Consider the following 57,671-nt stretch of genomic DNA (forward strand, 5'->3'; position numbering starts at 1 on the left):
ATGGTCGAAAAAACTCCTGAAACAACTTTCTCCGGACCAAACGACGAACCTAAATACAATAATCCGCTTATTTTATGACCAGTCATGGGAAATTACCCATATCAACCGCTGGCGGCCTAGGCTAATCTCCTAAAACCATTACAGACCACAAGCCCATAATAAAACTAAAGAAGGCGCCCTTTTTAGACGCCTTCTTTTCGTATATATCATTTGATGCTGTTTATTGTCTGTTGCTCCCGGAGCCTGTCTATATTGTTTTTAGCGGCGTAGTCGTCTGTCGTTTGCTGAAATGTATCCAGTACGTCACGGATTGCATCTGCATTGTCTGCCGTACGCTGGTAGATTTCGGGAAGTTCCTTTTCCAACGTGGAATTTCCGAGTTCGATGTTGTCCACTTCGATTTTTCCGATTTTCTCCAACACTGCTTGCTGACTGTTTTTTAAGTCTTCCAGTTCGCGGGCAATTTTAGCCATTAAATCAAATTTCTTCAACTTATCCATATCACTCCTTTTTTTTTTGTTTTACTTTAGGAGTATAACGACCAGTGGAAGATTTTGTTTTCTTTTTTAACGTACAACGCGAGGCCGGACGCCGTAGCATCCGGCTCTGGGCTATGCCTGTGTGCGCCCCGGGTACACAGAAAGGGCTTCCTCGAGGCAGCGTAATGCTCTCTTAAGGTCGTCGCGGTTGAGGACGTAAGCTAAGCGCACTTCATTGACCCCCGCTCCGGGTGTACTGTAGAAACCTGTCGCGGGTGCCATCATTACTGTTTCGTTCTCGTAGGAGAAGGATTCCAACATCCACTGGCAAAAGGCGTCCGCGTTGTCTATCGGCAGCTTCGCCACTACATAGAATGCCCCTCCGGGGTTGGGACAGAACACGCCTTCGATCTGGTTCAACCCGTTCACCAATGTGTCCCGTCTTGCCGTATATTCTTCTGTTACAGCGAGGAAGTAGCTGTCGGGTGTATCCACCGCCGCTTCGCTAGCTATTTGTCCTTCTAAGGAAGGGCTTAGCCGTGCCTGTGCAAATTTGAGTGCGGCTTGGTACAGTTCCTTATTTTTAGTGATCAGGCAACCGATACGTGCTCCACATGCTGAATAGCGTTTCGAGACAGTATCCAGAACGACAACGTGTTCTTCGAGGCCGGCAAGATGCATGGGGGATACAAACTCACGGCCATCATAACAAAACTCTCTGTAGGCTTCGTCCGAAAATAGATAAAGATCGTGTTTAAGACAGAGTTCTTTAAGCTGTTCGAGTTCTTCGCGTGCATACAGATATCCGGTAGGGTTGTTCGGATTGCATATGGCTATTGCCTTCGTCTTGTCGGTAATAAGCTTTTCAAACTCGCCGATAGGCGGCAAACTGAAGCCGCTATCGATATAGGACATAATCGGTTTTACGACAATATCGGCCGAACAGGCGAACCCATTGTAGTTGGCATAGAAAGGTTCAGGAATGATAATTTCTTCGCCTGGGTTCAAGCAGGCCTGCATGGCGATTGTAATAGCTTCTGATCCGCCGTTGGTTACCAGAATGTCGTTTACCGTGATATCATAGCCAAGCTTATTGTAGTACTGCATCAACTTGTTTCTATAAGACGCTGTGCCCTCAGACGGCGTATATGCCCACACCTTGAAATCGATGTTCTTCAGTGCATTCAGCATGATTTCAGGCGTTTCGATATCGGGCTGGCCAATGTTCAGATGATAAATTTTCTTTCCTTCTTTTTTGGCTTGGTCAGCGAAAGGAGTTAGTTTTCTGATAGGCGAAGCGGGCATACGGATGCCCTTTTCTGATAGTTGTGGCATTTCTTCTGAGTTGTTTAATTATGCGGTAAAATTAGCAAAAGAAAACAATTCGGGGCTGTTGATTTGAAAAGATGCAGAAAAATATTCTTTTTTCGCTATCGGCGACGGACGGGGAAGCGTCGTTTCTGTGGGACAGGCGGCGGAGCGTCGGGGCCCGGCAACAAAAAAAGGCCGTCATCAAACGGCCTTTTTTATCAAGTATCAGTAATTATTCGACATTGCCTTTTACCGTTAGTGTCTTCACGGGTGTTTTGGTGTTGGACTTAACCGTAAACTGTTTGGTGAATGGTCCTTTGGCGGCTGCATTGTACGTTACCGTTACGGTGCCGGATTCGCCCGGTTTCACAGGGGTTTTTGTAAATTCAGCTACCGAGCAGCCACATGAGGGTTTAACTTCCGAAATAATTATGGGTGCATCTCCTGCATTTGTGAACTTAAAGTCGAAAGTTGCTGGCTTGTTATGCGGGATATTTCCAAAATCATGTGTTTCCTTTTCGAATCTAAATTCTCCAATTGCCGAAATCATGGATGTAAATCCAATCAGGGTCGTCAATACTACTAAAAATCCTAGTGTCTTTTTCATCATCATATCTTTTAACGTCTCTACGTTGCGATCAAAATATACGCCAAAGTTACCAATTACAGGGCGATCTTGTCAAATAAAGTGCACAACAAACAAAAATATTACAGAACAACGGCTATATAATGCCTTCTTTCAGAAGATCTTGGATATGTATGATTCCCTGAAAGCTGTTGTCTTCAGTGACGAGGAGCTGGGATATGTTGTTTTGTCGCATCCGATGCAGCGCTTCGGCGGCCAGTTTATGTCTGTCGATTGTTTTGGGATGTAGAGCCATAATGTCTTTTGCCTGAATAGCGGTGAGATCTTCGTACTTCTCCAGCATCCGTCTGATGTCGCCATCCGTTATTATCCCCAATAGCTGGCCGTTGTCTATAACGGCAGTTGCTCCAAGGCGGTATTTGGTAATGGTGATGATGACTTCACGGATATTGGCATCCGGACCGACGGACGGTTTGCCATTATGATCAGAAAGGTCGCTTACTTTGAGGTACAGCTGTTTGCCTAAGGCGCCACCCGGGTGGTATTTTGCAAAATCGCGGTCGGAGAACTGCCGGCATGTCTGCAGGGATACGGCTAATGCATCGCCCATTGCCAGCTGTGCCGTTGTGCTTGTGGTCGGCGCGAGGTTGTTGGGGCAGGCCTCGCGGTCTACGGTTGTGTTCAGGATATAATCGGCTTGCTGGGCGAGAAAAGACTGGAGGTTTCCGACCATCGCTACGAGCGTGTTTCCTGTCTGCTTTAGAAAGGGTACGAGCACCTTGATTTCAGGTGTGTTCCCGCTCTTGGAGATGGCTATGATCAGATCGTCCTTCTGTATGATCCCCAAATCGCCGTGTATGGCATCTGCGGCATGCATAAAAATTGAAGGCGTTCCCGTGGAATTAAATGTCGCTACAATCTTTTGCGCGATGATGGCACTCTTACCTATCCCCGTCACGATAACACGTCCACGCAGCCCCAGAATATCGTTCACTACCTGTGTGAAATCGTCCGTAATGAATTCCTTCAGTTTTAGGATGGCAGCGGCTTCGAGTGTAAGTGCTTCAATGGCAGTCTTTTTAATATCGATGTTGTGTATCACGGAAAAAATATCTAATTTTATATTAAAGAAACTACAAAAGTAAGTTATTTGGCACTCAAAAGAGTCACAGGTCCATCTAATTTTTTGTCTACAGTTAATGGAAATAGAAAAATCACTATTTGACAATTTACAGGAATTTTTCGGCTTCGACACGTTCAAAGGGGACCAGGAAGCGATAATAACAAATATCCTGAACAAGAAGGACACGTTTGTTATTATGCCTACCGGTGGGGGGAAATCAATCTGTTATCAGCTACCTGCGCTTATGAGTGAAGGGACGGCTATCGTAATTTCGCCATTGATTGCCTTGATGAAAAATCAGGTGGATCAGCTGCGCGCATTCGGCGGCAACGACAGTATCGCACACTTCCTCAACTCTTCGCTGAATAAAGGCGAAATCACCAAGGTGAAACAGGACGTATCGGCGGGAAAGACGAAGTTGTTGTATGTGGCGCCCGAATCCTTAGCTAAGGAGGAGAATGCTCTGTTTCTGAAGCAGATTAAGGTTTCGTTTGTAGCGGTAGATGAGGCTCACTGTATCTCAGAATGGGGGCACGATTTCCGTCCGGAGTACCGGAAGATAAGGCAGGTTATTAACGGGATAGGCGAGAATATCCCGATTATTGCGTTGACAGCAACGGCTACGCCAAAGGTGCAATCGGACATCCGTAAGAACTTACAGATGAACCACGCGACGTTGTTCAAATCTTCCTTTAATCGGTCTAACCTATATTACGAGGTGCGGACAAAGAAGAATGTAGTTAAAGAGATTGTTAAGTTTATCCGGTTGAATGCCGGAAAGACAGGGATCATATATTGTTTAAGCCGGAAGAAGGTAGAGGAGATAGCGGAGGTCTTGAATATTAACGGGATAAAGGCGCTGCCGTACCACGCTGGGCTGGATGCAAAGACCCGAGCGGAAACACAGGACAAGTTCCTGATGGAAGACGTAGAGGTGATCGTGGCGACGATAGCGTTCGGTATGGGGATAGATAAGCCCGATGTCCGGTATGTGATTCATCACGATATACCGAAGTCAATGGAGGGATATTATCAGGAAACAGGAAGAGCGGGTCGCGACGGCGGAGAGGGGCATTGTCTGGCGTTTTATTCTGAAAAGGACGTCGAAAAGCTGACGAAATTTATGAAAGATAAGCCCGTTTCTGAGCGGGAAATCGGGACGCAGATCCTAAAGGAGGTCATCGATTACTCAGAATCGTCTGTCTGTCGGCGTAAGCAGATTTTACATTATTTCGGTGAACAGTTTGACGAAACCGGCTGTAACAACATGTGCGACAATTGCCGCGCGAAGAAAACCTACTTTGAGGCCGAGGAGTCGCTTTTGCAGGTATTGAACTTTATTAAAGAAGAGGGCGAACGGTTTGATGATCAACACCTGATCAATGTCCTTGTCGGGCAAAACAATCAACCCATATCGTCTTACAAACACGATCAGCACGTGTTGTTCGGAACGGGTAAGGACAAGGGTATAAATTACTGGAAATCACTTATACGTCAGGCAGAACTTAATGGTTTTATTAAGAAAGATATCGATCATTACGGCTTGCTGATGCTTACCGAAAGCGGAAAGAAATACATTGCCAACCCTTATGCTATCAAGTTTATTCTGAACCGACCAATGGAAAAGGCCGAGGATGAAGGCGGAGATGACGTCGCCCAGGGATCGACAGCGCTGGATACGGAGCTGCTGAAGATGCTCAAGGAGCTGCGCAAGAAAATTGCCAAGCAGAAATCTCTCCCGCCTTTCGTCATTTTTCAGGATCCGTCGCTGGACGAGATGTGTACGCACTATCCGGTGTCCCTGGACGAGCTGAAGCAGATTCAAGGTGTAGGGGCAGGAAAAGCGTTGAAGTTCGGACAGCCCTTTGTCGATCTCATTAAAAAGTATGTAGAGGATAATGATATCGATAGGCCACAGGATCTGGTTGTGAAGAGTACAGCAAATAGATCAGCCCTGAAGGTGTCCATTATACAGAATATCGACCGGAAAATCGGATTGGACGATATTGCTTCGTCTAAAGGTATTAGCTACGAGGACTTATTGAAGGAGGTGGAATCGATCGTTAACTCCGGCACGAAACTTAACATCGGCTATTTTGTGGATGAGATGATAGACCGTGACCGTCAGGACGAAGTCTATGAATACTTTCGCGCAGCGGAGGTTGATTCTATACAACGGGCGCTGGAAGAACTTGGCGAAGATGACTATACGTATGAAGATATTCAGCTTATGCGTATTAAATTTATATCTGAATTAGGAAATTAATTATCCATCCATATGATTCATCATTACTTACCGGCAATTAAGAATGCCGGTTCCCCGCAGTTCTTTTTGATGGCCGGACCCTGCGCGATTGAAGGAGAAGAAATTGCGCTGCGGATCGCCGAGCAGATTACAAAGATTACAGATAAGTACAATATTCCTTATATTTTTAAAGGCTCGTACCGTAAAGCGAACCGGTCCCGCGTCGATTCGTTTACAGGAATCGGCGACGAGAAAGCATTAAAGGTGCTCGAAAAGGTGGGCAAGACGTTTGGTGTCCCGACGGTTACCGATATCCATGAGAGCCATGAAGCGGCTATGGCTGCCGCCTACGTGGATGTACTGCAGATTCCTGCTTTCCTTTGCCGGCAAACAGAACTATTGGTTGCTGCAGCAAACACGGGTAAGGTCGTCAATATCAAGAAAGGACAGTTTCTGTCGGCAGAGTCAATGAAGTTTGCAGTAGACAAGGTAAAAGACTCGGGAAACGACAAGGTATTGTTGACGGATCGGGGAAACTCTTTTGGTTACCAGGATCTAATTGTCGACTTTCGGGGCATTCCTGTCATGCGTTCGTTCGGGGTGCCTACGATTATGGACTGCACGCATTCGCTACAGCAGCCGAACCAGACGTCGGGGGTTACGGGCGGCAAACCGGAACTGATAGAGACCATAGCGAAGGCTGCAATCGCTGTCGGCGCGGACGGCCTGTTCATCGAAACGCATCCCGATCCAGCTAATGCGAAGTCGGACGGAGCGAATATGCTTCATCTGGATCGCCTGGAAGAATTGCTCCATAAACTGGTCCGGCTACGTGAAGCCATTTTATAGCCATTGCAAGAGAAAAGCTTAGGTATCCACTACTTAAGCTTTTCTTTTATACCTTGAGGAGGCCCCTTCAAGTGATAATTACGGAATTTGCCATCTTGCAAAACGAAATACCGCTAAAAGCGTCTTTTCATTCAGACAGAAGTTGAACGCCGTGTCGGCATTTACAAAATTCATCAAAATGAAACTATCACCGAATATGTTAGGAGGATTAGCGGGTGCCATAGCACTTAATTTAGTCCATGAGTACGCGCGGAAGCGCTTTAAGGATGCACCAGCGGTAAATCGTATAGCGGAGGGCGGTATAGCGAAAGTCGCAAATACGTTCGGACAGCCTTCTCCGACGCCGGAAGTAAAATATGGTATGGCGATGACGGGTGATCTTGTGGCGAACACGTTTTATTACAGCACCATAGCTAAAGAAGAGGGGGGAAACATATGGCTGCGTGGACTGTGTATCGGTTTAATCGGCGGACTTGGAGCGCTTTTTCTACCGAAGCAGGTAGGATTGGATGACACGCCGGTTACCCGTACGCCATTGACAAAGGTGCTTACCGTTGCCTGGTACACGATAGGTGGGGTTGTAGCCGCGGCGACGGTGCAGGCCCTCCGACGTCAACAACAGCAAGGTTAAGTGTCCCACGACCGCTGCAGGCCGTGGGCGCCGCGACTACGGCCACGACGTTTCTGTCATCGGAAGAACCATAACTTCCGGTATCACCGTCTCGGCAGGCATTGAAATTACGTATCTTATTGTATCCGCAACATTTTTTGGATCCTGTAGAAGATTGGTGTCTATATCGGGAAAGCGATCCAGCAAAAACGGAGTTTTCATCCCACCTGCGATCACGGCAGTAACTTTAATGTTTTCCTTGCGTCCTTCCACGTGCAGTGCATGGCTGAACCCCAGCAGTCCCCACTTACTTGCATGATAGGGTGATGCGTTGGCCCATGCCCGCTTGCTGGCGGTCGAAACGATGTTCACGATGTGGCCGCCACCGTTTTCTTTCAGATAGGGGAACGCTGCTTTAGAAACGATGAAAGGGCCACGCAGGTTTACACGCATGACGGCGTCCCATTCAGATAGAGCAAGTTCTTCAACGGACTTGGTGTAGTCGATACCTGCATTGTTGATGATGACGTCTATCTTGCCAAACTCTTTTACAACCTGTGCGAGCGTCGCGGTTACACTATCTTCGTCGCCGACATCCATTCTGAAGCTCTTGGACTTGCAGCCGGCGGCAACACAACGCTCCTCTATCGCTTGAATTCCTTCCGTCCGGATGTCGGTAAGAATCAGCGTTGCCTGATCGCTAGCCAGGACTTCGCAGGTCGCGGCGCCAAGGCCTTGCCCAGCTCCGGTGATTAAGATTACTTTGTCTTTTAGTGTGTTCATATGTATCCAGTTATATCCTTCTTGGTGTGTCTTCAAAGTTGTCCGTATGATTGTCCCGGCGAATGTGCTCCGGCCTTCCGTGTCTGTGGCCCGTTGCGCTTCCGTCAGTCGTCCGAGCTGCATTGAAACCAAAGTTCTGCCTCTTCTATGATGGCGGCTTCCATCTTTTCCTTGGTTTCCGCTGGTTCGGGGTCTTTGTCGAAGTGTAAAACTTCGTTCAATGCATAGAGCGTGAAGCGGTATCTATGTGTCCCCTGAAAGTATTTAGGGCAGGGGCCTTCGTATCCCAGCGTATGATTATTGCAGAGTCCCTGTTTGGCTAGGGGTGGGATCTCCCCTTCTGGAACTCCGGCGCTGTCGGCAGGAATGTTGTAAAGATGCCAGTGCACCCATAATGGATCTGCGTCCATATCTTCGAGGAGTAGTACCAGGCTCTGTGTTCCGGCGGGCACCTCGTCGAAAAAAAGCGGGGGATTGATATTTTGTCCCCGGCACGTAAAAAGGACAGGAATCTCTTGGTGGCTTTCAAATAGGCTACGTATCCTCATATGTTATTTCATTGGTACGTCTAATGAACCGCATACATGGTGTTTGGTTTCAGGCGGTCCCCTTTTTTTAAGTGTCAGTCTCCGGCTAAGAGGTTGCGCTTTTATTAGTCTGCCGTTGTTTTATACGGATGAATATAGTTTTTATACGCGATGTTGATGTGGTAACTACAGAATTGCCAATCTATGGGAACAAACTTGCGACAACGGCGTTCAACTAGCAAACTAAAGAAGGAGTACTATTATGGCAAAGATGAAAGAAGGCAATATGCCGAACGCACACCTGCACGAATTATTTGTGGATGAATTAAAGGACATTTTAGGAGCGGAGCGTCAGCTGTTAAAAGGTTTGAAGAAGATGGCTGCTTCAGCGGGCAGCGAAAAGCTTAGAACTGCTTTCGAAACCCATTACCAACAGACCGAGGGACAGATCGAGCGCTTGCGGGCTGTATTCGAAAGCTTGGGAATGACGGCGAGAGGGAAGAAATGTAAAGCGATGGAAGGCTTGCTGGCGGAGGCCGATGAGCTCATCGAGGAGTTCCAGGACAGCCCAGAAGTGTTGGACGCAGCATTAATTGCGGCAGCGCAGAAAGTAGAACACTATGAGATTGCCAGCTATGGATGTGTCGTTACTTATGCCAGCCTAATGGAGCACACGGAGGCAAAAGAACTTTTAGGACAGACGTTGGCGGAAGAAAAAGAGACAGATGAGTTGTTGACGGAAATTGCCATGAGCGAGGCGAACGTCAGCGAAACCGCATAAATTAAGTTGCAGGGCGGCCGGCGTATGTATGCTGGCCGCTATGTTATCATTAATCCCAGAGCTAAGATTTGCTTATCATGAAGAACGAAAACCTAAAGAAGTATGCGTTGATAACGGGAGGCACCTCCGGTATAGGTAAGGAACTTGCGAGGTTATTTGCTCAAGACGGCTATCATCTGTTGCTTGTTGCCCGCGGCGAAGCTGGCCTTAATACGACAAAGCAGGAACTGGAATCGCAGTATGGGGTCGAAGTTATCACCATTGCCAAGGACCTTAGCGACGTTAACGCAGCCTTCGAGCTGTATGACGAGGTGAGCCGACAGCATATTTTTGTGGATGTCCTCGTAAACAATGCGGCGCAGGGGCAATATGGGCTATTCATCAAGTCGGATGTCCGCAGGCTGCTGGAAATTATACAGCTTAACGCGGCGACGTTGACGGCGCTCACGTATCTTTTCCTTAAAGATATGGTGGCCCAGAACAGAGGTAAAATACTACAGCTCGGATCTATCGCATCGGAAACGCCGGGTCCGTGGCAAGCGGTCTATCACGCCACGAAAGCCTTTGTACGGTCTCTGTCCGACAGCATTCGCTACGAGATAAAAGACACGGACATAACGGTGACGGTCCTTGAGCCCGGGGCGACGGACACCGACTTCTTCCGCAAAGCAGATATGCAGGACTCCAAGATTTTGGATTCGGGACTTAGCGACCCGGCTAAGGTGGCGGAAGATGGATATAAAGCGCTGCACAGCGGAAAAGATACCATTATTTCCGGCGTCAAGAACAAACTATTGGTGGCGACGAACAATATACTTCCCGAACAGATGGCTGCTGCTCAGATGGATAAGATGCAGGGGCCTAAAGATGGGTCGCCCAAGTCGCCCAGCAAATAGGGGGAACCATACACTTTTCGAACATTTTTAAGACTGGCTTATTATATGCAACGTGATGGTAGTAATAGAAGCATCTGGCAGGACCATGCCGGCCCAACATACCCCGCAGTCAGCGGAGGGCATTATGAGGTGCTGATCATAGGAGGCGGTATTACCGGCCTGACGGCTGCTCTCCGGCTGCAGGAGCGCGGCAAATCCTGTGTTGTGGTGGACGCCCACCAGATAGGCTTCGGAACCACGGGCGGTACATCAGCACATTTAAATACGGTTTTGGACACCCCGTACACCGAGATCATAAAACAGCACGGCAAGGATCGTGCGCGTGAAGTGCTTCAGTCTGCCCGCGATGCGATGGCACATATCGCAGATAATGTCAATCGATACGCGATAAGCTGCGATTATACGCCATGTTCCGGTTTTTTATATGCAACGGATGACGCGGAGCGCGATGAACTGATAAATATCGAAGGGGCTATACGGGAACTAGGTATAGCCTGCGAAAAGGTCGAAGAGATTCCCCTTCCAGCAGGCAACACCTATGCGATCAAATTTGCAGAACAGGCCCATTTCCATCCGACACGTTATCTGCTAGGACTGCTCGACGCGTACGTCAAGCTGGGAGGGCATGTTATAGAAGGTGCGCTTGTGCAGGAGGTAACAGATGAGGATCACCAGCTCCGCGTTAAAGTCGCGGGCGGCGAGACGCTGTCGGCAGGAGCCGTGATATATGCGACGCATACCACACCGGGCATACAGCTCATGAACTTTCGAGTCGCCCCTTATCGTAGTTATATTCAGGTTTGGGAACTGGCTGAGCACGAAAGCTACCCCCACGACCTCGTCTATGATATGAAAGAGCCTTTCCATTATTTCCGGACCGTACAGCAAGACGGGAAATTCTACCTAATGGTCGGCGGACAAGATCACAAAACGGCGCATCATGATAACGAACAACATAACTTCTTTGAGCTAGAGGCTTTTATCAAAGACATATATAGTGTCAAAGAAAAAAGATACCAGTGGTCGTCTCAGTTTTATGAGAGCCAGGACAAGCTACCGTTCATCGGCTATTATCCGGGTAAGAGCCACCAGCGCGAACTGATCGCTACAGGATTTGGCGGTAACGGCATGATATTCGGCACGCTTTCAGGACTTATGTTAACAGACCTCATTTTAACAGGCGACTGCAGGTATCGGGAGTTGTACCTTCCGACGCGGATCGGTCCGCTGTCGGGAGTTCGCGATCTCGTCGTAGAGAATGTGGATGTGGTGAAACGTTTTATTTCGGACAGATTTTCATTGCAGAAGGTAGAAGGTTTGGCCGAGCTGGGGCGTGGCGAAGGACGTATTTTAAAATACGACGGAAACCGTATTGGTGTTTTTAAGAGTGAGGAGGGCAAGATATATGCCGTAGATCCCGTTTGCCGTCATGCTGCCTGTATAGTGAAGTGGAATAATACAGAACGTAGCTGGGATTGCCCTTGCCATGGTGCCCGCTACGGAGTTGATGGTGTCTTGTTAAATGGCCCCTCTGTGGCTCCGCTGGAGAAGTGGGACCTTGAAACGAACGAGCGGCAGTCGCCAGAAGAGCGCACATCGGTGGAGAATACGGGTAAAGAATAGTTAATCGTTATATTATACAGAAATATTATGTTAGCAATGAATTATAGAGGCCCGTATAGGGTTCGAGTGGACCATAAACCTATGCCGGAAATACAGCACCCACGTGATGCTATTGTGCAGGTGACACGCGCCTGCATATGCGGATCGGACTTACACCTATACCATGGGATGGTTCCCGACACGCGTGTGGGAAGTACATTTGGGCATGAGTTTATCGGAATAGTACGGGAAGTAGGTACTGCAGTAGAAAACCTGAAGGTAGGCGATAAGGTATTGGTTCCTTTTAATATAGCGTGCGGACAGTGCGTGTTCTGTCGGCAAGGTCTATTTGCCAATTGTCACGAGTCAAATTCCATGTCCACCGCCGTCGGAGGAATATTCGGTTATTCCCATATCGCCGGTGGATTCGATGGCGGGCAGGCCGAGTACGTACGGGTGCCTTATGCGGATGTCGGTCCCACTGTTATACCCGAGGGGATGAATGACGAGGACGCTCTGCTGTTGACAGATGTCTTACCTACCGGCTATCAGGCAGCAGAAATGGGCGGCATAAAAACCGGAGATACCGTGGTGGTCTTCGGTGCGGGGCCTGTGGGAATTATGGCAGCCAGATGTGCCTGGCTTTTCGGTGCTGGAAGGGTAATTGTGATCGACCATTTGGAGTATAGGCTGGAGTTTGTGAAGAAATACGCGCCGTGCGAGGCCTACAACTTTAAATCTATGGACGATCCCGTTGTATTTATCAAGCGTATGACTGACTGGTTAGGTGCCGACGTGTGTATCGACGCGGTTGGATCGGATGCCTGCGGGAATGCGATGCAGACCATCACCGGCAAGAAGCTTCTGCTACAGGCGGGATCGGCAACGGCACTGCATTGGGCGATAAACTCGGTTAAGAAGGGCGGGATCGTATCGATCGTTGGGGTATACGGCCCCACGGATAATTTGGTTCCGATTGGTAACGTTGTCAACAAGGGAATCACCGTACGGGCAAATCAGACATCGGTTAAACGGCTGCTTCCGCGGTTGATAGAACATATCCAAAACGGTATTCTCAGCCCCAAAGATATAATTACACATCGGTTTGCACTGGAAGATATAGCCGAGGCTTATCATATCTTTTCATCTAAGCTGGACGCATGTATTAAACCGGTGTTGGTTCCAAACGCTAGTTCTTAAAGAATTGATTATGAAAAATTCAGTGGAAAACTATAAAGAGATTAAAGGATGGGGAATTGACGCCGATCCGCTTAACGAGCCTACATACCCTATGAAGAACAAGGAAGCGGAGGGAAATGCAGCGTTATGGGAGCGCCCCATTCAGCAGCAGCCCTCCGTGGAGATCCTGCATTCCAATGAACGGCCAAATCTCTCGGCCGTATTTGGCGAGACGATTCCCCCGCAAGGCCTTAGTGGAGCACTGCGGCGCTATGCTTTTAAATACAGCGAATCCCGATATCGTCATTGGCTGCCATTGCTACTGGCAGATCGGATCAATGAAATTGAAGGGATAGTCCAGGATATAAAGGACGGAAAATTTCCAAATCTGGTGGCAGAGCGGGGTTGGAAAGCACGTTGGCAATTTGGCAAGAAGAAAATACTTAAGGATGCAGCCATCGGCATTGGGATTGGTCTGGCCGCATATGTTTTATTGAAGTCGAAGGCTAACAAGTAGAAGCGCCACGTCATTACAGGAAAGAAGGGACAAGGCCTCGTCGGAGGGCTTCGTCAAGATTCATTCTCCCTGTAATGACGTTTTTGTATGTATATAGGTAGCCACTTATGCCGGTGTGAGGAGTATCTCCCCGGCAGGACATTCTTCACCTTTTTATGCTTCGCTGACGCCGTGCGGCCCCGTTACGGCTGCGTCAGTGGCTGATGGTCTGTTCCTTTTTTTGACCTATACAGCCTTGACAAGGATTAACTTTCATTCGATATAAATACCGCTACGTTAGGCGATTGCTATTGCCTTATAACGTTTTTCGCTGTTCCTTTGTTAGTAGGTCCGTCGATAAAAGAAAAGCCTTGATATTGTCCTTCAGCTGTAGGGGAGAAATCTCCTGGTAGTGTTTGATAATGAATGCGCAGTCTGCACGGATGTTGTCTTTGTAACGCAGCATCCTGGGCGCATGATATTGAATGGTGAGGCGTAAAAAGCGGATCTCCGGATTGTCTTTGTCCCGCCGGACGGCTTCTTCGAGATCTTTTTTCCCGCGCTTGAAACTATTGAGCTTAGTCAAAGGGGCGTCCGCATGCTTTGCCCATACGGCAAAATAAGCGCCGATATAAGCCTGTTGCAGCGGATCGGGTGTGCGGATGGCTTTAACTTTTGAAAGCTGTTGCTTACACACTGTAGCGTTTGTGGTCGCCGTGCGGTACTTCGCCCGTAAGTCGTCCAAGGTGGCCGCCTGCTTGGCGCCAATGCTGAAGAGCAGAAATCCGATTAGTAAATAAGGAGTCATAAGCCTTTTTTAGGGGAACGCGGATAGAGATGTAAGGTTTCCTGTGCCGGCAATTTTTTGGTAAGGCCTCTGCGGGGTATGCTCATACCGTTGCGTGTTCAAAAAAAGTGAAACAAATAGCAATGCCCGGCCGTTTATTTATAAATCTACATCAACTATGGAAATACGATCTGGGCAGGAAACAATGATGGCAACGGACGCATCCACGCTGCACAACAAGAAGGTGCCCCGTGTGATCCAACGCCAGATCCTAGCTGCACTATCTCACTATCCAGAACTTCATGCCACAAATATCCGATTCGTCTTCACGCAGACGCTCAGGAAATCTGTTATGGCCGCCAGACCAGTTGTACGCACGTTGCTGCGCGGAAAAAAACATAGAGTCTACGATATACTGATCAGTCCGGTCTTCAAGCTGCGCTACAGTATAGAGCCTATCCATCAGGTCGACGATTCGGTATTGATAGGGTGGATAGGTCATGAGCTGGGACATATCCTGGATTATGAAATGCGAAGTGTGTGGGGAATTGCCCGTTTTGGGCTGCTTTATCTATTATCCAAACGGTATATAAGACGCGCGGAGCGGACGGCAGACACCTTTGCTGTCCAGCGGGGCATGGGCGATTATATCCTTGCAACAAAACGGTTTATTCTGGACCACAGTGAACTTCCTCAGCGTTACAAAGACAGGATCGCGAACCTTTACTTATCGCCGGACGACATTGTGGAACTGGTATCATCTCTGGAGGGCGAAAACAGCCGGCGACAAGAGGAGATATTGGATACCGAAGTTAAGACTGCAGGGCATCCGTTCAGTCATTGACGTTCTTCCGCCCCTTGCAGTTGGAGTACCAGATCTTCAAGTTGTTGAAAACTTTCTTCATTCATTACCCTTGGTACCTTCGTCTGTCCTCCCATTTTTTTATAGGTGCGGCTCCATTGGTAGAAAAAGTCGACAGGAATTATTTCGACCTCAATGTGGTCTAGCGTCTGTCGTCTTGCGACCGCGTAATTTTTGTTGGCCCGTTGGAGCTCGGCATCCAGTAATTCGGTTACCGAAGTAGGTTCGAGCACCTTGTCGGCTCCCAAGTACCACTTATTGATATGTTTACCGTTCTTTATTATCGAAGCGACGGTAAATTCGGTTATCTTAAGATCAAACGTATCCTGGACCTTCCGGATCGCGGCATTCATTTGATGGACAGAAAGCTGTTCGCCCACTACATTCAGAAAGTGTTTTGTTCGCCCACTGATAACGATTTCGCCCCGCTCTTTATCCGTAAACATCACCGTGTCGCCGATCATGTAGCGCCAGGCGCCGGCTACAGTAGAAATAAGGAGTACATATTCGCGGCCTTCTTCGACGTCGGCCAAGGTCAGGACTTCCGCGTCTTGCTTCACGGTTCCATGCTCGTTCATATTAGCGGCGACGAATGGCACAAACTCGAAGAATACGCCGTTATCGACAAGAAGGGCCATGGCGTTCGTGTCGGGTCTTTTCTGGGTTGCCAGATACCCCTCTGATGCCAGATAGGTATCGATGTAAATCATCGGCCGGGCAAAGAGGGTTTCGAAGCTCTTGCGGTACGGCTCGAATGCAACCCCGCCTGTACTGTATACGCGCAGGTTCGGCCAGATGTCGTGTATGGTATCCACATTATGATACCGGATGATTTCTTTTAGGAGGATTTCCGACCAAGAGGGGATGCCCGTCATGCTTCCGATGTCCCACTTTCTGGCATTTTTGGCAATCTTGCTGACGCGTTCGTTCCAGTCTTTGGCAGCGGCGATCTTGTGTCCGGGCTTATAAAACCGCCGGAACCACAGCGGGAGGTTGGCTGCCGAGATTCCACTGATTTCTCCCATTAAAAATCCGTCTTTTTCCTGCAGTTGCGTACTGCTGCCCAGCATCATAATGTCTTTTTCGAAGAAATCGGGAGGCAGATCGAAGTTCTTTAAACTGAGGATCTGCTGGATACCCGCCTTTTTTATGGAGTCAAGCATGTCGTCTGTCACGGGGATGGCCTTGCTGTTGCTGGTCGTTCCGCTGCTCAGCGCGAAGAAGCGCTGGCCGCCGGGCCATGTAATGTTTTCGTGTCCGGCGTGTAAGTAATGCCACCATTCGTCGTGTAAGCTATCGTAGTCGTATATGGGCACGGTGCTTTGGAACGCCTTTATAGGCTCAGCGTCTGCGAGGATAGCGTCAAAGTTATACTTCCTTCCGAAAGCCGTGCTTTTTGCCCTTTCCAATAAGTCGCGTAAGACCGTTTGTTGGGCGTCGACCGGCGATGCAGTCTTTGCGATCATCCCGTTTACGTCTATTACCCTTTTTATTATTTCTCCTATTATTGCCATAGTTGATGATATGCTGTTTGACATAGCACGGGAAAAGGAGCGTTTTGTTTTATCGGCTGCTTCAAATCTGGAGCCGTCCGCGAGCAGCTGGTCAGGCTGCCGCTCTTCCGGCGACCGTATTTCTACGAAAGTGGTGTATAATACCCCTAAAAAGCGGAAGAAGGGAAACCATTTCCGAGCCAGTGGATTCTTTGTTAGAGGAGGTGATTATGAAAAAGAAAGACAATGCCGAAAACGAAAAATGGTCGGCAGAAGTTACCGAAAATAGCGATGCGCTGGATTTGGAACCACATATTTTTGAATCCAAAAATCCGAAGAAAATAGCGGCGTCGTTAAAGAGGTCGGCGGAAAACAGTGATCGACGGAAGTCGAGTCCTTTTCGGTCGGCAATGTCGATGTTGACATTTTACATTAACAGGGCGGGAGAAAATCTAGGTGAAAACCAGCGGAAAGTTTTGGAAAGCGCGAAAGACGAGCTACGTAAGGCGTTCGGCCGTAAGCCCAAAGCTGTTTGAGCATATGTAACAAATAACGGATTTAGTATGAGAAATCTTAGACTCAACGAGATTATGACCTTAGATCGTAAGCATCTAGGCAGCGGTATCGTGATCGGGCTATGGTGTCTTTTCCTCTTTGCCGTATCGTGCGGCCAATCAAGCACGGGGACAGGTGTGGTAGACGCCGACTCCGTCGCCAACGGCCATCACAATGTCGGTGTACCGCTCGATAATATTGAGAGAAGCAAGTCACCTGACACGCTAGGGCAGACTGGGTCGGACAATTCGGGAGTGGCAATGGACAATATCAACCGTGACACGGAACGTGACACGGCTAATCAGCCACGGTTCTCGCCCTAAGCTGTGCGATAAGGGGCGTAGCCGGACTATGGCTTAAAAAGGACTTATTGCTGCAAAGTATGTCCAAAGGATGAGGAGTATCTGAAAAGGGACACGGAACCACAGGTAGGAGAGACCCGGCCCGTCGGCCTTTCCTGTCTGGTAATTTATTCGATGGAGGCTTGCATAAATGTTGGCAGGAAGGGATACGACGAAGAAAAATATCAGCAACCACCCTGTGATGGCTGCCCATGCGGGGAAGAAGAGCGCGATAGCAGCCAACACCTCTGCAACGCCGCTTATAATTATCAGGGATTTCCGTGAAGGGACGTAATCGGGGATCATCTTCGCCATGCCCCCTGTAAAAAAGAAGTGGCCGGATGCTGTAAACAGTAGCATTATCGAGAGTGCTATTCTGCCGGCAAGGGGTAGATCGATAACGGGCTGCACCACTTTCGTATAAACCAGTGTGCAACCAAAAACACCAAGTAAAATCAATAAAGGCTTCATTTTCTTTTTTGGACAAATTTATCCGCGTTTTGGCAAGCAATCAATGAACAAATGTTAATAAATCTGTTTACGGATTCGGCTGAGCGATTGAGGGCGTATTCCAATATATGTTGCGAGGTGCTTGAGGGGAATATGTTGAAGCAAAAGTGGAGCTTCTTCCATTAAATCCAGATATCTTTTTTTTGCCGGATCGTTTAAGAGCGATATTTCCCGCTTCATCTTTTTCAGATATAGGTCCTCGGCGACCTTTCTGCCAATCCTTTCGCCAATGGCTGTTGTACCGTAAATCGAGTTTAGATCGTCGTACGCTAATCGCCAAAGTATACAGTCGGTCACTGCTTCGACATTATAGGTACAGGGGCGCTGGGTTAAAAATGAATCATACGCACTGAAAAATGAGTGTTCGAACGAAAAAGAGAAGGTAAGGCCGTCGTCGAGGTCGGGAACGTAAAATCTGACGATTCCTTTTTCAATAAAGGATAAAAAGTTTTCGGTTTTACCCTGCTTCAGGATCAGCGACTTTTTGGGAACGTCCATTCTTGTGAGTTTTGACGTAAAGAGAAGAAGTTCTTCATCGCTGATATCAACAAACTGGTTAAAATAGTTTTTTATATGTTCCATAAGGCGCCAAAGTAGCGTTGGTATGATCATCCGTGTAGCTATGCCGTGAGACCGTGGAGAGGATGGGCACGGTCTGGCGGAGGGCTATTCTACTGGAGTTTTCGGTAAAAACTTTCTATCATTGTCGGCCGAGTCGTTATAAGAAGCACGTACTGCTGCAAGTTTTTCGGTCATCTTTTTCCGGACTTCGGCATATGCCGGATTGTCGTAGACATTGTGCAGCTCCTGCGGATCTTCTTCGAGGTCGTATAACTCCCATTCGTCGATGTCGTAATAGAAATGAATAAGTTTGTAGCGATCAGTCCGGATGCCGTAATGCCGTTTTACCGCGTGTATACCAGGGTATTCGTAGTAAGTGTAATAGACGGCATCGCGCCAGTTCTTTTGTGTGCCGCCGGCGAGCTTGCGGAAGGATTCGCCCTGCATATCTTTAGGCGCCTCTATACCGGCATAATCTAATAGGGTCGGAGCGAAGTCGAGGTTCTGTACGAGCGCATCGGATCGGGTTCCCGCAGGAATCTCCTTAGGGTAACGGATGAGCAATGGTGTACGGAGCGACTCCTCGTACATAAAACGTTTGTCGAACCATCCGTGTTCACCAAGATAAAAACCCTGATCGGAGGTGTATATGACGATCGTGTTCTCGTCGAGCCCGTTCTGTTTTAGGAAGTCCAGGAGCTTGCCCACGCCGTCGTCAACGGCGGCTACTGTTCCGAGATAGTCCTGCATATATCGCTGGTAGCGCCAACGCATAAGGTCGGCTTCCGACATATGGGGATATGCAAGTCTGAAGTTCTCCATGATGGGGAGATAGACGGAATCCCAAACCGCCCGCTCCTCCGTGGTCATCCGGCCCAGATTGTTATTAAAGGCCGCTTTATCCCACGACATATACTCCTTGAGCCCCAGTTCGTCCATCAATGTTGGAGGGACTTTGTTGTCGCCTGCCCAATTCATATGCTTAAGGATATTCATCTCTGCGGTCTTTGCGGCGGTGCCTCGTCCGCGGAAGTCGTCAAACAAAGTTTCTGGCTCAGGAAATTTCATCGCTGTGTAATCAACTATGTGGCGCAGTGCCGGCAGCCATTCCCGGTGGGGAGCTTTTTGGTGGTAAAGGACGCAGAACGGCTTGCTGGGATCTCGCTGTGCTATCCACTGAAGAACCATGTCGGTAGTTAGATCGGATACGTAGCCCTCGACCTGTTGTTTATGTCCGTTGATGATAAAATTTGGATTATAATATTCCCCTTGGTCAATTAATACAGCTGAATGGTCGAAACCTGTGGGGATGCCATCCATATGTATTTTTCCGATCAGCGCTGTCTGATACCCATGTTTTTGGAGGATTTTCGCGAAGTTATCCTGGCTCCAGTCGAATTTTGCTTCGTTGTCTATTTTCCCGTTGACAAAACTGTGTTTTCCCGTTAGAAGTACCGCGCGGCTGGGGGCGCAAAGCGCATTGGTTACGGAAGCGCGGGTGAATAACAGTCCCTCTTCAGCGAGGCGGTCGATGTTTGGCGTCTTATTTAGCCTGGATCCGTAAGCACTGATGGCCTGGTAAGCATGGTCGTCACTCATGATATACACGATATTGGGACGTTTATCCTGCCCTTTCTGAGCGACGGCCGAACCTGGCAACAGAATCAAAAGACACTGAAGTATGGAAACAATATTTCGGGTTGTGGTAAACAGAGACATATTCTACGCGATTTGGGTTGCTGAAAAATATATTCAAAGGTACAAATTCCAGACGAAAGGTGGGGATAAATATCTAAGCGATTGTGACAACGAAGTCTATCCGGATCAATTCCGTAAACCCGGGGGTCCATCAGGACTGTTGAGCTACCGGGAGCGGTCCGCATCGCGGCGTAACTCCCGGTAGAACATGCGTTGATCAAGCAAAGTGGTACAGGAAAACTACATCGCCCACATACGCGGGTTTGACATTGTCTTTTATGTGGAGGGTAGCTTCAATAACTGCTTTAACTACTCCTCGGAGGTTGTTGATAGATTTCACCTTAGCCTGTAACTGAACTTCGCTGTTGACCAACACAGGCTGTCCGAATTTGAGATTTTCGATACCGTAGTTGATTTCCATTTTTACGTTCCGTATGTCAGCAATCTGTTTCCATAGGTGGGGAATCAGGGATAGGGTAAGGTAGCCATGTGCGATAGTGGCTTTAAATGGCCCTTCTTGCTCTGCCTTTTGCTGATCGACGTGAATCCATTGATGGTCTAGGGTGGCATCTGCAAATCTGTTGATCTGTTGCTGATCTATCGTGTGCCAATCTGAAACACCCAGTAGCTTCCCTTCATATGTTTTGTACTCTTCAAAATTGTTTATGGTTATCATAGTGTTAATTTATGTATATATTTTCCTGCCTGTATTTAATCTCTATTTCTGCATTTATTCCATATAGAAAGCATTTTTAAAAGTATTAAAAACCTGGCATAGAATAGTACTTTTTTCCAAAAAGACATGCTAAGAGGTAGAGCATGGTATGTCGTATAAGACAAAGTGACACGAAGAAAGGGAACTTCGACATATGGTATAGGATTTGATTATGTTACTAAAATTAAACGAAGCCACATGAGCGAAACCACTAACCTATCCAACCTGATTTATGGAATTACGACCAAAAAGGAACTTGACGACCTCGTAAACCTACGCTATTTCGGCGAACGCGTATTTATTGATCCACCCACCCAGACGGGGGAAGTCCAGAATTTAGTCCGGCTTGCAAACGATTTGCTCGCTAAAAGCGAGGCCGGGAGAGCGTTTAGCATTCTCGACGGAGAGGACTATAGCATAAACGGGCCGTTTTGTCATGTCATGTCTTATCTGGCGGGTCGGATAGAATTTCTGAAAAATGGAGCCGATCCCGGCGACTATAACAAAAGCGACCTGGAAAACTTCTGCGACGGTGCGGAGGAAAACTTCCATGTTCGCTTTGGCAATTTTACAATCGGCAAGCGGATTTCCTGAACCGATGTACGTTCCCCCGGAGGGCTCCGTTGTGGAGTGATAACGGTTAGGACGTCTCGACGGGCTGGTTATCCTGCTCTTTGTCAAGTTCCGGATTTTCGCGTTCCAGCGGATATACATCGGGCTGAGTAGGCGGTAGATTTTCGATTTCTCTATCGCTCTCTGGAATGATATCTGTGCCTTCCTCCGGCTCCTTATCAGGATCGGCCTGTAGTTTTGCTGCACCGTTTATGTGCGGCAGCAATGCAACAGCGTGCGCATGGGCGAAAACCAACGGTTGTGAATTCATGGTCATATTTACTTGTTTGACAATTATAGAACGCGACAGTCGGCTGATGGTTTTATTAATTTCGATCATCCGCCAACATATAAGGAAAAAAAGAAAAGTCGAAAAGATGTAACTTTTTACTGGTGTCGTCTACTAATTGGTAGTTTATAAATTAATCGAAATTATAGAAATATGAAGAGACAGTTTGTCTTCGTTGCACTGATGTTGCTATGTATTGGCGTCAAGGCTCAGAAGAAGATATCAGGGACGGTGTTCGATGTGGCAGATCAGAAGCAACTGGAAAACGCGATGTTGATGCTTATAACGGCCAGCGACTCCATTCTTGTTGATTTTACGTATTCGGATGGTTCGGGTGGTTTCTCACTCCCGCAACCGGCGGGGGGGGGACATTTGTTAATCGCCAGCTATCCGAAGTACGGCGATTTTTATACGGCAATTGAGCCGGATGGCGATTATCCGACCTTAAGCATTGGTTTAACCAGCGCAGCACAACTGTTGGAAGAAGTTGTCGTAACGGGGCGGATTCCAATCAAGATTAACGGCGACACCACGGAATATGACGCTGGCAGTTTCACTGTCGAAAAAAATGCAAAAGTCGAAGATTTGCTGAAGGTATTACCGGGAATTACGGTCGATGCGGCCGGAAATATCACCGCACAGGGTAAAACAGTTAAAAGAGTGCTTGTTGATGGCGAAGAGTTCTTTGGCGATGACCCCACGCTTGTAACGCGGAACATACGCTCCGATATGGTCGATAAGGTTCAGGTATATGAAAAGAAATCAGAACAAGCCGAACGCACAGGCGTAGATGACGGACAGCGGGAACAGACGATTAATGTGAAGCTTAAGGAGAACGCTAAAAACGGAATGTTCGGCAAGGCGCTGTTAGGAGGCGGAACCGACAACTACTATATGGGCCAGATTATGGCTAACAAGTTTAAAGGCAGTCAGAAGATATCCGCGTATGCATTGTTTGGGAATAACGCGACAACCAGTCTCGGAAGAGAAGAGGCGGAAAGATATGGAGGAGATAGCGGCGTGAGCTACGGGGACGATGGGAGTACCTGGTTTTCCGGCGTAGAAGATCCTTTCTCTGGCCGTGGTGTGGTCGGCGTACCGAATGCTATCAACTCGGGCGTCACGTATTCGGATAAATTTAACGAGAATAAGCATAATGTGAATCTGAGTTATAAGTACGGGCGCATTGCCAGCGACGGAGAGGATGAGACGATCACAACGGGAATCATCAACAACAGTACTTTAAAGACGGTGGACACGGAAAATCAGCAGCACCGTTTGAATTTGAAGTATGATGTTAATCTCGACTCATTGAACGTCTTGACGATCTCTGGACATGCAAACAGAAAGAAGCTGTGGTACGACAATAACATCGTTTCCGAACAATATAACGCCGAAATGGCACCGATCGTCAGCAATGATAGCAGGGAAGTGTCGGACGCGGACGTCAATTCCTACGCGCTGGACGCGTTGTATACCCGTAAGTTTATGAAAAAAGGGCGCTCTCTTACGTTAAATGCTCAGATAAAGAAGGATGAGAATATCGGCGGAGGTTCATTGTTGGCCCGGCTACACAATTATGCTTCTGCGCGTGATTCGGTTACGGATCAGATCAAGAACAGAAATCAGAAAAGCGATAGCCAACGGGCTTCACTGACATATACGGAGCCGTTGTCGGAGGTCTTAAACATCTCGGTCGGCGCAGGGATAGAACGCAGCGAGAGCTCGTCGTTAATCGAATCCTTCAATAAGTCGGCGGCGGGTGTTTACGATGAGTTGGATCTCCGGTTCAGTAACAATTACACCTTTGACCGCCTAAGCAGTAATTATAAGCTTGCATTGAACTATAGGACCGAAAAGCTGCGGTTAAACCTTAGCAATAGCTTAAACAACGATGTGCTTAATCAACATAACAATTACACGGACGGCGAGCTGTCGCGTAGCTTTTTTACGTATAACCCGTCGGTGAGCGGTGGATATTCGTTTACCAAGAGTAAACACTTATGGGTTAACTACAACGGCCGTAACAACCTGCCGTCGCTTAGTCAGATCCAGCCGATAGTAGATAACACCGACCCTATAAACCGTTACATAGGAAATGAAAGTCTGAAGCCTTCGTTCAGCAACTCATTTAATGCTGGATATAACACGTTTAAATTATTAAGTGGCAGCTATTTTTATATTGGAGGATCAGCCTCGATGCAAAAAGACCCGATCAGTCAGAATATTACGAGCCGCGACACTATCAACGAATACCGTTGGAGCAATATTGAAGGAAAAAGTAACAGTAGTGTTAACTTTTGGACAGGCCACTATTTTAAGCTTGACAAAGATCTCGGATTGGCAAACTCTCCTCAGTTGTCTATTTCCAGCAGTATAAATTACAACTTTTTCAATGGAGACCTCAACAAGGTTAACACCACGGGATACAATTTTACGTATAACATTTCGCGGGAAACAAAAACAGGGCTGAACTTTAACATTGATCTAAGTCCGCAGTATCGTGTTATGAACTCAAACCTTCAAAGCAATACCAACAGCAACGGTTTTGTTTTTGGGTCGAATGGTAATATCGCCTACTTTTTAAGTAAGACGCTCAAAATTTATACGAACTATAGTTATCTTTATGAAGCGCCTACACAGGCGTTTGACCAGAAGTTTGAACAATTCCTTGTTCATCCCGGAATTAGTAAGAAGTTTCTAAAAAACGAGTCTTTGGTACTGGATTTTATGATCAACGATGTACTTAACCAGAACCGTGGTTTTAGCCGGTCTTCGGTGGCCTCGGTGTTTACCCAGCGACGGTTTGAGACTATCCGTCGATATTACATGTTGAAAGTATCTTGGGATTTTACTAAAATGTTTATTTAATCAGATTTGTATATGAAAGTTATTCAGTATATCTACTTCTTTTTAGCATTATCCGCCGGGACCGCGGCGAACGCGCAGCATGCGCTCTTTTCGAGGTCCGGAATAATTACGTACGATAAAACCATGTATATGAAAAATATCGTGGCGAAGCAATTTATAGAGAAAGCAGATGACCGGTCGAGACCGCAGTTTGAAAGTATGCTGCCGCGGATTCCGCAACAGGTTGTATTGAAGAAGACGCTTAAGTTTAACGATACGGAAACGCTGTTTGAGCCCGTCAAGTCGGATCTAGATGTACAAACGCAGCAACTCATCATGATGTTTGCACTTGATTTAGACGCGGTGACGCTATCGAATCTACGTACGGGCGATTACAAAAGGTACAACGACCTGATAGGAGAGAAGATCATCATTCAAGATACCGTCAAAAAGGTCAAATGGCGTATAACAGACGAATATCGGGATATAGCAGGCTTTAACTGCAGGCGGGCGAATGGGCTGACGCCCGATTCGGTGTACGTAGTTGCTTACTTTACGCCTGAGCTGCCGGTTAGCGGAGGCCCCGAATCCATCAGCGGGTTGCCTGGGATGATTCTAGGCCTGGTTGTTCCGAGCCAGCACGTTTCCTACTTTGCGAATAAAGTAGAGCGTACCGGCTCCGTCGCGATGGACAGAAAAGTCTTCGAAAACAAGAAGACGAAGGTTATGAGCAGGCAACAGATGATTGATCAGTTCTCAGCAACGTTGTCAGACTGGTTAAACAAGGAAACTGTCAGCTACCTGATGAAACTGGGGACGTTATAATTTAACCCCCGTTATCGTTTGACGGCTGGGCCGCGGATACGATACCTTTATCGTCTTTTCAAAACCTGGCCGTCAAAGGATATCCCTTCCCAGCCTGTCTTGCTGAACTGCCTGATGTTCTGATGACTGCTGCCTGCAGGATCTGCGCGCACGGCTTCATAGTGCTCGGCGAAAAGCGACAATGTATCTTCCGTTGATAAACCGTTTTGATGGGCCAACGAAAAAATTTTGGCACTTCCTTGGTTTTCGTGCGCGGCGTTCTCCAAACTACCGTTTTTAAATGCGGCAGGAGTGTACTCGTAGTAGCGCTCTATAAACAGGAGCACGTCGGAAAATTTAATTTTGTTTGCCGATAGATCGGCTAAAAGTCCGGTAATGTTTAATTCTTCCATATTTGTTGGTTATAGGCGCAAAGATAGTATTTCTCCGGATTTTCTGGGATTGGAAGATTTTTGGGTTCGATTAAGGGTGGTTGCATCAAAAAAACTTCTTTTTTGCTGTAATCCTAGACTTCGGCAATTTTACAACGATTGTCCAATGGGAAATTAACACATTGATAAATGAAATATTTGGAAAATAAGCTCTTTTTTGCTTGGCAGAACCTTCAAAAAAAAATGGCCGCGGTCATTTCTCCGACTGAAAGTTTGTTTTTGTAAAATGACCGTGGCCATTTTTTAAAACGAACGTTCCATTTTTTATTTGACCACGGCCATTTTGGGATATTTAGGCGTAAAAAAGCCGGCATCCCAAGGTGCCGGCCAAGCGGTTAAACCGCTCTTAGACGTAAGATCCGCTATCGCCCTCCAGATAGACGTCGTTCAGCGAACGGCCAAAACACTTCTTTAGCGCTGTCGGATGGGAATTGTCTATTTTCTGGATATATATATATTCATTTTTTTCTAAAGTTTTATAGTTAAATTTGTTTCTTGGCGTCATGTCACTGGCTCTCGGCGAGTTCCTGCACACCTGTCCAGTGCCCCGCGGGGACTACCGAACACGACAAACATACTAGGCCGATTCCAAAGGTCTGTCCAAAATGTCCGAAATTGGCACAAATGTCCTGAAATGTCCTAAAATGTCCAAAATGGTATAAAGGTCCGGCCGGCTGTTCTCAGTTTTTCTGGATCCGGTGAGAAAAGGCGCCTCTAATTCTTCTGGCCCCTATACTACCCACTACTCATTTCTTTACTGTTATCTGAATCGGCTGTCCATTTGCGATGCCGCTGACACGCTCGCTATTGTACTGTAGTATGTAGGTTCCGGCCGAGTCTATATGATAGGCTTTCTTTAGATCGAAACGGATACTGTCTTCGGCTCCGGGAGCGAGGCGGCGATAGGTGTCGGCGGGCGGGGGCATGATCCGTTTTGCCATAGGTCCTTTGTAATGGACTTCATTTCCCTGCGTGTCGGTCACCGTCAGGAAATTGCTAATGATGCCTTCGAATGGTGTATGGTATCTTGTATACTGTAGCGTGTCCGATGTGGGGTTTACTACTTTGAACAGTATGGAGATGCTATCTTTCACTCGGGCGTTTTGATCGGCACGTAGTACGGCAATAAGCGATGTGTCGGCAGGATGCCGTAACGCTTCGGCATGGTCTTGAACGGTGCTGTTTTGTTTACCTTGCTGGCAGCTCCCGAACGGCAGCATACATAAACCTGCAAAGACGAATATCAAGCTGTTTTTTTTCATTTCTATGTTGGTGTTGTTACTGACGGTCAGCTGCCCGCTTTGTCCTACTCGTTTTAGCCGGCGTTGCGGAGACCTTTTAAGTCGGTGTTGCCGGATGTTATGATGTTTGCAGGAGCCGCACTATCCAGGATGGTCGCCATATTGGACAATAGTTTCGCCCATATCGTGGTAGAAGAGCACTCTCCAATGTTCGTCTTCTGCCCGCTGTCGCCATGTCTGTCGGTCGTTTTTCGCTGATTCTCCATCGTAATCCGTCTTGTAAGCAATATTGAGATCAAAATATCCTTTCTGTGGTAAGTTGTCTGCCCCGTAAAAATAGGTTTTGTTTCCGTCTTTGATCCAAAAAACCTGATGGAAAGGAGAGTGTCCCCCCGTCACCTCGTACGAGATGTTATCTGAAATTGCTCCATGATCGTTACTCATCCAGACCACTTCTGATAAATTTTTAAGCGCTTCTAAGATCTCGCGGCTATAGGACGGGTTTTCGACTTGTTTCAGTGCATAGTAGAATTCGCGGGACTGCACATATATTTTTGCATTAGGAAAGTTCAGTTGAAAGACGCCGGTTTTCCAAAAACCCAACCCACTCACGTGGTCTTTATGTAGGTGCGAGAGCAGGATTGCGTCGATATCTTCTGCTGCAACTCCAGCCTGCTGAAGCCGTTGGTGGAGCAACAGGCCATTGTCATCCTGTGTCCCAAGTCCCGCGTCGAGCAGCACATGTCCGGTATCTGTCTTGATCAAAAATGGCTGGACGGCTACTTTTAAACCGTTAGGTGAATCCGGAACCAGTGGAATAAAGTCTTTCTCTTTGCTTACGTAGAAATTTCCTTCTTTTAATGCGATTGCTTCTATCATCGATGCGGCGTTTTCGTGTTTAAGAAAGCTGTGCGTCACAACAAAGATGCATAATAATCAGTTAAAAACGACCATAAAAAGCAGAATTTCTTGCCGTGAAGACGGTCCCGTACCCGTCTTGTTAGTGGTTAAGAAGGTCTTCGATCGCTTTCACGGTACCCGGAGCCATATAGTCCCTGCCGCCTTCCGCGCGCACTACGAGCTCGCCCGCTTTATCAAGGATGACTGTTGTCGGAATAGCGTTTCCTAAAAAGGAGGGAGGGATATCGCTGTCGGGCGTGTATACCGGAAGATCATAACGATTTTTGTCCATAAAAGCTTTCGACTTCCCGTAGTCGCCGTCGACATCGACCATCAAGAACACAATATCGTCACGGCTCTTAAAGGTCTGTTTCAAGCGGTTGATAGAAGGCATCTCGTCTATACAGGGCGGACACCAGGTTGCCCAGAAGTTTATAAACACGACCTTTCCCTTCAGTGATTGAAGTGTTATACTTTTACCATTTCCATCGAGAAAAGACACATCTGTTGAAGCGGCGTCTGCAGGAGCTTCTGGTTGTGGCGCGGAAGATCCGGTACTGTCTGCGCCGGCGTTTTGACTATTCCTGGCGGCATCGCAGGAAATCAGTACCACAAGTGCGGCTAGAGCCGGATATAATATACGTAGATTGATTTTCATGATAATAAATATGATGTCCTAAACCTACACAATTTCTTTTTCATGTGCAATACGGGCCTGCGGGGCGCTATGAAATGTTGTCAGACTGTATGTCTGGACCCGTTAAGTCTTTTAGTCGTATAGAGCAATGTTAAAATACCATGATATCCCTGAACTTCTTTGGACTATCTGTGTAATACTTTAGTGCGGCGTCGGAGTCTGCTACCATGTTTTATAGAATTTAGTTTATGTCACATTTATAGCATAATATCAATATTTAATAGGCGACATTTGTAGTTTATGGTATGTTTATAAAAAATAACAATTATGGAATGGTTATTAAACCCTTGGCCCTGGTACATTGGCGGTGCGCTTGTGGCGGCCATTATGCTTTCGCTTATCTGGCTGGGCAAAAGTTTCGGATTTTCCTCTAATTTTCGGACGATGTGCGCGGCTTTGGGCGCCGGTAAATCCTGCGAGTTTTTTCGTTTCGATTGGAAGTCGCAACGGTGGAACCTATTATTTTTATTAGGCGCAGTAATTGGTGGGCTGCTGTCGGCGCATTTCTTATCCAATGGAACTGCGCCCGCCGTTTCGTTGGAAACGGTAAGAAGTCTTCAGGATTATGGAATCAACAGCGCAGGGAAGAGTTATTATCCGACTGAACTGTTTGACGTCTGGTCTTTAAAGAATATCGTTTTATTTGTTGTGGGCGGTCTGCTGATAGGTTTCGGTACCCGGTACGCAGGTGGTTGTACGTCCGGACATGCTATTTCCGGGTTAAGCAATTTCCAGCTGCCATCGCTGGTTGCAGTTGCCGGCTTTTTTATAGGCGGCCTTTTGATGGTTCATGTCGTGTTTTCTCTCATTTTTAGCTGATTATGCGTAGTTTTATATATCTTACTTTGGGCGTTGTATTTGGTATGGCCATGTATAAAGGCGAAGCTGCTTCGTGGTTTCGCATATACGAGATGTTTCACTTTCAGTCGTTTCATATGTACGGCTTTATCGGTACGGCGCTCCTTATCGGCTCGGTTGGCACGCAGTTGCTGAAACGACGGAAAGATATCGACGGCCGTCCGGTGGTTATCCCTTCGAAGAAAAAGACGGTTGTCAGATATTTGGTGGGCGGCGTTATCTTCGGACTGGGGTGGGCGCTGGTCGGGGCTTGTCCCGGCCCCATATTTGTGCTGATCGGCGCGGGGATACTGCCGATGTTGCTGGTAGCAGCCAGCGCTGTGTTGGGAACGTACCTTTACGGTATGGTAAGGGACAGGTTGCCTCATTGATAGATGAACGTGCTCGATATTCAGATAATTTTCGGATTTTTGCTGGCTGTTGTCGTTGGTACGACATTAGGTCTGATGGGTAGCGGTGGTACTATACTGACAGTTCCTATTCTCGTATACGTAATGGGTGTTGATCCAGTGCTGGCTACCACGTATTCGCTGTTTGCTGTAGGTATCACGGCTGCCATTGGTGCCATCAGATCGGGGGCGCAGCGCAACGTCGATTTTGAAAAGGTGGTGGTGTTTGGGCTACCATCGCTTTTAACCGTGTTCCTCACCAGGACGTTTGTTCTCCCACTGGTTCCGGAGGTTTTCATTATAGGCACAAGAGAAATCCATCAGGCCGTGGTGCTGATGGTCATCTTTTCTGCTGTGATGTTTACTTCCGCCGTTTCGATGATTTATGGGGGAGATTTGTTTATTGGTACAGACAACCGCAGGATGAATGGTCGACGAGGGTACGCCGTTGTGCAGGGCGTGGCTGTAGGTTTTGTTACCGGTGTTGTCGGGGCAGGTGGAGGATTTCTGATTATCCCCGTTATGATCCAGTTTTTTCAGATGTCTATCCAGCGTGCTGTGGGCACCTCGTTAGTGATTATCGCAGTAAACGCTATATTTGGTGTCTTAGGGGACATCGAAAAATTGGGCGATATCGATTGGCCCCTGCTCGGGGGATATACCTTTTTTACGATTGCCGGCGTGCTGATAGGCTTCTTTCTATCGAACCGGATACCCGGCGGCGTATTAAAGAAGATGTTTGGATATTTAATATTAAGCGTTGGGCTTTACGTTCTTTTTAAAGAAGTTGTATCGCTTTATCGGTGAAATAAAAGCGATTTTAATTATTAAACGATAAAAATCTGTATTATGTTCTTTCAACAAATATATGACAAGACATTAGCTCAGGCCAGCTACTTCATCGGCTGTCAGGCAACAAGTGAGGCCATCGTTATCGACGCCAAAAGAGACGTAGATACTTATCTTGAAATCGCCAGACAGAATAATATGCGGATAACGCATGTGGTCGAAACCCATATCCACGCGGATTTTCTGGCAGGCACGCGGGAGCTGGCCGCCCTCACGGGAGCCTCCATGTATCTGTCGGACGAAGGCGGGCCCGATTGGCAATACGCTTTTGCCCATAAAGGGCTACGGGATGGCGACCGGCTTTTTGTCGGTAATCTCTCTTTAGAAGTGCTGCACACGCCCGGCCATACCCCCGAAAGTATAAGTCTTCTGTTGCGGGATCATCCGTCTTCGGACGCGCCGGTGATGGTGTTTACCGGAGATTTTGTATTCGTGGGGGATGTTGGCCGGCCCGATTTGCTGGAGGAGGTTGTTGGTGTCGCGGGTAGTAAGGAGGAGGGTGCAGCAGAGCTGTTTAGGTCATTACAGCGGTTTTCGCAGCTGCCAGACTACGTACAGCTGTGGCCCGGACATGGAGCAGGCTCGGCTTGCGGCAAGTCCTTGGGCGCCGTGCCAAGCAGTACGGTTGGCTATGAGAAAATCCGGAACTGGGCTCTTCAGCACCTTGACAATTTCGGGGCATTTAAAGATTATCTTCTACACGATCAGCCGGAGGTGCCAACCTACTTCAGCGCAATGAAGCGGTTAAACAAAGAAGAGCGTCCCTTGCTGTTAGAAGTACCAGAATATCCGGTATTGGATGTGACTGAGGTGATGGCAAAACCGGCTTATACTATCGTCGACTCACGTCACAAAAGTAAGTTTGCTGAAGGACATGTCGCCGGTGCCCTGAATATACAAAATAACAATGCATTGGCAACGTGGTGCGGATGGATGTTGTCCTACAGTGACCAGATCGTGATCGTTGCTCCGGACGAGGAGCGTGAAGATATCACGCGGAAATTGATGAGGATAGGCATGGATAATATCGCCGGCTTCGTGACCAACGTCGAGGGCGCTGACCTGGTTCCGGTCAAACTGTTGCAGGCAGAAGAGGTAAACAATCTAAGGAGCGAAGCGGTTTTGTTAGACGTGCGGAGCCAACGCGAATACAATGAGGGACATATTCCCGGCGCGAGGCATCGTTTTGTTGGCTTTTTGCCGCAGATGAACCTCGAAGATATGCGGCATAGCCCGCTGGTCGTGTATTGTCAGTCGGGGGATCGTGCAACTGTTGCCTATTCGTTTCTGGAAAGCAAAGGATTTGAACCGATTTTTCTTTATCCGGGGAGCTTTGCCGATTGGAAGGCTAAAGGGATGTCTATTGCATCATCCCGCGAGGGATAGCGTCGGCTAGGGGCGTTTATTGGCCGATAAGTTGAACCGGACTCCGTCGCTATACATGGGCACCCTTGGGAAGATCAGAGGGGGGCGGTTTATCACAGGCCATCTAAAAAACGCCGCATCGTCGTCGTTTCAAGAAGGGACGAAGAGCCCCAGAAGGGTTCGTTGCAGGTAAATCGAATAATGTGGATTTTTTGGAACGGCAGTAAGCTGCATCTTGGTCGTTAGATTTCTCCCTTCGATCGAAGCGGCGTTTCTGCGGTCTATAAAGACTCTTCCCTGCCATTGTGCACAAAAAAAACTGCTCTTTTCTGTAGCGCCCCTAGAAAGTTAGACACTTTCTGGGGGCAGTTTATTCGGACAGCCCCTTTTTCTACACATGCCTGTACGGTTTTTTGGAGGATGGAAGGCACCCGTCTATTTACAAAACGGGCGCATAGGGTTGAAACTTATCTTTCGGTTCAAAATAGTTCCATAGCGTATTGGCAATTTTTCGTGTAAGATTTTCGGCCTCGTTATCCCGTGTCCAGCTTTGATCCTTATTATTTTTTGTTAGCACAGAAAACACGAAATCGCCGGACGGGCCGTGTACAAGTACCACTTCGCCCCGTGCGTCATTAACGGAGCCCGTTTTTGAAGCGGTAGCAATGTGGGCCGGAAATTGAGACAGGGAGCGCTCATTATAGAACTGGTTTTTGAGGTATCGATACATCTTATCGGACAGACGGGGGGTAAAGACCTGTCCCTGCCGGATTAGAAGCATCAGCTGCGCGATTTCGCGCGGCGTGGTCTGTCCCCATCCATATTTTTTCCAGATATCCTCTCTTCCGGGAGTCCTCGAGTTTACTTTTGTATGCTTAAGCCCCAGCGAGTCCATGATTCTGTTAATCTCAGCTCCGCCTCCCGCAAGCTCCTGACACCAAATCGAAGCGACGTTGTCGCTATAAGTAAGCATCAACGAAACCATGGTTGAAAGATCTGTTTTCGCACTGTCCTTGTAAAATTGCATCAGTCCTGATCCCCCGTATACCCGGTTGGTATCGTATACAAAAGGGTCCGATAGCTGTAGCTGCTGTTGGTTAACTTTCTGAAACACGCCGACTAGGATAGGAACCTTTACGATACTGGCAGTTGGAAAAATGGTATCCCCGTTTAGACTTACGGTCGTATTTTTACCGAGGTGATGCACGTAGATGCCGATTTCTCCGCGAAAGCCATCTATCTCCTTTTGCAGGATTTTTTCCAATTTCATATCCCGTTTCTGGGCATACGTCGTAATGGTAAGTACACATAAGGCAAGGGCCATTGTTAAAACAGTTTTCATATGGTCAATTTGTTACTAAAATAACAAAAAGAAAACTGATTGTTGCTTTTTTGTGCGTAAATGTTTTAGATTATCTCAATATCCTGCAGTAAAACGTTTCTTAATAAACTGTCCGGATTCTATTTCATCTACGATAGCTACCGCGAGGTCTTCTACCGACAGGCGCGATTTACCGGCGCCGTCGAACACAGGGGTGTTCAGGGCGGTACGGTAGCTTCCGGTTCTTTTTCCGGATGTTTTCTGATTCATTTCGATTGCAGGGCTGACAAATGTCCAATCGAGCTCCTGTTCACGCTTTATCACCTCCAGGAAGTCCGCTGCTGCCAGCGCTCCCTCCTTTATTTCCTTCGGAAAATTGGGATCGTCCACGAGCCTCTTGCCATCAATCTCCAGGCTTCCGGCTCCTCCGACAATGATGATACGGCGTACCCCTGCCTCTTTTACCGCTTCCAGAATAGACCGGCATCCCCTGATAAAGTCTTCATATATGTTGGGGTTATCCCATCCGGCATTGAAGGTGGAGACCACAGCGTCGGTCCCTTTTATAGCCGCCGCCAGCGCTGTGACATCATTGACATCTGCCTGGACAGCCACGACGTGCTCGCTGTTTTTGAGGGCCTGCACATCTCTGGCAATAGCGGTTACGATATATCCCCGTTCTACCAGTTCCTTCAAAACCGGTTTTCCTACAAAACCGGTGGCACCTATTACTGCAATTTTTTTCATATTTTCTGTGTTTCGTTGCCGGGGTGTCTGTTTGATGTACGTCCCCGGACGGATGCTGACACTGTTGTTTGTTAGGGGACACCGGATTGTTGCTTCCGTCCCACGCTGTTAGTATATAATGCAAACGGCAGACATATTGTTTTCTGTTTGCGCGATAATGTAATCTTTTTGCGATAAGGGATCGCAAAGTGATGTCGTTATGGCTGGGTAGTCTATACTACAGGTACAATCGGATGGTGTCAAGGTGGATACACTATGGTCGGCAGGGGCACCAGCAACCAATAGCCGGAGGACTAAAAAAAGGCCGATACCGGAATGCGTATCGACCTTTCTTTTTTTATTTCAGCTTATCCCTTTCGTTGCGCGTTGCGGATTTTGCTGTGTTTCTTTCCGTAAAGAAAATAGATAACCAATCCGATCAGCAGCCAGATGCCGAGGCGTTCCCAGCTTTCGAATGGTAGAGACGCCATCAGCAATATGCAGACGATGATGCCTAAAATCGGGATTACAGGAACAAATGGTGTCTTAAACGGCCGTTCCAGCTCAGGGCTGGTTTTACGTAGCACAAGGATGCCTACGCAGACCAGCGTAAATGCAAATAGTGTACCTATACTTACCATGTGCCCCAGGTCGGAGACAGGAACGAATCCTGCGAAGACGGATACGAAGATCATGAAGATCAGGTTTGTTTTCCAAGGTGTCTGATTTTTTGACAAATCGGAAAACATCTTGGGAAGCAGGCCATCTTTACTCATCGAGTAGAAGACACGGCTTTGACCCAGTAGCATAACGAGAATGACCGAGGTGTATCCAGCAATGATCGTGACGATAAGCGCGGAGTTTAGGAAGGTGTATCCGGTTTTTGCAAACGCTGTGGCGACAGGTTTTGCGTCGCCTTTAAATGCCTGGTAGTTTTCGAGGCCGGTCATCACATAGGAAAACAGCACGTACAGCACCGTACATACGACCAGCGAACCGATAATACCGATAGGCATCCCTTTTTTTGGATTTTTTGCTTCCTGTGCGGCGGTGCTGACAGCATCAAAACCGACAAATGCAAAGAACAGTACGCCTGCGGCTCTTAAAATACCCGTTATTCCGAATTTGCCAAAATGGTCGCTTGTCAAAAACTCCCAGAAGCCAAGCTGCCCGCTCTTTACCATTTCTTCTCCTTCATTGGCCGGGATAAAAGGACTGTGGTTTGCGGCGTCTATAAAGCTCCAGCCGAGAACTATAAAAATCAATACGACGCTCACTTTTAAAATTACCAGCAAGTTGTTAACAGTAGAAGATTCTTTGGTGCCCCTCATCAATAATAGGGACAACAGACACACGATGATGATCGCCGGCAGGTTTATCACGCCGCCCTCCCAGGGCCCTTTTAGAAGTTGCTCCGGGATGCTTATGCCGAAGATCATGAGTAGCTGATTGAAGTATTGGGACCAGCTTACGGCTACGGTGGCGCTGGCGAGTGCGTACTCCAGAACGAGGTCCCATCCGATAATCCACGCCACAAATTCACCCATAGTGGCATACGAGTATGTGTAGGCGCTACCGGCCACCGGTATCATCGACGCAAATTCTGCATAACAGAGACCAGCGAAAGAACAGGCGAGGGCGGCGATCACGAACGATAGGATGACGGCCGGACCGGCGTTTTCAGCGGCCGCAATTCCCGTAAGGGAAAACAGACCGGCGCCGATAATAGCTCCGACGCCGAGCGCGATTAACCCCGTGCTGGACAGGGTGCGTTTAAGGGTGTGCTCGCCGCTCTCCCTAGACTCACTGATAATTTGAGGAATCGACTTTTTGTAAAGCATAATGTAGTGGTTAGTAGTAATTTTATTGTTGTGACTTAAATTTAGCGTATGCGTCGAGGATGTAAATTCTCAGATCCTCCGGAGATGCCGTTTCAATAAATTTCCATGTGGGGCGAAACTGCTCGCGGAACAGCGGAAGTTCCGTTTCGCTGAGTGGCACGACAGCGCGGATCGTCTGGTCGGTGAAGATACGGTCTATTTTTCGGTTTGTTTGCTCTTCGAGCAGCAACTCCAGGTTCTTCCTTGCAAGCTTACTTTGTCGGCCGAACAATCGGGAAGGAGAGAGACGAAGCCCTCCTCTATGTTGCGATGCCTCGGTGACCTGGCCTTCGTTTCGTGCTCGGGCAATTTCGGCAACAAGCCGGCTGTCGGTCAGCCGGCTGACCACCACCTCGTCAATGACGATGCTCTTGTTATCACGTACCAGATAAATTCGTTGCACCCCTTCCTCGTAAATAAATGCAGTATCTACTTCATATCCTGCTTGTGTAAACGTAAGCAGGTCGTTGATCTGCCCCGTGATGACGAAATTTCCGTCGACATCAGAATGGGCCTCCGCATTAGTACGGAGGTTTTTTATCACTACATCTTTTATCCGCTGGCTGCTTTCCAGTTCGTAAACTATCCCTTTAATAGATTTTTCCTGAGCGACCACCTGGCCTGCCAGGCAAACTGTTAAAAACAAAAGGAGTGTCTTCCAACAAGCACGATATACCGTCATCTCCATGGGTCTAATTTTTTGGCCAGACATTGTTTTCGGGATTTACATCAGGATAAACGTTATCAGGGTCGATCACGACTTTCGTCAGCTTCTCTGTGGTTTTTAGTTTAAAGCGCCATGATTTGTTCCGTTGCCATATTTCAACCGGCAGTTTTTTCCGGATTTTGGCACCTGACTCTGTGGTAGCCTCAATAACGACCGGCATTGGAAGTTTTTGCAGGTTATCTATTGTAATCAACGCGCCGTTTTTCGGATCCATATTGTCGTACGTGACCTCCCGTACAGCCTGGTCTAAAAGCCAATTGTGTTTAAACCAGCCGCGCCAGAACCAGGCAAGGTTTTCGCCGGTTTCATTTTCCATTGTACGGAAAAAGTCGTCGGGGGTTGGATGTTTATAAGCCCAGTATTCTATGTACTTACGGAATGCCCGGTCGAACCGCTCTGCACCAACTATCTCGTCGCGCAAGAGGCGTAGTCCGAAAGCGGGCTTGTAATAAGCAAGGATACCGATATTGCGCTCTTTCATATTTTGCGGCGTCGACATAATGGGCTCCAGGCCGGGTTGCGCAAAAGCCCTGGCCATGCTGTTTCTGTTTCCGAACCGTCTACGGTACTCTCCTTTGTTGAATTCTTCTGTTGATATTTCGTTGATAAAGGTGTTGAAGCCTTCATCCATCCAGGCGTGCAGACGCTCGTTACTGCCCACGATCATGGGAAACCAGTTGTGCCCGAATTCATGATCGGTTACGCCCCACAGGTTGCCGGCTTTGGCTTCATGGCCGCAGAACGAGATTGCAGGGTATTCCATACCTCCGACGTTGGACGCTACGTTTACCGCCACGGGATAAGGGTATTCCATCCATTTTTTGCTATAGTGTTCAATAGCTGCTTTTGTATATTCTGTCGAGCGTTCCCAGGCGTTGTTCCCATTGCTTTCAACAGGATATGCAGAAAGCGCAAGGGCAGGGCGTCCGCCGGGCCTGTTAATTTTCGCACCGTCAACGATAAAGGCTTTGGAGGAAGCCCAGGCAAAGTCATGGGCCTGATCGAGTTTAAACTTCCACGTGAGTGTCTTTTTGCTCGGGCGGGAGGAAGCTTTGGCGACCTCTTCGGCCGAGCGTATCAAAACCGTTCTGTCGCTTTGGAATGCCTGCTTGTACCGGGATAGCTGTTCGCTGGTCCATACTTCTTCAGGGTTCAGCAGTTCACCGCCTGCGACAACAATATGGTCTGCCGGCGCCGTAATATCAACAGTATATGATCCGAATTCAAGATAAAATTCTCCCGGTCCTGTGTAAGGTTCAGTGTTCCAGCCGATAATGTCGTCATATACACATACTCTTGGATACCACTGTGCGATGGTATATATTTTACCGTTCTTTGTGGTAAGGATGCCGGTACGGTCAGCCCCGTACTCGGGAACAGTGTATGAAAAATCCATTTTAAAGGTGATGGAGTTGCCGCCAGCCTGTAGGGGCTTTGGCAGTTCTAGTCTCATACGTGTATCGATGACCTCGTACTTGGCTTCCGTCCCGTCTTCAAACCGGATATTACCTAGGGAGAACCCTCCGCTAAACTCGGAATCTGAGGAGCCGTAGCGACTGTCTTCCAAGGGAAGAACCGCCTGTCCACGGGAATTTTCGTGAAAGAGATTCTGATCCAGTTGAAGCCATATATGGTTCAGTTGGTCGGGACTATTGTTTGTATAGTGTATGGATACTTGACCCGTTACGCGGTCGGAGAGGTCGTCTAGCGACGCTTTAATGGCGTAATCTGCACTGTTCTGCCAATAGGCATGTCCCGGTTTTCCGCTGGCGGAACGATAGGGAGTGCCGTTTTGGGTGTAAAAAATGGGGTGAAAAGCTTCCGTGTAATCGTAGACGCTCGTGTTCTGTGCGGGCGACTTTCCTATGGCCAGACAAGCCAGGAAGAAGAATGCATAAATGATTTTATTGGTCATGGGCTACTGTAATTTTGATTGATATTCCTGTTCGTCAAATCCCAAAATGATACCTTCCGAATATTCTATTAATGGTCTTTTAATCATACTGTTGTTTTTCAAAAGCACCTCGTTGGCGGTTTGGGCATCGTTGACTTTAGCTTGTTCGCCGGGGGTCAGTTTTTTCCAGGTTGTACCTTTCTTATTGACCAGTGCATCCCAGGAAACGATCTTTTGCCAGGTTTCCAGCTGCTTTAACGTAGCCGGTTCTTTTTTGTAGTCGTGAAATGTATACGCTATTTGTTTTTTTTCGAGCCAGTCGAGGGCTTTTTTTACTGTATTGCAGTTTTTGATTCCGTAAACTTGTATCATAAAATGTTCATTCCTTTTTTCAAACAGATAAAGATATTAATATATTCCTCTATAACAAAGAAGTTCCTGACGGCAGAAGAAGAGCTCGCTAAAACGCTTTATATACAGCGCGATTTTTTTGCATTTAAAAAGTACGTTACTTACGTGGTCCCGCTCTCTAATAAAAGTTTTTTGAACCTATAACGAAACAAGGTATGGGAGCGGACCGCTATAAATTTTAGATGGAGGCAAGATTTACCGCAAAAAAGAGGAAGAACCGCCGGGCCGGCTAGCTCCGGTTTTTCCGGAGTATATAGTGTGCTTTTTACACTAAGGCTTGTGTAAAATTGAAAAAAAATCACTACCTTTAGTGTCAATATTAAAAAATTACAAAAACATATGAGCCTAAAAGATTTTAAAGGTGTTTTGACAGGAGATCAAGTTCAGGAGCTTTTTGAGATTGCTAAAACACATAAATTTGCTTTGCCAGCGGTAAACGTTATTGGAACAAACTCCATTAATGCTGTTTTAGAAACGGCAAAAGCTGTCAATTCACCGGTGATTATTCAGTTATCTAACGGCGGTGCCCAGTTTTATGCGGGAAAATCGTTGAATAATGATGGTCTTAAAGCGTGTATCCTAGGAGCGGTTTCTGCCGCACAGCACGTACATTTGTTAGCTGAGCATTATGGGGTTGCTGTCATCTTACATACGGACCATGCGGCGAAGAAACTGTTGCCATGGATTGACGGCCTTCTCGATGCCGGCGAGAAATTTTTTGCACAACATGGTAAGCCGCTGTTCTCTTCTCATATGTTGGATTTGTCAGAAGAGCCGATCGAAGAGAATATCGAAATATCCAAGAAATATTTATCGCGCATGAAGCCGCTGGGGATGACTGTAGAAATCGAACTGGGCGTAACGGGTGGTGAAGAAGATGGTGTGGACAATTCGGATGTTGATAGTTCGAAATTATATACGCAGCCGGAAGAAGTTGCTTACGCATACGAAGAACTTTCAAAGGTTTCGGATAAGTTTACTGTCGCAGCGGCGTTTGGTAACGTTCACGGTGTGTACAAGCCAGGAAACGTCAAATTACAGCCGGTGATACTAGACAATTCCCAAAAATATATCCGCGAGAAATTTGGTCTTTCCGCAGAAAAGCCGGTGAACTTCGTATTTCATGGCGGTTCAGGCTCTACACCTGCGGAGATTGCGGAAGCAATTTCCTATGGCGCGATTAAGATGAACATCGATACCGATATGCAGTGGGCATTTTGGGATGGCGTACGTGCTTATGAAGCGAAAAATCACGACTATTTACAAGGCCAGATCGGAAATCCGGAGGGAGAAGATTCTCCTAATAAAAAATATTACGATCCGCGCGTGTGGTTACGCAAAGGCGAAGAAGCGTTTGTTGAACGTTTAAAGCAGGCCTTTAACGAACTGAACGCGGTGGACGTCAACAGTAAGCTGTAACCGTTTACAGAGGTGTCATAAGAGCCGGCGCACTACGCGCCGGCTTTTTTTGTATAAGATCCCGTAAAAATTTGTTTATCTCCTTCTTTTTGCTATTTTTATGGAAGATGAAGGAGGTCAGTGATGAACAAGGATAGATTTTTAGGCTTTTTAAAATTCGAGAAACGTTATTCGCCGCATACCATTACTGCCTACGCGCTCGAGATAGACACGTTTCTGAACTTTCTTGAGGAGGAAGGTATTACCTTTGAAGAAGTGGACCACCGGATCGTCCGTCACTATCTCGCAACAATGAAAGACGCGGGCAAAGAAGCGTCCAGTATTAATCGTTCGATCTCGTCTTTACGTTCTTTCTACAAGTTTTTAGTTAGAGAAGGCCTGGTGGCGACAAACCCTATGCTTCTTGTGAAGGCGCTAAAAACAGCCAAGAGGCTGCCGGTCGTTGTCGAGGAAGCCAAGATGATTCAATTATTGGAGGAGGGGTGTGTTGATCCGGATAACTTCGTGGAAATGCGGAACTTTGTTGTGCTGGAGCTACTATTTGGTACAGGCATCCGTTTGGCTGAACTGCTGGCGATCCGCGAAAAGGATATCGACACCTATAATAAGAAAGTTCTGATTTTCGGCAAGAGGGGCAAGGAGCGGTATGTTCCTATCCATCAGACACTGCTATCGAAAATTCAGGACTATTTAAAGCTCAAATATGCGCAGGATTTTCCAAACAAATCTTCTTACTTAATCGTTACTAAAGAAGGAAAGCAGGCCTATCCCAAGTTGGTCCGGGAAATTGTTCAGGCGTATTTAGGGCAGATCACCTCACAGAAGAAACGCAGTCCGCATGTGCTGCGGCACACGTTTGCTACGGCCCTGTTAAACAACGGAGCTGACCTGAATGCGATCAAAGAACTATTGGGACATGCTGGCCTGGCAGCCACACAAGTCTACACACACAACTCAGTCGAAAGACTGAAATCAATTTATAAACAAGCCCATCCAAAGGCTTAAAAAAAGGAGGAAAAATGAATATTACGGTGCAATCCATCAAATTTGATGCTGATCAAAAGTTGGTTGAATTTATCAAGAAGAAAACCGCTAAGTTGGAACAATTCTTAGATAATATCATCGAGGGGGTATGTTATTTACGGTTGGAAAATGTAGTTGATGAAGCCAATAAGATTGTGGAATTAAAAATGAATATTCCTGGAAATCAGCTATTCGCCAAGGCACAGGCGAAGAGTTTTGAAGAGGCGACAGACGTCGCTGTGGAATCGATTAGACGCCAGATTAATAAACATAAGACAAAAACCCGTACTAACGGAAGTAATCATAAAGAGTTATTAAGCAGTACAGGAGAAGAGTTTTAAGATCGTCCTTCGTATTTATAAAAAAAGCTGATTTCAAAAATCAGCTTTTTTATTTGGATTCAATCTGAATAACCTATATATTTGCTCAGCAAAACTGATATAGCACGAATGATCTGCCCACTAGCACACGTCGAAGAGATTTTTAGTTCCACACATGGAGCTGTTTATCAATGCAGCCGAAAAAACTGTTATTGGTTGGAATTTCAGCAAACAACTACCGCTTTTAGGATCTCAGATTTCTTCCTATTCAAAAAGCGTATCGATGCTATCGACGTTGCCTGCATGCTTGGCGACAGCTCCCGGTCGGCCGACTTCGAAATTCTGATGCCCTTCCGTACCGAACGCTGTTTTATTCTCTCGGTAGAGGACATTCTAAATCTGCGGGAAATTTTGGCCGGTGCGAAGTTTGTCATCGAGTTGAATAGTGAGATTAAACGAATACTCAGAAGCAACGCCGTGCTCGCAATTTGATCCTTTTAATTGTACTGATTCTAAACAAGTTAAGTTGCTTTACCTCTAATTTAGACTTAATTTGTATTGCACATTTTTTAATCATAACTCCTATTCTAGGTTTATCTTTGTATCGAACAATGTGGAGATTACATTGTTAATTAGTAAACAAAGCAAATACTAAGCGATATGAAAGATCTATTAAAATTAAAGTCTTCGTTATCTGAAGAAATCGAGAATATATTAAACGCGCAGGTTAAGGTAGAAGCACACTCATCTGCATTGTATCTGGCCATGTCGTCCTGGTGTGACGACCAGGGGCTGGATAACTCATCTAAGTTCTTTGCCAGACAGGCTGAGGAGGAACGTGAACATATGCTGAAATTGTTTAACTACATCAATAACCGCGGCGGGCGGGCGATATCTCCGGAGATCACAAATATTCCGGTTGATTTTGAGTCGTTCCGGGGCGTATTTGAGCAAACGTTGGAGCAAGAAATGTTTGTCACTGAGCAATTCAACAATATTGCGGATACATGTATGAAGTTGAAAGACTATGTAACGTTCAATTTCGTGCAGTGGTTTCTGGAAGAACAGGTAGAAGAAGAGTATGTAGCCAGAAGGATATTGGAACTGTTTGATGTTATCGGGGAAGAAGGTACAGGACGTTGGGAAATAGACAAACACCTGGTAAAGGTTACCTTCGACGGCGAATAACGCTTTTAAACGTTTTTGATGGCGGGTTGTTTCTAAAGAAATAACCCGTTTTTATTTATACAGAAAATCAATAACTCAACGTTCTTATAGAAACTTTTATTGAAAATCAATTTTTTCGTATATTGATCACTGTCGGGCGAAACGTTTGTTTTTGTGAAGTATTTTAGTCATTTTATATGGTTGGTTGTCTTGAGCGGTTCTCTCGCAATGGGTCTGATGGAGGCGCGTGGCCAGGCGGTGAGCAGACAGATACAGGGGTACGTATTGGACACCGCTCAGATGAAAGTCAAAGATGTGAGCGTGCGGCTGACCAGTTCTTTAGATACGTTAACTACAACCACGTCGGACAAGGGCTTTTACAGCTTTAAAGCGGTGAGGGGAACGGATATCCGGATTTCCTTCAGTATGTTAGGCTATCAGATTGTCACGAAGACAGTACCATCGTATGATCATTCGTCATTCGTGCTGATGCCGAATGTTATATTGACTCCTCAGAGTTCGCTAATAGAGGGCGTGTACGTGGTAAAGACCATTCCGGTAGTTTACGGGGAAGATACCATTCAGTACAATATGGATGCCTTTAAGTTCCGCAGCAATTCACTGCTCGAAGAGGCACTTAAACAATTGCCCGGTATACAGGTATCCCGTGACGGTACGGTTTACGCACAGGGGAAACCCGTATCGTCTGTCCAGGTCGACGGCAAGAAATTCTTTGGTGGCGACGTCTTAACAGCAACACGCAATCTGCCCGCAGATTTTATAAAAAATATACAGGTCATCGATTATTACGGCGATTATGTAACCGACAAGGGGCTAAAGAGTGAGGAATCCGAGAAAATTATCAATATCGTGTTAAAAGAAGACCGCAAGCGCATATCTTTTGGGCAGGTGACCGCGGGTGGCGGAACGAGCGGCCGATATATCGGAAGTGTGGGTATGAACCGGTTTGACGACGGTCAGGAATTTTCGTTGGTGGGATCGATAAACAATACGAATACGAGTTTATTTTCCTTTGGATCGCCCAGTGGCGTCGGCGACAGAGAAAGGTCGCTCTTCGATGCTACCGATTTCGTCGACCCTACCGATGGTGTCAATAATATAAAATCCGTCGGGTTTAATTTTGCTGATAATCTGGCTGAAAACACCTCCTTCAGCGCCAGCTACAGTTTCACGAGAAGAGATAATGTGACGACGGGGAACTCTATTTTACAGTCTAACTATGTCGCAAACCTTATATCTAATGAGGAGTCGTATCAGACGACAAATGATGATAATTTCCACCGTTTGACAGCCGAGTTTAAACATCAATTCAAGAATAAGGACGTACTGGAAATTAATCCGGTGTTTTCTTATAATAAAGTGTACTTTGGAAATAAAAGATGGCGACTGATCAACAATAACAAGGTTACAAACCACGGGGTCTATCAAGACACTTCGTATCAGAAGAATCCGAATCTGGACGTAAATATTCTATATGCGAAAGCTTTCTCAAAGCCTGGGCGTAAGCTGTTGGGAAACGTAGTGCTAAACTTTAACGAACAAAATAAGCTGGAGGATGCCTTGGACAGCTACGTGTCTATTGATTCCTCGACGTCTACACCAACACGGTCGACGTTCGAACAGCAATATTTTATCCAGCAGAGAAGCGGTACAGACGGCATGAAAGCTTCGGTATCGTTTGTGGAGCCGTTCTCGGATTATAGTATGCTGGAGCTGCGTTATGAATACGAGCTGACGGATATGACGGCGATGAGACGGGTAGAGGACAAGCTGAAGTCGCAGGAAACAGATGGATTCTATTTCGTGGATTCTTTGGGGGTAAATTATAACTATAGGTTTAACAGCAATAGGACAGGGTTGACCTACCAATATACGCCAAATAAGCTATTTCGGGCGAACGTTGGATTTGCGGTGCAGCCTATTACGCTAACGGGTTATCTGCCCCGGGAAGACATGCGATATCGGTATACGAATGTCAATGTGGTACCTACCGCCGGCTTTCGATGGCGGATAAACGAAGAACTTGACTGGGGAATAGACTATATGGGAAAAAATAACCAACCCAACTTTTTACATATTATACCCGTTCGCGATAACAGTAATTCCCAGAACATCATCGTCGGGAACCCCGAGTTAAAGGCCGAGTTTTCGAACCGTATAAATACGACACTGCGGAAATTTATTACCTCACGCAATCAGTACTTCGAAACTAACTTTGCCTATAACTATATAGCTAACAAAATTGTATCGGATAAGACGGCCGTTGCGGGGTCCACTATCCAGGAGACCACCTTCAAAAACACAGATGGATACTACGATCTAAAATGGTACTATCTTTTTAACACGCCGTTGTTCAACGAGAATCTGCAGCTGGATTTCAGCGGTACAGCGGATTATTACAACAACTTATCTTATGTAAACGACCGGCGGAACAAAACAAAGCAGTTTATATATTCGCAGTCCCTGCAGTTGCGATATACCTGGAGCGACTATTTTGAATCGATGTTTAATGGTAACTATGTACTTAACAATGCGAGCTATACCTGGCCGTATCAGACGGAAATAACGGCCCATAGTTTATTGCTTAGTGGGGCCACAAGGGGTTACCTGAGCGATTATGTAACGTTGGGTGCCGAGATGTCGCAGCGGTTCAATGCGGGATACGAAAGCAGTTTCATGAATAACAATCCTACTATCATTAATGCGTATCTGGAAGTAGCTTTTCTTGCGAATAAGCTGGCTTTACTGCGCTTTCAATGTTTTGACCTGTTAGATCAGAACAAGAATATGGGGACATATAGTGAATACATCGGTAACGACCTGTATGAAGCGAGGAACAACAGGCTTGGCCGGTATTTTATGGTGACATTAAACATGAGGTTGCAGAAATATCCTAAGAAGAAATAGTATGAAAGCTGTCGTCATTACATCATTCGGAGATGAAAAAGTTTTACAAGTGAAGGAAAGAAGTCTTCCCGATGTGCAGGAGACGGAGGTGCTTCTTGAAGTAAAGGCCGCGGGCGTTAACAGGCCTGATATTTTCCAACGTAAAGGTAATTATCCGGCGCCGGACGGTGTCGTTCAGGATATCCCGGGATTAGAAGTTGCCGGAATAATTAGCTCGGTTGGCAGAAAAGTGACGGAATGGAAAGAGGGAGATGCTGTGTGCTGCTTGGTCGCGGGAGGGGGATATGCCAGTCATATCGTTGTGGATCAGGACATGTGCCTTCCGGTACCGGAGGGACTTAATCTCGCAGAGGCGGCGGCCTTGCCGGAGACGGTATTTACTGTGTGGGACAACGTGTTTCGGCGAGGTGCACTGGCAGCGGGCGAGACATTGTTGGTGTATGGAGGTGCAGGCGGCATCGGCAGTACGGCTATTCAGCTGGCGAAGGCTTTTGGTGCGAACGTTTATACGACAGTTGGTTCGGATCAGAAAGAGGCTTTTTGCAAGGAACTGGGTGCCGACGCCGTTGCAAACTATAAGCGGGAAGATTTTTCGGAAGTATTTAGAAATAAAGAGATCAATGTCGTCCTGGACAGTATCGGCGGTGGATACTTCGAAAAAAATATTGAACTGCTTTCACCGGATGGCAGACTGATCTATATTAACGCGGTGGAGGGCGCGCATGTAAAACTGAACTTAATGAAGCTGATGCGGAAGCGTATAACGGTTACGGGAAGTACACTGCGAGCGAGAGATCTGGCGTTTAAAGTTCAGCTAGCACGTGAGATCCAGACCTATGTGTGGCCCCTTATCGGGACAAGATTCCGCCCCCGTATCTATAAAGAACTTCCCCTGGCCGACGCGCCGGAAGCGCACCGTTTAATGGAAGGAGGGGAAGTTATGGGCAAGATCGTGCTGATTCCTTAGTTGCTAAATACTTTTAGCTATCGGTTTTTCATATATTTTGTTTATTTTAGAAAAATTATATGATAAGCCTATTTAACGTATGAAGTTTAAATTTTTAGCAACAGTTTTACTGAGCGGAAGTATGGCGATGACCCAGGCGCAGACCATCGACAAGGTTGATAAACCGATTGACCTGGTTAGCACGCTTGTTGGTACACAATCCACGTATTTCTTATCGACAGGTAATACCTATCCGGCAATTGCTATGCCGTGGGGAATGAATTTCTGGAGCCCTCAGACCGGAAAAATGGGGGATGGCTGGATGTACATGTACACCGCCGAAAAACTTCGGGGGTTTAAGCAAACCCATCAACCGTCTCCTTGGATGAATGACTACGGTCAATTCTCCATTATGCCTATGGTCGGCGTGAAGACATTCGACCAAGATAAACGGGCCAGCTACTTTTCCCATAAGGCGGAAGTTGCTAAACCTCATTACTATTCCGTATATCTGGCGGATTATGATGTTACGACAGAGATTACTCCAACAGAAAGGGCTGCATATTTTCGCTTTACCTTTCCTAAAACGGACGAGGCATACGTATTGCTAGACGCTTTCGATAAGGGATCGTACGTGGAGGTTATACCGAACGAACAAAAGATTGTTGGGTACTCAACGAAGAATAGCGGCGGTGTTCCGGACAACTTCAAAAACTATTTTGTCCTTCAGTTTGACCGTCCGTTCGCAAATATTTCCACTTTTGCCGACTCTATGCTGGTGGACGGCCGTTACCTTGTGAAGGCCGACCATGTCGGCGCTCTTGTCGGGTTCCAGATAGCAAATCCGGGCGATCAGGTGCTATTGAAAGTGGCTTCTTCTTTTATTTCCCGTGAGCAAGCAGAACGTAATCTGCGGGAGTTAGAGGGGACAGATTTCGACCAACGGGTAGCTGTCGGAGAAAATGTGTGGAACACGGAACTGAAGAAGATAGAGATCGAAGGTGGCTCGATAGACGACATGCGTACGTTCTATTCCTGCCTATACCGCTCTTTGTTATTTCCTCGAATGTTCTATGAAATCGATGCCAACGGTAATGTCGTACATTATTCGCCATACAACGGCGAGGTTCTGCCGGGTTACATGTTTACAGATACGGGATTTTGGGATACGTTCCGCAGTCTATTCCCATTCCTGAATTTGATGTATCCGGAGATGAGCGAAAAGATGCAGGACGGTTTGGCTAACGCCTACCGCGAAAGTGGTTGGCTGCCGGAGTGGGCGAGCCCGGGCCTTAGAAACGTCATGGTCGGTAATAACTCCGCGTCGGTAGTAGCTGACGCCTGGATAAAGGGAATCCGCTCCAAGGACATCGAGACATTGTATGAAGCGCTAAAACACGGAGCCAACAACGCAGGGCCATTGACGGCGGTTGGACGTGCAGGGGCTTCCTACTATAACGACCTCGGATATGTTCCATACGACGTAGGTATTAATGAGAATGCGGCCAGAACATTGGAATATGCATACGACGACTTTGCTATATACCAGCTTGCCAAAGCACTAAATAAACCGACAGACGATATCTCGTTCTACAAAAAACGGTCATTTAATTACGAGAAGTTGTTTGACCCGTCCACAGGACTAATGCGTGGCAAGAACAAGGACGGCCGGTTTCAGGCTCCTTTTAACCCGTTTAAATGGGGCGACGCGTTTACAGAGGGAAACAGCTGGCATTATACATGGTCGGTCTTCCAGGATGTCGAAGGTCTGGCGAAGCTAATGGGCGGACACCGGGCGATGGAAATTAAATTAGATTCGGTATTTAGCTTACCGCCGATATTCGATGATTCCTATTATGGCTTTCCTATTCATGAGATCCGTGAGATGCAAGTGGCTAACATGGGGCAATATGCACACGGCAATCAGCCTATACAGCACATGATTTATCTTTACAACCACGTTGGCGCTCCGTGGAAAGCCCAGTACTGGGTGCGTGAAACGATGAAACGTATGTACTCGCCATTGCCGGACGGTTACTGCGGCGACGAGGACAACGGCCAGACTTCTGCCTGGTATGTTTTTTCAGCGCTTGGGTTTTACCCTGTAACGCCGGCGGTTGATGAATACGTCGTTGGAGCTCCGTTATTTAAAAAGGCAACGTTACATCTGTCCAACGGTAAGAAGATCGTCGTTGAGGCGCCTAAGAACTCAGATTCGAATCGTTATATCCATGCAATGAAATGGAATGGAAAGGGATACACCAAGAATTTCATTAAGCATAGCGAGTTGGTAAAGGGCGCGACATTGTCGTTTGATATGGCCCCGGAGCCAAATAAATCACGCGGCACCGCGAAAGGCGACCTGCCATTTTCCTTGAGCAAAGACGACCGATAAATATTGTGTGTCGTTTTTAGATGGCCCCAAAGTGTAATTCACTTTGGGGCCTTTTTGTTGCCTGCCGAAATTAGATTGATCCGTTCTCCGAGTGTCTGCGGCGACTACTGGCATGGAAGGATAGTGGACCGCCGGTTTCCATTTTCCCAACCCGCGAATGGCAGGGGGAATCAGTCTAGCCTGGCGCGGTTGAGTCTAAGTGAATTGACTATTACAGATACCGAACTCAAGCTCATTGCCGCAGCGGCAATCATGGGCGACATGAGTATGCCCAATCCCGGATATAGTATGCCGGCTGCCACAGGAATACCAATAACGTTGTATAAAAAGGCGAAAACAAGGTTCTGTTTAACATTCGTCATCATTCCGTGGCTGAGGGTAATCGACTTGTTCACAGCTTTTAAGTCGCCTTTAACCAGCGTAACCTCCGCACTGTGGATGGCAATATCGGTTCCCGTTCCCATGGCTATTCCGACGTCCGCCTGTGTTAGTGCCGGGGCGTCGTTGATCCCGTCTCCAGCCATTGCTACGATGTGCCCCTGCTGCTGGAGCTTCTTAATTTCATTTAGCTTGTCGGCAGGAAGCATGTTCGCTTTCCAATGTCGAATACCCGTTTTTTTGGCCACGGCCTTTGCTGTGTTCTCGTTGTCGCCGGTAAACATTAGCACGTCAATACCGCGTTTCTGTAAACGCTGTATTGCTTCTAGGCTCGTTTCTTTTATTTCGTCCACAATGGAGATTATTCCCGAATATACCCCATCAATCGCGAGCAAAGAAATACTGGGGCCGTCTTCTGCGATTTTACGGATGTCATCCTGCGACGCATCAGGAATGGTAATATTGTTTTCTTCCAACAGTCTTTTTGTCCCTAGCAACACCCGCATATGGAAGATGTTCGCAGCGACACCTTTTCCGGCAATATCTTCAAAGTTCGTGACATCGAGGAACTGTAATCCCCCGCGCTGGGCACAATCCACCATGGCTTGGGCCAATGGATGCGAACTGTGCCTGTTAATCGATGCGGCGATCTGAAGTATGTCATCTTCTTTAAACCGATGGCTATCTGTTGTCGACACGTGCGCGACTGTCGGACGACCTACGGTCAGCGTTCCCGTTTTATCGACAATCAATGTGCTTACTTTTCGCAATGTTTCCAATGCTTCGGCATTTTTTATGAGAATGCCGCTTTTAGCACCTTTGCCGATAGCGACCATAACCGACATGGGAGTGGCAAGTCCCAGGGCGCATGGGCATGCTACAATAAGCACAGCAAGAAGATTGGTGAACGCGAAGGCGAGGCTATTATCTATGCCGCTATAGTACCAGATAATGAATGTTGCTGCAGCTACAGCCATCACCACGGGGACAAATATTCTAGCTATTCGGTCGGTAACCCGTTGGATAGGCGCCTGGCTCCGACTGGCCTCGCTTACAAGCTGAATGATTTGGGCGAGAAGGGTGTCGGTGCCTATGCGGGTTGCTTGCATCAGGAATGCCCTGTTGCCGTTGATGGTACCGCCTATCACGGCGTCTCCTATATTTTTTTCCTGTGGAATGGGCTCGCCCGTTATCATAGACTCGTCTACACTGCTTGTCCCTTCGATGACGGTTCCGTCGATCGGCACCTTATCGCCGGGACGGACGCGCAGGACGTCCCCGACACCCACAGCCGATACGGCCACTTTCGTTTCATCGCCATCCTGAATCAATATCGCTTCTGCAGGAGACAATTTAATTAGCTCCTTTATCGCAATATTGGTTCTGGCATGAGCTTTAGCTTCCATTAGCTGCCCGAGAAGTACGAGTGTCAAGATCACGCAAACTGACTCAAAATAAAGGCCGACAGCACCATGATGGTCAGCAAACTCCTCTGGGAAAGCGTGCGGAAAGAATAGTGCGGCCAGACTGTATAGGAATCCTGCTCCGGCGCCGAGTCCGATGAGGCTGAACATATTTAAATTCCACGTCCTGAACGAAACCCATGCTCTGCTGAAGAACATCCAACACGTATAGAAGACCACGGGAAGCGTAAGCGCCAGCTGTATATATCCGTTTACGGAAGGGGAAATATAGGTGCTTACGGGTTTTCCCGGCAGCATATCACCCATAGCGAGCAAAAATACAGGAACGGTCAGTGCTACACTTATCCAGAATTTCTTTTTTAAAGCGCGGTACGCCGTATTGTCCTCTTCGGCCTGTATTGCCACCAGATCCATCCCGCAGATCGGGCATGTTCCGGGCTCTTGCTGCACGACTTCAGGATGCATCGGGCAGGTGTAGGTCGTCTGTACTGTTAAGGATGGTATTTTTTCTAAGTTCATGCCGCAGACGGGGCATGAACCAAAGGTGTTATATACTTTATCCCCTTCGCACATCATGGGGCAATAATACTTGCCCGCATTTGATGGGTTGGCCATTTTGGTGTGATGGACGGGTGTTTGCAATGAGGCGGAATCCAGCGATTCGACCGGAACAAGATGCATGTTGCACACCGGACAGCGTTTTTTTTCGTGGTAGATCCTGTCGTGCCCTTCGCAGTACATCGGACAGATATATTGTCCACTTGGGGAGTCTTGCAGATCCGGACGGAGTATGCTGTAGGTGTCGTGCAGCTCCACGATGTCGTAATGGCCCAGGGGCGCAATCCAGTCCCGCAGCTCCTGTAGACTATAGTGCCGCGTGCTTTCAATGTCAGCTGTTCCTTTTTCCAGATTGACGGATGCATCGATGCCCTCCATTTCGTTCAACTTTCGCTGTACCATAGCCTGACATCCGCTGCATGTCATCCCTAAGACTTTATATGTTTTTTTCATAGCTGTTGAATCGGTTTTCTATAATTTATGTTATCTATCGTGTATTGTGCTATACTGTTTTTGTCCACAGGACGGTTACAAACTCCCTGTCCACCAGTTGGCCGTTTTTGCTCTTAATGCGTTCGACGGCCCTTAACGTCTGCGTATGTTTTAATTGCGGTATGTCAGCAAGTGCCAGAACATCTTTGACATCGTATAGCCTAAATCCATGTTTCGTAAAAGGCAATTGGCGCATGAAATCTTTAGTAGCAAAGGTAATGGCCAACCCGCCGTTCGGCTTTAGCAACTTAGCGATAGCAGTAATGAAGAAGGCGGGGCGCTTCCAGAAATAAATACAGTTGACGGTGAGGATATGATCAAACGAACCGAGAGCATTGGGAAAGTTCTCCCCATCATAGTGTAGAAAGTTGACCCTATCGGTACTTATGTCCTTGTTTAAAATCTGTGCCTGCTGCATCATAAGGAGGGATGTCTCCAGTCCCGTGTAGAAGACGCCAAGGTGCTTCGCAAGCAGGTCAGCTACGTGATATGCATTTCCATGGCCTATTTCTAAAAGATGTTCGCCCGGCTGTATATTGAGCGCATCAAGCGCGTGGCTGATCATATTGGCGTTTGTCTCCATCATCATGGTTGCGATTTCGAGGCCTTTTGTTCCCGATGGATGTGCCAGCTGCTCTGCTATATGTTTTAGTTCGTCGTTCGTAGCCATTTTCTTTTTCGTTTTGTACAAATATGGGTAAAACACACGGCCGGAATGTTATACTATTTCGATAAAGTTTTATAAGATTTAGCGGCCAAGTTGTAAAGTTGTGAAGTCGTGAAGTTGTGAAATTGTAAAGTTGTGAGGTTGTGAAGTTGTGAGGTTGCGAAGTCGTGGACTTGGAATGTCGTGAAGTTGTGGGGCTTTTAATTTGAATCACGAAACACGATGTTTTCTTTATGTCCGATAAAATATGTATCTTGTTCTACACTAATCAGCAAAACCGTTTGTTTAATGACTGTATCTAATATTTCAAGAGGGATCAGGGTAGGCGTTATAGGGATAAAAGGGATGGGATGGAGCAATCTCCAGTCTATATTGAAGATTTCGGATGTGACATGTACCGCAATCTGTGATATTGACGACGAAGTGCTGCGTCAGCGCCTGCACGAATTGAAACAACGAAATATACATCCTCAACCTTATAAAGATTATAAACAGCTGCTGGCCGCTTCTGATGTTGACGCCGTTATCATCGCTACACCCGACCATTGGCATTGCCTGCAGGCTACGGACGCCATGAGAGCTGGAAAAAGTGTTTACGTAGAGAAACCTTTGGCTAACTCTATTCAGGAGTGTGACGCTCTTATTGCCGTGAAGAATAAGTACAAAAGTATTGTGCAGGTTGGACAATGGCAGCGGAGTCAGCAACATTTTCGTGACGCCATCTCGTTTGTACATAGCGGGAAATTAGGGAAAATCAGAACCGTAAAAGCATGGGCCTATCTGGGGTGGAAGAAGCGTGTTCCGAAAATGCCTGATACGCATGTGCCCGATGGCGTCGACTATTTAGCCTGGCAGGGTCCGGCCAAGCGGGGACCGTTCAATCCAAATCGCTTTCATTACAACTTCCGCTGGTTTTGGGACTATGCTGGCGGATTAATGACGGATTGGGGCGTGCACTTGCTCGACTATGCTCTTCTGGGAATGCGCGTTTGGGCGCCTAAGTCGATTATGGCGACGGGTGGGAAGTTTGCGTACCCCGAAGATGCCGGAGAAACGCCCGACACGATGACGGCTGTTTATGCGTTCGATGGCTTTAACATTATCTGGGAACACGCCACGGGTATCGGCCGAGGGCCGTACGAAAGGGAGCATGGAATCGCGTTCATTGGTAACAACGGCACTTTGGTGTTAGACCGCAATGGCTGGGAGGTGCTAGCCGAAAACGGGCGGATGGAGCCGGTAAGTATTCAGAAGAAGGCGGATATAGGTCTAGATCTCCATATGGCGAACTTCGTTGAAGCAGTGAGAAGCGGGCGGGAGGAGCTATTGAACGCCCCGATCGAGGCTGCAGCACATATAGCAAAGCTTTCGCATATGGGAAATATCGCTTACCGTACAGGAGGGCGTCTGACGTGGGACCGTAACGATGAGCAGTTTATCGAAACCGACGCAAACAAATATCTGGTTGCAAAGTATCATAACGGATACGTGTTACCAAAGGTATAGTGAACGGGAGAAACCGGCGGCGTTGCTGCGCCCGCGTAAACTAAGCAAGGATGATAGTGCGTTCATATATGTTGTAATCGATAAGTGTCTATGACAACTTATACCGAGCGAAGTACATAATTATATACCAATGAAAAGAAAAGATTTTATCCGGAGTGTCGCTACACTCGCCGCAACGGGACTGCTTTATGATGCCAAGGCCCTCCCTCTGTCGAACTCAAAATTGAAGATCGGGCTGATAGGTGTAAACGGTATGGGCTGGTCGAATTTGAACTCGATACTGAAACTGCCTCATGTCGAGTGTACGGCGCTATGCGATGTGGATGAGCGGGTACTCGATAAACGTATAGCAGAGCTGCGTGACCGGAATATTACCGTCAAACGTTATATAGACTATAAGGAACTGCTGGCAGGCAACACCGTTGATGCTGTCATTATAGCCACCCCAGATCATTGGCATTGTCTGCAAATGGTGGATGCTGTGAAAGCCGGAAAACATGTGTATGTAGAAAAGCCGATCGGTAACTCTATCCGGGAGTGTGAAGTTATGGTTGCAGCGGCCAAAAAATATAAGAAGGTTGTGCAGGTAGGGCAGTGGCAACGTAGCCAGCAACATTTTCGGGATGCTGTCGGGTTTGTGCACACCGGAAAGCTTGGAAAAATCAGACTTGTAAAGGCGTGGGCCTACCAAGGGTGGATGAAAAGCATTCCGGTCAAGCCGGATGAACCCGTCCCGACGGGCGTCCATTACGAACGCTGGCTTGGGCCCGCGGCTAAGCGGCCATTCAATCCGAACCGGTTTCATTTCGAGTTCCGCTGGTTTTGGGACTATGCCGGAGGTCTAATGACGGATTGGGGGGTCCATATGTTGGATTACGCTCTGCTGGGCATGAAGGTTTCGGATCCGAAGTCGGTTATGGCTGCGGGAGGTAAGTTTGCGTATCCTGACGATGCTGCAGAGACGCCCGATACACTGACATCTGTTTTTGAATTTGACGGGTTTAATATACAATGGGAACATGCGAACGGAATAGACTTGGGCCCTTATAATCGTAACCATGGGGTCGCATTTATCGGCAACAATGGTACTCTTGTCGTAAATAGGGAAGGCTGGGAGGTAATTCCTGAGAACGGCAGAATGGACGCGGTTTCATTCCAAAAATCGCAGGACAACGGTTTGGACAAACATATGGTCAATTTTGTAGATGCCATACAGCGTAACAGCCCGACATTACTAAATGCTCCCATCGAAGCCGGAGCTCATATCGCCATCTTTTCACAGATGGGAAATATCGCATACCGGACGGGCAAAAAGCTTTATTGGGATGCTGCCGCCAGGGCGTTCACCGATCCTGAGGCGAATAGGTTATTGACAGCGACCTATCACAATGGGTACCGGTTGCCTGCTGTATAAGATACCGTACTCTTGGGTGCTGGACAAAAACAGCCATGGTAAGTTGAACTGAATAGGCGTTTGGTATGCCCGTGTTTTGAAAATCGATGCCGAAGTGCTATATTTGGAAAGCTGGGGTGTGTTCTGCCTCCTGAGCCGGAACCTACCGGGTCAGGACTTCCTTCAGGGCATCCTAACATCATCATTAATGTAATTGTTTAATATTTCGTAATAGGAGGCGGGCAACATAGCATCGCCTTTTTTAATCTACACTTGAGACGTCAAAGAAACTCGGTGGGGCCACAGGAGAGAGAGCTGCAACAGCACCGTTCTGGTCGGACCGCACGCCGGTTTCACCCCCTTGGCTGTTCTGGTATCGACGATTTCTGGATCGGAAACGGCGGAATAAGTTTCGCCATAATGCTAGGGCAGTTTATATGCCTGCCGCGCCAGGAGTTTCCACTGATTGTTCAATTTGGTCCACGTCAGTACAATACCGAGTTTTATTTCCGACGGACCTTTTCCGGGGTCGTTTGTCTTTGCGTGTAAAGTATGACGCACGATGGCAGTATAGTCCGTTACGTCGATCTGTTCGTCCGACCGCTGTATCGTTTCAAAGACAGAAGCTCCCGACACCAGCGTGTGTATAAACTCTTCCTGATCCTCTATTTTTCCACTGGAGTGCCCATACGAAAGCTTGTCACACGTTAAACGGGCCAGTGCTTCCCGATTGGGTTTTAGCATGGCTTGGATCAGCGCGTCGGTCGCGGCTTTGACGGAGTTCTCTTGTTTGGTCTGTGCATAAGCAACCGACATAGCGATTGTGATCAGCATGGTAAGCGCAACTTTTTTGTATAGGTGTAACATGAGTGGATTATAATTTGTCAGGAGTGAATTTAATAAGTCCGGGACATTCTTCCAAGTATTTCTGATGTTATTTTACGAAATCGATCCCACCACATGTCAAATGCAGGAGCGCGATGGGCGAGACGTTCGTCGGAGGCAGTGGCTAAGTACGGTAAAATGTCGGAAAAACACCTGAATTTCGCGCATCTAATTTGCGGTTTTTACGGGGCTTTATTTTCCACCGGACGTAAACATCGGGAGGCTGAGCAGGGATAGTGCACCCAAGACGAGGAATGGAAAAAGGTGATTCTTCTTAACTATGAACGGGTTGGAATCAGGAGTCGATGTTTTTGCGTATAACGGACTAACCCATTTACAGGGGGCCTGCGTATCTTATCTTAAAATCGGATGGGCGGGGCCGATAATTTGCGGCCGGATAGGCTCTGCTGTTTTTTATTATATTTGAAGGACTTTTCACCAGGACCTACGTTATAGATCGGAATGATATGTCCTTATTAGACTAGTCAAAATTGTTTTATGCGAATGTTTGGGATCAGATGGCGCGCTGTCATACACCCGAACTTTTTTTTACATAAAATACTCTCTTTAAACTATGATTCTAATTGTCGACGACAAACCTGAGAATATCTATTCGCTGAAGAAGTTGTTGGAGCTGAAGGATTTTGCCGTAGATACAGCACTTTCGGGCGAGGAAGCTCTAAAGAAGGTGTTGCGGAACGACTATGCGCTTATTATTCTGGACGTTCAAATGCCGGGCATAGATGGATTTGAAGTTGCGGAGACGTTGTCAGGTTTCAGTAAGACGAAAGATATTCCTATTATATTTCTCTCGGCGGTAAATACGGACAAGAAGTTCATTACGAGGGGGTATGCTTCGGGTGGTATTGATTATGTAACGAAGCCCGTAGATCCGGATATTTTGTTATTGAAAGTC

At 47.2% G+C, this 57,671-nt stretch carries 56 protein-coding genes (1 of these 56 running past the window's edge); 30 read left to right on the top strand and 26 right to left on the bottom strand.

Going from position 1 to position 57,671, the window contains the following annotated elements; genetic code table 11:
* Nucleotides 1-206: 206 nt before the first annotated feature.
* From BC792_RS14730 to BC792_RS14745, 4 genes are all read right to left on the bottom strand, one after another.
* On the bottom strand, nt 207-500 hold the full coding sequence (locus BC792_RS14730) for a hypothetical protein (RefSeq protein WP_148909782.1): 294 nt from the start codon (nt 498-500) through the stop codon (nt 207-209).
* 111 nt (nt 501-611) lie between these two features.
* Nucleotides 612-1,814 (bottom strand): pyridoxal phosphate-dependent aminotransferase, encoded by a 1,203-nt coding sequence (locus BC792_RS14735; RefSeq protein ID WP_148909783.1) that lies wholly within the window; start codon nt 1,812-1,814, stop codon nt 612-614.
* A gap of 208 nt (nt 1,815-2,022) precedes the next feature.
* The gene (locus BC792_RS14740) at nt 2,023-2,397 is read right to left on the bottom strand and encodes a DUF1573 domain-containing protein (RefSeq protein WP_148909844.1); all 375 of its coding nucleotides are present in this window, start codon (nt 2,395-2,397) and stop codon (nt 2,023-2,025) included.
* A 115-nt stretch (nt 2,398-2,512) separates the two neighbouring features.
* Nucleotides 2,513-3,475, bottom strand: a complete 963-nt coding sequence (locus tag BC792_RS14745) for a KpsF/GutQ family sugar-phosphate isomerase (protein ID WP_425262456.1) — start codon at nt 3,473-3,475, stop codon at nt 2,513-2,515.
* Nucleotides 3,476-3,575: 100 nt separating this feature from the next.
* Between BC792_RS14745 and recQ the strand changes: the two genes are divergently transcribed.
* From recQ to BC792_RS14760, 3 genes are all read left to right on the top strand, one after another.
* Entirely contained in the window at nt 3,576-5,765 is a 2,190-nt protein-coding gene (recQ, locus tag BC792_RS14750) for a DNA helicase RecQ (protein ID WP_148909785.1), read from the top strand.
* 12 nt (nt 5,766-5,777) lie between these two features.
* A complete protein-coding gene (gene kdsA, locus BC792_RS14755) occupies nt 5,778-6,593 on the top strand; it encodes a 3-deoxy-8-phosphooctulonate synthase (protein WP_148909786.1) in 816 nt (271 codons plus the stop codon).
* A gap of 178 nt (nt 6,594-6,771) precedes the next feature.
* The gene (locus BC792_RS14760) at nt 6,772-7,224 is read left to right on the top strand and encodes a hypothetical protein (RefSeq protein WP_148909787.1); all 453 of its coding nucleotides are present in this window, start codon (nt 6,772-6,774) and stop codon (nt 7,222-7,224) included.
* A 36-nt stretch (nt 7,225-7,260) separates the two neighbouring features.
* On the opposite strand, the gene BC792_RS14765 is transcribed toward BC792_RS14760, so the two are convergent.
* Both BC792_RS14765 and BC792_RS14770 read right to left on the bottom strand, forming a co-directional pair.
* Entirely contained in the window at nt 7,261-7,986 is a 726-nt protein-coding gene (locus BC792_RS14765) for an SDR family oxidoreductase (protein ID WP_148909788.1), read from the bottom strand.
* 104 nt (nt 7,987-8,090) lie between these two features.
* Nucleotides 8,091-8,534 (bottom strand): YbhB/YbcL family Raf kinase inhibitor-like protein, encoded by a 444-nt coding sequence (locus BC792_RS14770; RefSeq protein ID WP_148909789.1) that lies wholly within the window; start codon nt 8,532-8,534, stop codon nt 8,091-8,093.
* Between the two features lie 241 nt (nt 8,535-8,775).
* Here BC792_RS14770 and BC792_RS14775 point away from each other — a divergent pair, with 241 nt between their 5' ends.
* The 5 genes from BC792_RS14775 (at nt 8,776) to BC792_RS14795 (ending at nt 13,488) form a co-directional block, all read left to right on the top strand.
* On the top strand, nt 8,776-9,294 hold the full coding sequence (locus tag BC792_RS14775) for a YciE/YciF ferroxidase family protein (protein ID WP_148909790.1): 519 nt from the start codon (nt 8,776-8,778) through the stop codon (nt 9,292-9,294).
* Nucleotides 9,295-9,371: 77 nt separating this feature from the next.
* A complete protein-coding gene (locus tag BC792_RS14780) occupies nt 9,372-10,190 on the top strand; it encodes an SDR family NAD(P)-dependent oxidoreductase (protein WP_148909791.1) in 819 nt (272 codons plus the stop codon).
* Nucleotides 10,191-10,235: 45 nt separating this feature from the next.
* Nucleotides 10,236-11,813 (top strand): FAD-dependent oxidoreductase, encoded by a 1,578-nt coding sequence (locus BC792_RS14785; protein WP_148909792.1) that lies wholly within the window; start codon nt 10,236-10,238, stop codon nt 11,811-11,813.
* A gap of 81 nt (nt 11,814-11,894) precedes the next feature.
* The gene (locus BC792_RS14790) at nt 11,895-12,992 is read left to right on the top strand and encodes a zinc-dependent alcohol dehydrogenase (protein WP_246155113.1); all 1,098 of its coding nucleotides are present in this window, start codon (nt 11,895-11,897) and stop codon (nt 12,990-12,992) included.
* A 10-nt stretch (nt 12,993-13,002) separates the two neighbouring features.
* Complete coding sequence (locus BC792_RS14795) at nt 13,003-13,488, top strand: hypothetical protein (RefSeq protein WP_148909794.1); 486 nt, start codon at nt 13,003-13,005, stop codon at nt 13,486-13,488.
* Between the two features lie 295 nt (nt 13,489-13,783).
* On the opposite strand, the gene BC792_RS14800 is transcribed toward BC792_RS14795, so the two are convergent.
* Nucleotides 13,784-14,275 (bottom strand): hypothetical protein, encoded by a 492-nt coding sequence (locus BC792_RS14800; protein ID WP_148909795.1) that lies wholly within the window; start codon nt 14,273-14,275, stop codon nt 13,784-13,786.
* Nucleotides 14,276-14,432: 157 nt separating this feature from the next.
* On the opposite strand from BC792_RS14800, the gene BC792_RS14805 reads away from it, so the two are divergent.
* A complete protein-coding gene (locus BC792_RS14805; protein ID WP_211357553.1) occupies nt 14,433-15,098 on the top strand; it encodes a hypothetical protein in 666 nt (221 codons plus the stop codon).
* Here BC792_RS14805 and BC792_RS14810 read toward each other — a convergent pair.
* Complete coding sequence (locus tag BC792_RS14810) at nt 15,092-16,630, bottom strand: GH3 family acyl-acid amido synthetase (RefSeq protein WP_148909796.1); 1,539 nt, start codon at nt 16,628-16,630, stop codon at nt 15,092-15,094. The two genes, BC792_RS14805 and BC792_RS14810, sit on opposite strands and share 7 nt — an antisense overlap.
* A 209-nt stretch (nt 16,631-16,839) precedes the next feature.
* Here BC792_RS14810 and BC792_RS14815 point away from each other — a divergent pair, with 209 nt between their 5' ends.
* Both BC792_RS14815 and BC792_RS14820 read left to right on the top strand, forming a co-directional pair.
* On the top strand, nt 16,840-17,145 hold the full coding sequence (locus BC792_RS14815) for a DUF3175 domain-containing protein (RefSeq protein ID WP_148909797.1): 306 nt from the start codon (nt 16,840-16,842) through the stop codon (nt 17,143-17,145).
* Nucleotides 17,146-17,172: 27 nt separating this feature from the next.
* Nucleotides 17,173-17,487, top strand: coding sequence for a hypothetical protein (locus BC792_RS14820; protein ID WP_148909798.1), 315 nt, complete (start codon nt 17,173-17,175; stop codon nt 17,485-17,487).
* Nucleotides 17,488-17,520: 33 nt separating this feature from the next.
* Here the strand turns inward: BC792_RS14820 and BC792_RS14825 are convergent, their stop codons facing one another.
* The 3 genes from BC792_RS14825 to BC792_RS14835 all read right to left on the bottom strand — a co-directional run bounded on the left by BC792_RS14825 (nt 17,521) and on the right by BC792_RS14835 (nt 20,295).
* Nucleotides 17,521-17,976, bottom strand: a complete 456-nt coding sequence (locus BC792_RS14825) for a DoxX family protein (RefSeq protein WP_148909799.1) — start codon at nt 17,974-17,976, stop codon at nt 17,521-17,523.
* Between the two features lie 54 nt (nt 17,977-18,030).
* Complete coding sequence (locus BC792_RS14830; RefSeq protein ID WP_148909800.1) at nt 18,031-18,597, bottom strand: Crp/Fnr family transcriptional regulator; 567 nt, start codon at nt 18,595-18,597, stop codon at nt 18,031-18,033.
* Between the two features lie 84 nt (nt 18,598-18,681).
* Nucleotides 18,682-20,295 (bottom strand): sulfatase family protein, encoded by a 1,614-nt coding sequence (locus tag BC792_RS14835; protein WP_148909801.1) that lies wholly within the window; start codon nt 20,293-20,295, stop codon nt 18,682-18,684.
* On the opposite strand from BC792_RS14835, the gene BC792_RS18400 reads away from it, so the two are divergent.
* Nucleotides 20,258-20,479: a hypothetical protein gene (locus tag BC792_RS18400; protein ID WP_170250047.1), complete on the top strand. Its 222-nt coding sequence runs from the start codon at nt 20,258-20,260 to the stop codon at nt 20,477-20,479. The genes BC792_RS14835 and BC792_RS18400 overlap by 38 nt on opposite strands.
* Nucleotides 20,480-20,491: 12 nt before the next feature.
* On the opposite strand, the gene BC792_RS14840 is transcribed toward BC792_RS18400, so the two are convergent.
* The gene (locus tag BC792_RS14840) at nt 20,492-20,950 is read right to left on the bottom strand and encodes a MaoC family dehydratase (RefSeq protein ID WP_148909802.1); all 459 of its coding nucleotides are present in this window, start codon (nt 20,948-20,950) and stop codon (nt 20,492-20,494) included.
* Nucleotides 20,951-21,187: 237 nt separating this feature from the next.
* Here BC792_RS14840 and BC792_RS14845 point away from each other — a divergent pair, with 237 nt between their 5' ends.
* Entirely contained in the window at nt 21,188-21,583 is a 396-nt protein-coding gene (locus tag BC792_RS14845; RefSeq protein WP_148909803.1) for a hypothetical protein, read from the top strand.
* A 46-nt stretch (nt 21,584-21,629) separates the two neighbouring features.
* Here BC792_RS14845 and BC792_RS14850 read toward each other — a convergent pair whose 3' ends face one another.
* Entirely contained in the window at nt 21,630-21,878 is a 249-nt protein-coding gene (locus BC792_RS14850) for a hypothetical protein (RefSeq protein ID WP_148909804.1), read from the bottom strand.
* Nucleotides 21,879-22,043: 165 nt separating this feature from the next.
* Here BC792_RS14850 and BC792_RS14855 point away from each other — a divergent pair, with 165 nt between their 5' ends.
* Together BC792_RS14855 and BC792_RS14860 are read left to right on the top strand one after the other, a co-directional pair.
* On the top strand, nt 22,044-24,761 hold the full coding sequence (locus BC792_RS14855) for an outer membrane beta-barrel protein (RefSeq protein WP_148909805.1): 2,718 nt from the start codon (nt 22,044-22,046) through the stop codon (nt 24,759-24,761).
* Nucleotides 24,762-24,773: 12 nt separating this feature from the next.
* Complete coding sequence (locus BC792_RS14860) at nt 24,774-25,565, top strand: GLPGLI family protein (protein WP_148909806.1); 792 nt, start codon at nt 24,774-24,776, stop codon at nt 25,563-25,565.
* Between the two features lie 47 nt (nt 25,566-25,612).
* Here BC792_RS14860 and BC792_RS14865 read toward each other — a convergent pair whose 3' ends face one another.
* The 4 genes from BC792_RS14865 to BC792_RS14880 all read right to left on the bottom strand — a co-directional run bounded on the left by BC792_RS14865 (nt 25,613) and on the right by BC792_RS14880 (nt 28,795).
* Entirely contained in the window at nt 25,613-25,957 is a 345-nt protein-coding gene (locus BC792_RS14865; RefSeq protein WP_148909807.1) for a HopJ type III effector protein, read from the bottom strand.
* 785 nt (nt 25,958-26,742) lie between these two features.
* Nucleotides 26,743-27,258: a hypothetical protein gene (locus BC792_RS14870; RefSeq protein ID WP_148909808.1), complete on the bottom strand. Its 516-nt coding sequence runs from the start codon at nt 27,256-27,258 to the stop codon at nt 26,743-26,745.
* Between the two features lie 120 nt (nt 27,259-27,378).
* Complete coding sequence (locus tag BC792_RS14875; protein ID WP_246155117.1) at nt 27,379-28,116, bottom strand: MBL fold metallo-hydrolase; 738 nt, start codon at nt 28,114-28,116, stop codon at nt 27,379-27,381.
* A 121-nt stretch (nt 28,117-28,237) separates the two neighbouring features.
* The gene (locus BC792_RS14880) at nt 28,238-28,795 is read right to left on the bottom strand and encodes a TlpA family protein disulfide reductase (protein WP_148909809.1); all 558 of its coding nucleotides are present in this window, start codon (nt 28,793-28,795) and stop codon (nt 28,238-28,240) included.
* A 306-nt stretch (nt 28,796-29,101) separates the two neighbouring features.
* On the opposite strand from BC792_RS14880, the gene BC792_RS14885 reads away from it, so the two are divergent.
* The 4 genes from BC792_RS14885 to BC792_RS14900 are packed head-to-tail and all read left to right on the top strand — an operon-like array spanning nt 29,102 to nt 32,316.
* Nucleotides 29,102-29,653 (top strand): YeeE/YedE family protein, encoded by a 552-nt coding sequence (locus BC792_RS14885; protein ID WP_148909810.1) that lies wholly within the window; start codon nt 29,102-29,104, stop codon nt 29,651-29,653.
* 2 nt (nt 29,654-29,655) lie between these two features.
* A complete protein-coding gene (locus BC792_RS14890; protein ID WP_148909811.1) occupies nt 29,656-30,063 on the top strand; it encodes a DUF6691 family protein in 408 nt (135 codons plus the stop codon).
* 3 nt (nt 30,064-30,066) lie between these two features.
* Nucleotides 30,067-30,888 (top strand): sulfite exporter TauE/SafE family protein, encoded by an 822-nt coding sequence (locus tag BC792_RS14895; RefSeq protein WP_148909812.1) that lies wholly within the window; start codon nt 30,067-30,069, stop codon nt 30,886-30,888.
* Nucleotides 30,889-30,930: 42 nt separating this feature from the next.
* Nucleotides 30,931-32,316 (top strand): MBL fold metallo-hydrolase, encoded by a 1,386-nt coding sequence (locus BC792_RS14900; protein ID WP_148909813.1) that lies wholly within the window; start codon nt 30,931-30,933, stop codon nt 32,314-32,316.
* A 418-nt stretch (nt 32,317-32,734) separates the two neighbouring features.
* Here BC792_RS14900 and BC792_RS14905 read toward each other — a convergent pair whose 3' ends face one another.
* From BC792_RS14905 to BC792_RS14930, 6 genes are all read right to left on the bottom strand, one after another.
* Entirely contained in the window at nt 32,735-33,637 is a 903-nt protein-coding gene (locus BC792_RS14905; protein WP_148909814.1) for a serine hydrolase, read from the bottom strand.
* 75 nt (nt 33,638-33,712) lie between these two features.
* Nucleotides 33,713-34,363, bottom strand: a complete 651-nt coding sequence (locus BC792_RS14910) for an NAD(P)-dependent oxidoreductase (RefSeq protein WP_148909815.1) — start codon at nt 34,361-34,363, stop codon at nt 33,713-33,715.
* A gap of 347 nt (nt 34,364-34,710) precedes the next feature.
* Nucleotides 34,711-36,183, bottom strand: coding sequence for an amino acid permease (locus BC792_RS14915; protein WP_148909816.1), 1,473 nt, complete (start codon nt 36,181-36,183; stop codon nt 34,711-34,713).
* Nucleotides 36,184-36,205: 22 nt separating this feature from the next.
* Nucleotides 36,206-36,910 (bottom strand): hypothetical protein, encoded by a 705-nt coding sequence (locus BC792_RS14920; protein WP_148909817.1) that lies wholly within the window; start codon nt 36,908-36,910, stop codon nt 36,206-36,208.
* A 4-nt stretch (nt 36,911-36,914) separates the two neighbouring features.
* A complete protein-coding gene (locus BC792_RS14925; protein ID WP_148909818.1) occupies nt 36,915-38,864 on the bottom strand; it encodes a M1 family metallopeptidase in 1,950 nt (649 codons plus the stop codon).
* Between the two features lie 3 nt (nt 38,865-38,867).
* On the bottom strand, nt 38,868-39,215 hold the full coding sequence (locus tag BC792_RS14930; RefSeq protein WP_148909819.1) for an ArsC family reductase: 348 nt from the start codon (nt 39,213-39,215) through the stop codon (nt 38,868-38,870).
* A 378-nt stretch (nt 39,216-39,593) separates the two neighbouring features.
* Here BC792_RS14930 and fbaA point away from each other — a divergent pair, with 378 nt between their 5' ends.
* From fbaA to BC792_RS14970, 8 genes are all read left to right on the top strand, one after another.
* Entirely contained in the window at nt 39,594-40,673 is a 1,080-nt protein-coding gene (gene fbaA / locus BC792_RS14935; protein ID WP_148909820.1) for a class II fructose-bisphosphate aldolase, read from the top strand.
* Nucleotides 40,674-40,796: 123 nt separating this feature from the next.
* Nucleotides 40,797-41,678: a tyrosine-type recombinase/integrase gene (locus BC792_RS14940; protein WP_148909821.1), complete on the top strand. Its 882-nt coding sequence runs from the start codon at nt 40,797-40,799 to the stop codon at nt 41,676-41,678.
* Nucleotides 41,679-41,692: 14 nt separating this feature from the next.
* Nucleotides 41,693-42,037, top strand: a complete 345-nt coding sequence (hpf, locus tag BC792_RS14945) for a ribosome hibernation-promoting factor, HPF/YfiA family (protein ID WP_148909822.1) — start codon at nt 41,693-41,695, stop codon at nt 42,035-42,037.
* A gap of 195 nt (nt 42,038-42,232) precedes the next feature.
* The gene (locus BC792_RS14950) at nt 42,233-42,508 is read left to right on the top strand and encodes a hypothetical protein (protein ID WP_246155120.1); all 276 of its coding nucleotides are present in this window, start codon (nt 42,233-42,235) and stop codon (nt 42,506-42,508) included.
* 168 nt (nt 42,509-42,676) lie between these two features.
* On the top strand, nt 42,677-43,204 hold the full coding sequence (locus BC792_RS14955) for a ferritin (RefSeq protein WP_148909824.1): 528 nt from the start codon (nt 42,677-42,679) through the stop codon (nt 43,202-43,204).
* A 153-nt stretch (nt 43,205-43,357) separates the two neighbouring features.
* Nucleotides 43,358-46,111: an outer membrane beta-barrel protein gene (locus tag BC792_RS14960; RefSeq protein WP_246155122.1), complete on the top strand. Its 2,754-nt coding sequence runs from the start codon at nt 43,358-43,360 to the stop codon at nt 46,109-46,111.
* Nucleotide 46,112: 1 nt separating this feature from the next.
* A complete protein-coding gene (locus tag BC792_RS14965) occupies nt 46,113-47,078 on the top strand; it encodes an NAD(P)H-quinone oxidoreductase (RefSeq protein WP_148909825.1) in 966 nt (321 codons plus the stop codon).
* Nucleotides 47,079-47,157: 79 nt separating this feature from the next.
* Nucleotides 47,158-49,452: a GH92 family glycosyl hydrolase gene (locus BC792_RS14970; protein ID WP_148909826.1), complete on the top strand. Its 2,295-nt coding sequence runs from the start codon at nt 47,158-47,160 to the stop codon at nt 49,450-49,452.
* Nucleotides 49,453-49,622: 170 nt separating this feature from the next.
* On the opposite strand, the gene BC792_RS14975 is transcribed toward BC792_RS14970, so the two are convergent.
* Together BC792_RS14975 and BC792_RS14980 are read right to left on the bottom strand one after the other, a co-directional pair.
* Nucleotides 49,623-52,265 (bottom strand): heavy metal translocating P-type ATPase, encoded by a 2,643-nt coding sequence (locus tag BC792_RS14975; protein WP_148909827.1) that lies wholly within the window; start codon nt 52,263-52,265, stop codon nt 49,623-49,625.
* A gap of 49 nt (nt 52,266-52,314) precedes the next feature.
* Complete coding sequence (locus BC792_RS14980; RefSeq protein WP_148909828.1) at nt 52,315-52,974, bottom strand: class I SAM-dependent methyltransferase; 660 nt, start codon at nt 52,972-52,974, stop codon at nt 52,315-52,317.
* Nucleotides 52,975-53,259: 285 nt separating this feature from the next.
* Here BC792_RS14980 and BC792_RS14985 point away from each other — a divergent pair, with 285 nt between their 5' ends.
* Together BC792_RS14985 and BC792_RS14990 are read left to right on the top strand one after the other, a co-directional pair.
* A complete protein-coding gene (locus BC792_RS14985) occupies nt 53,260-54,477 on the top strand; it encodes a Gfo/Idh/MocA family protein (RefSeq protein WP_246155123.1) in 1,218 nt (405 codons plus the stop codon).
* Between the two features lie 130 nt (nt 54,478-54,607).
* A complete protein-coding gene (locus tag BC792_RS14990; RefSeq protein ID WP_246155125.1) occupies nt 54,608-55,891 on the top strand; it encodes a Gfo/Idh/MocA family protein in 1,284 nt (427 codons plus the stop codon).
* Between the two features lie 402 nt (nt 55,892-56,293).
* On the opposite strand, the gene BC792_RS14995 is transcribed toward BC792_RS14990, so the two are convergent.
* A complete protein-coding gene (locus tag BC792_RS14995; RefSeq protein WP_246155127.1) occupies nt 56,294-56,737 on the bottom strand; it encodes a nuclear transport factor 2 family protein in 444 nt (147 codons plus the stop codon).
* 592 nt (nt 56,738-57,329) lie between these two features.
* Here BC792_RS14995 and BC792_RS15000 point away from each other — a divergent pair.
* A protein-coding gene (locus tag BC792_RS15000; protein ID WP_148909831.1) for an ATP-binding response regulator crosses the window boundary here: on the top strand, nt 57,330-57,671 show its 5' portion. Its footprint extends 1,128 nt past the window's final position; only the first 342 of its 1,470 coding nucleotides appear in the window; its start codon is at nt 57,330-57,332; its stop codon lies off the right edge, out of view.

The sequence above is a fragment of the Sphingobacterium allocomposti genome, assembly GCF_008124885.1.
GTDB lineage: Bacteria > Bacteroidota > Bacteroidia > Sphingobacteriales > Sphingobacteriaceae > Sphingobacterium > Sphingobacterium allocomposti.

Bases quoted from the DNA above. Each gene is read 5' to 3' on its own strand.
- BC792_RS14730 (WP_148909782.1), bottom strand. From the start codon at position 500: ATGGATAAGTTGAAGAAATTTGATTTAATGGCTAAAATTGCCCGCGAA.
- BC792_RS14735 (WP_148909783.1), bottom strand. From the start codon at position 1,814: ATGCCACAACTATCAGAAAAGGGCATCCGTATGCCCGCTTCGCCTATC.
- BC792_RS14740 (WP_148909844.1), bottom strand. From the start codon at position 2,397: ATGAAAAAGACACTAGGATTTTTAGTAGTATTGACGACCCTGATTGGA.
- recQ (WP_148909785.1), top strand. From the start codon at position 3,576: ATGGAAATAGAAAAATCACTATTTGACAATTTACAGGAATTTTTCGGC.
- kdsA (WP_148909786.1), top strand. From the start codon at position 5,778: ATGATTCATCATTACTTACCGGCAATTAAGAATGCCGGTTCCCCGCAG.
- BC792_RS14760 (WP_148909787.1), top strand. From the start codon at position 6,772: ATGAAACTATCACCGAATATGTTAGGAGGATTAGCGGGTGCCATAGCA.
- BC792_RS14765 (WP_148909788.1), bottom strand. From the start codon at position 7,986: ATGAACACACTAAAAGACAAAGTAATCTTAATCACCGGAGCTGGGCAA.
- BC792_RS14770 (WP_148909789.1), bottom strand. From the start codon at position 8,534: ATGAGGATACGTAGCCTATTTGAAAGCCACCAAGAGATTCCTGTCCTT.
- BC792_RS14775 (WP_148909790.1), top strand. From the start codon at position 8,776: ATGGCAAAGATGAAAGAAGGCAATATGCCGAACGCACACCTGCACGAA.
- BC792_RS14780 (WP_148909791.1), top strand. From the start codon at position 9,372: ATGAAGAACGAAAACCTAAAGAAGTATGCGTTGATAACGGGAGGCACC.
- BC792_RS14785 (WP_148909792.1), top strand. From the start codon at position 10,236: ATGCAACGTGATGGTAGTAATAGAAGCATCTGGCAGGACCATGCCGGC.
- BC792_RS14790 (WP_246155113.1), top strand. From the start codon at position 11,895: ATGCCGGAAATACAGCACCCACGTGATGCTATTGTGCAGGTGACACGC.
- BC792_RS14795 (WP_148909794.1), top strand. From the start codon at position 13,003: ATGAAAAATTCAGTGGAAAACTATAAAGAGATTAAAGGATGGGGAATT.
- BC792_RS14800 (WP_148909795.1), bottom strand. From the start codon at position 14,275: ATGACTCCTTATTTACTAATCGGATTTCTGCTCTTCAGCATTGGCGCC.
- BC792_RS14805 (WP_211357553.1), top strand. From the start codon at position 14,433: ATGGAAATACGATCTGGGCAGGAAACAATGATGGCAACGGACGCATCC.
- BC792_RS14810 (WP_148909796.1), bottom strand. From the start codon at position 16,630: ATGGCAATAATAGGAGAAATAATAAAAAGGGTAATAGACGTAAACGGG.
- BC792_RS14815 (WP_148909797.1), top strand. From the start codon at position 16,840: ATGAAAAAGAAAGACAATGCCGAAAACGAAAAATGGTCGGCAGAAGTT.
- BC792_RS14820 (WP_148909798.1), top strand. From the start codon at position 17,173: ATGAGAAATCTTAGACTCAACGAGATTATGACCTTAGATCGTAAGCAT.
- BC792_RS14825 (WP_148909799.1), bottom strand. From the start codon at position 17,976: ATGAAGCCTTTATTGATTTTACTTGGTGTTTTTGGTTGCACACTGGTT.
- BC792_RS14830 (WP_148909800.1), bottom strand. From the start codon at position 18,597: ATGGAACATATAAAAAACTATTTTAACCAGTTTGTTGATATCAGCGAT.
- BC792_RS18400 (WP_170250047.1), top strand. From the start codon at position 20,258: ATGGAAACAATATTTCGGGTTGTGGTAAACAGAGACATATTCTACGCG.
- BC792_RS14835 (WP_148909801.1), bottom strand. From the start codon at position 20,295: ATGTCTCTGTTTACCACAACCCGAAATATTGTTTCCATACTTCAGTGT.
- BC792_RS14840 (WP_148909802.1), bottom strand. From the start codon at position 20,950: ATGATAACCATAAACAATTTTGAAGAGTACAAAACATATGAAGGGAAG.
- BC792_RS14845 (WP_148909803.1), top strand. From the start codon at position 21,188: ATGAGCGAAACCACTAACCTATCCAACCTGATTTATGGAATTACGACC.
- BC792_RS14850 (WP_148909804.1), bottom strand. From the start codon at position 21,878: ATGACCATGAATTCACAACCGTTGGTTTTCGCCCATGCGCACGCTGTT.
- BC792_RS14855 (WP_148909805.1), top strand. From the start codon at position 22,044: ATGAAGAGACAGTTTGTCTTCGTTGCACTGATGTTGCTATGTATTGGC.
- BC792_RS14860 (WP_148909806.1), top strand. From the start codon at position 24,774: ATGAAAGTTATTCAGTATATCTACTTCTTTTTAGCATTATCCGCCGGG.
- BC792_RS14865 (WP_148909807.1), bottom strand. From the start codon at position 25,957: ATGGAAGAATTAAACATTACCGGACTTTTAGCCGATCTATCGGCAAAC.
- BC792_RS14870 (WP_148909808.1), bottom strand. From the start codon at position 27,258: ATGAAAAAAAACAGCTTGATATTCGTCTTTGCAGGTTTATGTATGCTG.
- BC792_RS14875 (WP_246155117.1), bottom strand. From the start codon at position 28,116: ATGATAGAAGCAATCGCATTAAAAGAAGGAAATTTCTACGTAAGCAAA.
- BC792_RS14880 (WP_148909809.1), bottom strand. From the start codon at position 28,795: ATGAAAATCAATCTACGTATATTATATCCGGCTCTAGCCGCACTTGTG.
- BC792_RS14885 (WP_148909810.1), top strand. From the start codon at position 29,102: ATGGAATGGTTATTAAACCCTTGGCCCTGGTACATTGGCGGTGCGCTT.
- BC792_RS14890 (WP_148909811.1), top strand. From the start codon at position 29,656: ATGCGTAGTTTTATATATCTTACTTTGGGCGTTGTATTTGGTATGGCC.
- BC792_RS14895 (WP_148909812.1), top strand. From the start codon at position 30,067: ATGAACGTGCTCGATATTCAGATAATTTTCGGATTTTTGCTGGCTGTT.
- BC792_RS14900 (WP_148909813.1), top strand. From the start codon at position 30,931: ATGTTCTTTCAACAAATATATGACAAGACATTAGCTCAGGCCAGCTAC.
- BC792_RS14905 (WP_148909814.1), bottom strand. From the start codon at position 33,637: ATGAAAACTGTTTTAACAATGGCCCTTGCCTTATGTGTACTTACCATT.
- BC792_RS14910 (WP_148909815.1), bottom strand. From the start codon at position 34,363: ATGAAAAAAATTGCAGTAATAGGTGCCACCGGTTTTGTAGGAAAACCG.
- BC792_RS14915 (WP_148909816.1), bottom strand. From the start codon at position 36,183: ATGCTTTACAAAAAGTCGATTCCTCAAATTATCAGTGAGTCTAGGGAG.
- BC792_RS14920 (WP_148909817.1), bottom strand. From the start codon at position 36,910: ATGGAGATGACGGTATATCGTGCTTGTTGGAAGACACTCCTTTTGTTT.
- BC792_RS14925 (WP_148909818.1), bottom strand. From the start codon at position 38,864: ATGACCAATAAAATCATTTATGCATTCTTCTTCCTGGCTTGTCTGGCC.
- BC792_RS14930 (WP_148909819.1), bottom strand. From the start codon at position 39,215: ATGATACAAGTTTACGGAATCAAAAACTGCAATACAGTAAAAAAAGCC.
- fbaA (WP_148909820.1), top strand. From the start codon at position 39,594: ATGAGCCTAAAAGATTTTAAAGGTGTTTTGACAGGAGATCAAGTTCAG.
- BC792_RS14940 (WP_148909821.1), top strand. From the start codon at position 40,797: ATGAACAAGGATAGATTTTTAGGCTTTTTAAAATTCGAGAAACGTTAT.
- hpf (WP_148909822.1), top strand. From the start codon at position 41,693: ATGAATATTACGGTGCAATCCATCAAATTTGATGCTGATCAAAAGTTG.
- BC792_RS14955 (WP_148909824.1), top strand. From the start codon at position 42,677: ATGAAAGATCTATTAAAATTAAAGTCTTCGTTATCTGAAGAAATCGAG.
- BC792_RS14965 (WP_148909825.1), top strand. From the start codon at position 46,113: ATGAAAGCTGTCGTCATTACATCATTCGGAGATGAAAAAGTTTTACAA.
- BC792_RS14970 (WP_148909826.1), top strand. From the start codon at position 47,158: ATGAAGTTTAAATTTTTAGCAACAGTTTTACTGAGCGGAAGTATGGCG.
- BC792_RS14975 (WP_148909827.1), bottom strand. From the start codon at position 52,265: ATGAAAAAAACATATAAAGTCTTAGGGATGACATGCAGCGGATGTCAG.
- BC792_RS14980 (WP_148909828.1), bottom strand. From the start codon at position 52,974: ATGGCTACGAACGACGAACTAAAACATATAGCAGAGCAGCTGGCACAT.
- BC792_RS14985 (WP_246155123.1), top strand. From the start codon at position 53,260: ATGACTGTATCTAATATTTCAAGAGGGATCAGGGTAGGCGTTATAGGG.
- BC792_RS14990 (WP_246155125.1), top strand. From the start codon at position 54,608: ATGAAAAGAAAAGATTTTATCCGGAGTGTCGCTACACTCGCCGCAACG.
- BC792_RS14995 (WP_246155127.1), bottom strand. From the start codon at position 56,737: ATGTTACACCTATACAAAAAAGTTGCGCTTACCATGCTGATCACAATC.